52 protein-coding genes (1 of these 52 cut by a window edge) are annotated in these 56,686 nt (G+C 72.0%); 14 read left to right on the plus strand and 38 right to left on the minus strand.

The window, feature by feature from the left end; all coding sequences use genetic code 11:
* Nucleotides 1-162: 162 nt before the first annotated feature.
* Together IE247_RS04950 and IE247_RS04955 are read left to right on the plus strand one after the other, a co-directional pair.
* Nucleotides 163-495: a chorismate mutase gene (locus IE247_RS04950; protein ID WP_190121649.1), complete on the plus strand. Its 333-nt coding sequence runs from the start codon at nt 163-165 to the stop codon at nt 493-495.
* An 864-nt stretch (nt 496-1,359) separates the two neighbouring features.
* Complete coding sequence (locus IE247_RS04955; protein WP_190121650.1) at nt 1,360-2,493, plus strand: LPXTG cell wall anchor domain-containing protein; 1,134 nt, start codon at nt 1,360-1,362, stop codon at nt 2,491-2,493.
* Nucleotides 2,494-2,537: 44 nt separating this feature from the next.
* On the opposite strand, the gene IE247_RS04960 is transcribed toward IE247_RS04955, so the two are convergent.
* The 5 genes from IE247_RS04960 to IE247_RS04980 form a co-directional block, all read right to left on the minus strand.
* Nucleotides 2,538-4,319: a GMC family oxidoreductase gene (locus IE247_RS04960; protein WP_190121651.1), complete on the minus strand. Its 1,782-nt coding sequence runs from the start codon at nt 4,317-4,319 to the stop codon at nt 2,538-2,540.
* A 50-nt stretch (nt 4,320-4,369) separates the two neighbouring features.
* Nucleotides 4,370-5,986: a succinic semialdehyde dehydrogenase gene (locus tag IE247_RS04965; RefSeq protein WP_190121652.1), complete on the minus strand. Its 1,617-nt coding sequence runs from the start codon at nt 5,984-5,986 to the stop codon at nt 4,370-4,372.
* A gap of 199 nt (nt 5,987-6,185) precedes the next feature.
* Nucleotides 6,186-8,978 (minus strand): serine/threonine kinase C-terminal domain-containing protein, encoded by a 2,793-nt coding sequence (locus tag IE247_RS04970; protein WP_190121653.1) that lies wholly within the window; start codon nt 8,976-8,978, stop codon nt 6,186-6,188.
* 160 nt (nt 8,979-9,138) lie between these two features.
* Entirely contained in the window at nt 9,139-11,328 is a 2,190-nt protein-coding gene (locus IE247_RS04975; RefSeq protein ID WP_190121654.1) for a serine/threonine-protein kinase, read from the minus strand.
* A 295-nt stretch (nt 11,329-11,623) separates the two neighbouring features.
* The gene (locus IE247_RS04980; RefSeq protein ID WP_190121655.1) at nt 11,624-13,330 is read right to left on the minus strand and encodes a glycerol-3-phosphate dehydrogenase/oxidase; all 1,707 of its coding nucleotides are present in this window, start codon (nt 13,328-13,330) and stop codon (nt 11,624-11,626) included.
* A 409-nt stretch (nt 13,331-13,739) separates the two neighbouring features.
* Between IE247_RS04980 and IE247_RS04985 the strand changes: the two genes are divergently transcribed.
* Nucleotides 13,740-14,981, plus strand: coding sequence for a nucleotide sugar dehydrogenase (locus tag IE247_RS04985; RefSeq protein WP_190121656.1), 1,242 nt, complete (start codon nt 13,740-13,742; stop codon nt 14,979-14,981).
* Nucleotides 14,982-15,090: 109 nt separating this feature from the next.
* On the opposite strand, the gene IE247_RS04990 is transcribed toward IE247_RS04985, so the two are convergent.
* From IE247_RS04990 to IE247_RS05005, 4 genes are all read right to left on the minus strand, one after another.
* Nucleotides 15,091-16,215, minus strand: a complete 1,125-nt coding sequence (locus tag IE247_RS04990) for a GuaB3 family IMP dehydrogenase-related protein (RefSeq protein WP_190121657.1) — start codon at nt 16,213-16,215, stop codon at nt 15,091-15,093.
* 116 nt (nt 16,216-16,331) lie between these two features.
* Nucleotides 16,332-17,834 carry an IMP dehydrogenase gene (gene guaB / locus IE247_RS04995; protein ID WP_190121658.1) on the minus strand — a complete coding sequence of 501 codons (1,503 nt, stop codon included), beginning with the start codon at nt 17,832-17,834 and terminating at the stop codon, nt 16,332-16,334.
* Nucleotides 17,835-17,990: 156 nt separating this feature from the next.
* Entirely contained in the window at nt 17,991-18,566 is a 576-nt protein-coding gene (locus IE247_RS05000; protein WP_190121659.1) for a sigma-70 family RNA polymerase sigma factor, read from the minus strand.
* A 253-nt stretch (nt 18,567-18,819) separates the two neighbouring features.
* Nucleotides 18,820-19,431, minus strand: a complete 612-nt coding sequence (locus IE247_RS05005; protein ID WP_003948568.1) for a response regulator transcription factor — start codon at nt 19,429-19,431, stop codon at nt 18,820-18,822.
* A 436-nt stretch (nt 19,432-19,867) separates the two neighbouring features.
* On the opposite strand from IE247_RS05005, the gene IE247_RS05010 reads away from it, so the two are divergent.
* Complete coding sequence (locus tag IE247_RS05010; RefSeq protein WP_190121660.1) at nt 19,868-20,191, plus strand: WhiB family transcriptional regulator; 324 nt, start codon at nt 19,868-19,870, stop codon at nt 20,189-20,191.
* A gap of 109 nt (nt 20,192-20,300) precedes the next feature.
* Here IE247_RS05010 and IE247_RS05015 read toward each other — a convergent pair whose 3' ends face one another.
* Entirely contained in the window at nt 20,301-21,200 is a 900-nt protein-coding gene (locus IE247_RS05015; protein WP_190121661.1) for a LysR family transcriptional regulator, read from the minus strand.
* A 91-nt stretch (nt 21,201-21,291) separates the two neighbouring features.
* On the opposite strand from IE247_RS05015, the gene IE247_RS05020 reads away from it, so the two are divergent.
* From IE247_RS05020 to IE247_RS05030, 3 genes are all read left to right on the plus strand, one after another.
* The gene (locus tag IE247_RS05020; RefSeq protein ID WP_190121662.1) at nt 21,292-21,954 is read left to right on the plus strand and encodes an MOSC domain-containing protein; all 663 of its coding nucleotides are present in this window, start codon (nt 21,292-21,294) and stop codon (nt 21,952-21,954) included.
* 98 nt (nt 21,955-22,052) lie between these two features.
* A complete protein-coding gene (locus tag IE247_RS05025; protein ID WP_190121663.1) occupies nt 22,053-22,826 on the plus strand; it encodes an SDR family NAD(P)-dependent oxidoreductase in 774 nt (257 codons plus the stop codon).
* A gap of 54 nt (nt 22,827-22,880) precedes the next feature.
* Complete coding sequence (locus IE247_RS05030; RefSeq protein WP_190121664.1) at nt 22,881-23,933, plus strand: hydroxyacid dehydrogenase; 1,053 nt, start codon at nt 22,881-22,883, stop codon at nt 23,931-23,933.
* 82 nt (nt 23,934-24,015) lie between these two features.
* Here IE247_RS05030 and groL read toward each other — a convergent pair whose 3' ends face one another.
* The 3 genes from groL to IE247_RS05045 all read right to left on the minus strand — a co-directional run bounded on the left by groL (nt 24,016) and on the right by IE247_RS05045 (nt 27,330).
* Nucleotides 24,016-25,638 carry a chaperonin GroEL gene (groL, locus tag IE247_RS05035; protein ID WP_190121665.1) on the minus strand — a complete coding sequence of 541 codons (1,623 nt, stop codon included), beginning with the start codon at nt 25,636-25,638 and terminating at the stop codon, nt 24,016-24,018.
* A 133-nt stretch (nt 25,639-25,771) separates the two neighbouring features.
* Nucleotides 25,772-26,080 carry a co-chaperone GroES gene (gene groES, locus IE247_RS05040; protein WP_190121666.1) on the minus strand — a complete coding sequence of 103 codons (309 nt, stop codon included), beginning with the start codon at nt 26,078-26,080 and terminating at the stop codon, nt 25,772-25,774.
* 284 nt (nt 26,081-26,364) lie between these two features.
* A complete protein-coding gene (locus tag IE247_RS05045) occupies nt 26,365-27,330 on the minus strand; it encodes a polysaccharide deacetylase family protein (protein WP_373305506.1) in 966 nt (321 codons plus the stop codon).
* A gap of 114 nt (nt 27,331-27,444) precedes the next feature.
* Between IE247_RS05045 and IE247_RS05050 the strand changes: the two genes are divergently transcribed.
* Complete coding sequence (locus tag IE247_RS05050; protein ID WP_190121668.1) at nt 27,445-28,632, plus strand: THUMP-like domain-containing protein; 1,188 nt, start codon at nt 27,445-27,447, stop codon at nt 28,630-28,632.
* Nucleotides 28,633-28,639: 7 nt separating this feature from the next.
* Here the strand turns inward: IE247_RS05050 and IE247_RS05055 are convergent, their stop codons facing one another.
* The 7 genes from IE247_RS05055 to tsaB form a co-directional block, all read right to left on the minus strand.
* On the minus strand, nt 28,640-29,872 hold the full coding sequence (locus tag IE247_RS05055) for an RNA polymerase sigma factor (RefSeq protein ID WP_190121669.1): 1,233 nt from the start codon (nt 29,870-29,872) through the stop codon (nt 28,640-28,642).
* Nucleotides 29,873-29,919: 47 nt separating this feature from the next.
* The gene (locus IE247_RS05060; RefSeq protein WP_190121670.1) at nt 29,920-30,276 is read right to left on the minus strand and encodes a YciI family protein; all 357 of its coding nucleotides are present in this window, start codon (nt 30,274-30,276) and stop codon (nt 29,920-29,922) included.
* A gap of 56 nt (nt 30,277-30,332) precedes the next feature.
* Nucleotides 30,333-31,805, minus strand: coding sequence for an MFS transporter (locus IE247_RS05065; RefSeq protein WP_229868667.1), 1,473 nt, complete (start codon nt 31,803-31,805; stop codon nt 30,333-30,335).
* 130 nt (nt 31,806-31,935) lie between these two features.
* The gene (locus IE247_RS05070; RefSeq protein WP_190121671.1) at nt 31,936-32,211 is read right to left on the minus strand and encodes a hypothetical protein; all 276 of its coding nucleotides are present in this window, start codon (nt 32,209-32,211) and stop codon (nt 31,936-31,938) included.
* The gene (tsaD, locus tag IE247_RS05075) at nt 32,208-33,335 is read right to left on the minus strand and encodes a tRNA (adenosine(37)-N6)-threonylcarbamoyltransferase complex transferase subunit TsaD (protein ID WP_190122085.1); all 1,128 of its coding nucleotides are present in this window, start codon (nt 33,333-33,335) and stop codon (nt 32,208-32,210) included. Before tsaD ends, IE247_RS05070 begins: the two co-directional genes overlap by 4 nt.
* The gene (rimI, locus tag IE247_RS05080; protein ID WP_190122086.1) at nt 33,332-33,784 is read right to left on the minus strand and encodes a ribosomal protein S18-alanine N-acetyltransferase; all 453 of its coding nucleotides are present in this window, start codon (nt 33,782-33,784) and stop codon (nt 33,332-33,334) included. The genes tsaD and rimI overlap by 4 nt, the downstream gene beginning before the upstream one ends.
* 29 nt (nt 33,785-33,813) lie before the next feature.
* Nucleotides 33,814-34,467, minus strand: a complete 654-nt coding sequence (gene tsaB, locus IE247_RS05085; RefSeq protein ID WP_190121672.1) for a tRNA (adenosine(37)-N6)-threonylcarbamoyltransferase complex dimerization subunit type 1 TsaB — start codon at nt 34,465-34,467, stop codon at nt 33,814-33,816.
* A 139-nt stretch (nt 34,468-34,606) separates the two neighbouring features.
* Between tsaB and IE247_RS05090 the strand changes: the two genes are divergently transcribed.
* Nucleotides 34,607-35,134: a hypothetical protein gene (locus IE247_RS05090; RefSeq protein ID WP_190122087.1), complete on the plus strand. Its 528-nt coding sequence runs from the start codon at nt 34,607-34,609 to the stop codon at nt 35,132-35,134.
* Between the two features lie 111 nt (nt 35,135-35,245).
* On the opposite strand, the gene IE247_RS05095 is transcribed toward IE247_RS05090, so the two are convergent.
* From IE247_RS05095 to IE247_RS05115, 5 genes are all read right to left on the minus strand, one after another.
* Nucleotides 35,246-35,509: a hypothetical protein gene (locus IE247_RS05095; protein WP_190122134.1), complete on the minus strand. Its 264-nt coding sequence runs from the start codon at nt 35,507-35,509 to the stop codon at nt 35,246-35,248.
* 190 nt (nt 35,510-35,699) lie between these two features.
* Nucleotides 35,700-36,209, minus strand: coding sequence for a tRNA (adenosine(37)-N6)-threonylcarbamoyltransferase complex ATPase subunit type 1 TsaE (tsaE, locus tag IE247_RS05100; RefSeq protein WP_190121673.1), 510 nt, complete (start codon nt 36,207-36,209; stop codon nt 35,700-35,702).
* Nucleotides 36,181-37,395 (minus strand): alpha/beta fold hydrolase, encoded by a 1,215-nt coding sequence (locus IE247_RS05105; RefSeq protein WP_190121674.1) that lies wholly within the window; start codon nt 37,393-37,395, stop codon nt 36,181-36,183. The genes tsaE and IE247_RS05105 overlap by 29 nt, the downstream gene beginning before the upstream one ends.
* 111 nt (nt 37,396-37,506) lie before the next feature.
* The gene (gene alr / locus IE247_RS05110) at nt 37,507-38,664 is read right to left on the minus strand and encodes an alanine racemase (protein WP_190121675.1); all 1,158 of its coding nucleotides are present in this window, start codon (nt 38,662-38,664) and stop codon (nt 37,507-37,509) included.
* A 71-nt stretch (nt 38,665-38,735) separates the two neighbouring features.
* Nucleotides 38,736-40,178 (minus strand): NAD(P)H-hydrate dehydratase, encoded by a 1,443-nt coding sequence (locus IE247_RS05115; RefSeq protein WP_190121676.1) that lies wholly within the window; start codon nt 40,176-40,178, stop codon nt 38,736-38,738.
* A 189-nt stretch (nt 40,179-40,367) separates the two neighbouring features.
* Between IE247_RS05115 and IE247_RS05120 the strand changes: the two genes are divergently transcribed.
* Both IE247_RS05120 and IE247_RS05125 read left to right on the plus strand, forming a co-directional pair.
* A complete protein-coding gene (locus IE247_RS05120) occupies nt 40,368-40,940 on the plus strand; it encodes a hypothetical protein (RefSeq protein ID WP_190121677.1) in 573 nt (190 codons plus the stop codon).
* Between the two features lie 26 nt (nt 40,941-40,966).
* Nucleotides 40,967-43,153, plus strand: coding sequence for an SMP-30/gluconolactonase/LRE family protein (locus IE247_RS05125; RefSeq protein ID WP_229868670.1), 2,187 nt, complete (start codon nt 40,967-40,969; stop codon nt 43,151-43,153).
* An 81-nt stretch (nt 43,154-43,234) separates the two neighbouring features.
* Here the strand turns inward: IE247_RS05125 and IE247_RS05130 are convergent, their stop codons facing one another.
* Nucleotides 43,235-43,603 carry a holo-ACP synthase gene (locus IE247_RS05130; RefSeq protein WP_190121679.1) on the minus strand — a complete coding sequence of 123 codons (369 nt, stop codon included), beginning with the start codon at nt 43,601-43,603 and terminating at the stop codon, nt 43,235-43,237.
* A gap of 175 nt (nt 43,604-43,778) precedes the next feature.
* Here IE247_RS05130 and coaA point away from each other — a divergent pair, with 175 nt between their 5' ends.
* The gene (coaA, locus tag IE247_RS05135; RefSeq protein WP_190122088.1) at nt 43,779-44,804 is read left to right on the plus strand and encodes a type I pantothenate kinase; all 1,026 of its coding nucleotides are present in this window, start codon (nt 43,779-43,781) and stop codon (nt 44,802-44,804) included.
* A 10-nt stretch (nt 44,805-44,814) separates the two neighbouring features.
* Nucleotides 44,815-45,753 (plus strand): DUF389 domain-containing protein, encoded by a 939-nt coding sequence (locus IE247_RS05140; protein ID WP_190121680.1) that lies wholly within the window; start codon nt 44,815-44,817, stop codon nt 45,751-45,753.
* 161 nt (nt 45,754-45,914) lie between these two features.
* Here IE247_RS05140 and glmM read toward each other — a convergent pair whose 3' ends face one another.
* The 4 genes from glmM to IE247_RS05160 form a co-directional block, all read right to left on the minus strand.
* Nucleotides 45,915-47,273 carry a phosphoglucosamine mutase gene (glmM, locus tag IE247_RS05145; RefSeq protein ID WP_190121681.1) on the minus strand — a complete coding sequence of 453 codons (1,359 nt, stop codon included), beginning with the start codon at nt 47,271-47,273 and terminating at the stop codon, nt 45,915-45,917.
* Nucleotides 47,274-47,477: 204 nt separating this feature from the next.
* Nucleotides 47,478-48,005, minus strand: a complete 528-nt coding sequence (gene rpsI, locus IE247_RS05150; RefSeq protein WP_190121682.1) for a 30S ribosomal protein S9 — start codon at nt 48,003-48,005, stop codon at nt 47,478-47,480.
* 41 nt (nt 48,006-48,046) lie between these two features.
* Nucleotides 48,047-48,490, minus strand: a complete 444-nt coding sequence (rplM, locus tag IE247_RS05155; RefSeq protein WP_190121683.1) for a 50S ribosomal protein L13 — start codon at nt 48,488-48,490, stop codon at nt 48,047-48,049.
* 375 nt (nt 48,491-48,865) lie between these two features.
* Nucleotides 48,866-50,488 (minus strand): ABC-F family ATP-binding cassette domain-containing protein, encoded by a 1,623-nt coding sequence (locus tag IE247_RS05160; protein ID WP_190121684.1) that lies wholly within the window; start codon nt 50,486-50,488, stop codon nt 48,866-48,868.
* Between the two features lie 68 nt (nt 50,489-50,556).
* On the opposite strand from IE247_RS05160, the gene IE247_RS05165 reads away from it, so the two are divergent.
* The gene (locus tag IE247_RS05165) at nt 50,557-51,489 is read left to right on the plus strand and encodes a hypothetical protein (protein ID WP_190121685.1); all 933 of its coding nucleotides are present in this window, start codon (nt 50,557-50,559) and stop codon (nt 51,487-51,489) included.
* On the opposite strand, the gene truA is transcribed toward IE247_RS05165, so the two are convergent.
* The 8 genes from truA to map form a co-directional block, all read right to left on the minus strand.
* Entirely contained in the window at nt 51,460-52,329 is an 870-nt protein-coding gene (truA, locus tag IE247_RS05170; RefSeq protein ID WP_190121686.1) for a tRNA pseudouridine(38-40) synthase TruA, read from the minus strand. The two genes, IE247_RS05165 and truA, sit on opposite strands and share 30 nt — an antisense overlap.
* 91 nt (nt 52,330-52,420) lie before the next feature.
* Nucleotides 52,421-52,924 carry a 50S ribosomal protein L17 gene (gene rplQ / locus IE247_RS05175; RefSeq protein ID WP_190121687.1) on the minus strand — a complete coding sequence of 168 codons (504 nt, stop codon included), beginning with the start codon at nt 52,922-52,924 and terminating at the stop codon, nt 52,421-52,423.
* Nucleotides 52,925-53,068: 144 nt separating this feature from the next.
* On the minus strand, nt 53,069-54,091 hold the full coding sequence (locus IE247_RS05180) for a DNA-directed RNA polymerase subunit alpha (RefSeq protein WP_003956430.1): 1,023 nt from the start codon (nt 54,089-54,091) through the stop codon (nt 53,069-53,071).
* Between the two features lie 223 nt (nt 54,092-54,314).
* Nucleotides 54,315-54,719: a 30S ribosomal protein S11 gene (gene rpsK, locus IE247_RS05185; protein ID WP_003956432.1), complete on the minus strand. Its 405-nt coding sequence runs from the start codon at nt 54,717-54,719 to the stop codon at nt 54,315-54,317.
* 100 nt (nt 54,720-54,819) lie between these two features.
* On the minus strand, nt 54,820-55,200 hold the full coding sequence (gene rpsM, locus IE247_RS05190) for a 30S ribosomal protein S13 (RefSeq protein WP_190121688.1): 381 nt from the start codon (nt 55,198-55,200) through the stop codon (nt 54,820-54,822).
* A 198-nt stretch (nt 55,201-55,398) separates the two neighbouring features.
* Nucleotides 55,399-55,512 carry a 50S ribosomal protein L36 gene (gene rpmJ / locus IE247_RS05195; RefSeq protein ID WP_003956441.1) on the minus strand — a complete coding sequence of 38 codons (114 nt, stop codon included), beginning with the start codon at nt 55,510-55,512 and terminating at the stop codon, nt 55,399-55,401.
* Between the two features lie 65 nt (nt 55,513-55,577).
* The gene (infA, locus tag IE247_RS05200) at nt 55,578-55,799 is read right to left on the minus strand and encodes a translation initiation factor IF-1 (protein WP_003956442.1); all 222 of its coding nucleotides are present in this window, start codon (nt 55,797-55,799) and stop codon (nt 55,578-55,580) included.
* Nucleotides 55,800-56,002: 203 nt separating this feature from the next.
* Nucleotides 56,003-56,686, minus strand: the 3' portion of a protein-coding gene (gene map / locus IE247_RS05205) for a type I methionyl aminopeptidase (RefSeq protein WP_190121689.1). It continues 153 nt past the right edge of the window; the window shows 684 of its 837 coding nt (coding positions 154-837); the start codon falls outside the window, past its right edge — the gene reads right to left on this strand; its stop codon occupies nt 56,003-56,005.

A 56,686-nucleotide genomic window follows, 5' to 3' on the forward strand; every position in this document is an offset into this window, starting at 1 on the left:
CCCTGTTCCCCCCGCTCCGCCGTGCTTTGCCCGCACCACCAAGAAAAGCCCCCCCCCCCCCGCCCCCGCGGGCCCCGGGGCCCGGGGCCCCCCCTGGCGTTTCCGGGTCCGCCGCCCGGGCACCGAGACCGACCGAGAACACCGGAGCCCGGAGAGATGACCATGACGAGCACGAGCACCGCCCAGCAGACGACCGCCACGGCCGCGGCCACCGCCACGGCCACGGAGAGGACCGGAGCCCGCACCGAGAGCGCCGCCGAGCTGATCGGCGGCGCCCGCGACCGGATCGACGCGCTGGACGACCGGATCATCGGCCTCGTACAGGAGCGGATGGCCGTGTCGGCGGTGATCCAGGAGGCGCGGATCGGCTCGGGCGGGCGGCGGGTGAACCTCTCCCGCGAGATGGAGGTCCTCGGCCACTTCCGGGATGCGCTCGGAAAGCCGGGAACGGCTCTGGCGATGACGCTGCTGGAGCTGTGCCGGGGCCGTATCTGAGTTCGGGTCCGCTCTCACCCGTACGGAGCGTGACCGTGGGCGAAGAGGGTTCGTTGGTCCCGGTGTCCGTGCCAGCCAGGGGCGGCTTCGCAGGAAACCACGCGTGGGCTCCGCTGGAGCGTGTGACGTGCCCAGGCACGTCGTGGGACCTCGCGCCAGCGCGTGTGACCGGTCGGCAGGGGACAGCAGCCCGGTCACCCCGAGCGGTCGGTTCCGGGGACGCCCGGGACCGGCCGCACAACGGTCCCCGCCCACTCCGGCCTCCGCGACACCCGGTCCGCGCCCTTCTCCGGACCCGGCCCGCGAGCCTGCCCGTCCGTCCCCCCGGTGCGGCCGAGACCTCGCCCCTCCCCCCTTCCGCGGCTCCGACCTCCTGCGCCCCCACGAGCCGGAAAAGTGATGTAGGTCATACAGCCTCTTGATCGAGGCAGGACAACCCTTCGGGCCGGGCGCGGGTCAACCATGCGTACCAACGGCCTCACCGTGTGCTCCCGCCCCGGAAGGCCGCGCCGGCCCGGTGTCGCGCCGCCGCGACAAAGCCACCGCGCAGCCCGTGCGCGCCACGGGCCACAGAACACAGCGGGGCCGCTGCACTCGGAGGGGGGCGCAGCGGCCCCGCTGCGCACGACGGAGCAGGCAGAGCGGGCGGGCAGAGCAGGACAGGGCAGGGCAGGCAGACCGCCGATGGGCGCGCCGGAATCCGGAATAACGAATTCGTGATCCGTGTCATGCACAACCTTCTAGGCGGTACAACCGTCAACCATGTACCCCAAAGGCCTCATCCGTGCACCCCCACCTCGGGAGGCCCTTCAGATTCGGTGCCGTGCGCGCCCGCGCGGCACTCCGGACCACGCCGAGGTCTTCATGAAGCTCCGCCGCGCTCTCACGGTCGCCGCCACCGCGGCCGTCCTCGCCCCCGCCACCTTCCTGGCCGCTCCGACCGCCGCCTTCGCGACGGGCCCCTCCTCGCCCACTCCCTCCGCTTCCACCACCGGGAGCACGCCCGCGCCCGACCGGTCGGCCCCCGCTCCGGACGCCACGTCGAGCGCTCCCGCCACACCGGAGAGCGACCCGGCCGACGCGGTCGCACCCTCCGGCACCGCGGCGGGTCCGGACGCACCGACCGCGCCCGGCTCCTCGGACGCGGTGGGCAGGACACCGGGCAAGGCACCGGTCGCGCCGTCCCCCGATACCTCCATGAGCGCCAACCCGCCGAAGGAGGAAGAGGGGGAGGTGTGCGACACCGTCGTCGAATCGAGCAAGGCGATCGACACCGAGCTGCGCGGACTCCCCACCAAGGTCGTGGCCGGTTCCGGCTGGATCGATCTCTCCTACCGGCTGACGAACAGGTCCGAGCAGACCAGGACCGGCATCTCGGCGTACGCGGAGATCTACACCACCGACGCGCAGTACGAATCCAGCTCCCGGTACGTCACCCTCCAGTGGCAGGTGGACGGCAAGTGGCAGACCATCGACATGGAGTTCGGGTACTTCGGCACGGCCGGAACGCTCAAGCCCGGTGAGTACTCCGAGGTCAAGATGCGGCTGAAGGTCGACGCCAAGGCGGAGCCCGGGGCCGGTACCGCCTTCAGCGGCGGCTGGTACACCGAGACGACGGAGTCCGGGCTCAGCTGTGAGTCCGGCGGGCACAAGCGCTACAACTTCGAGGTGCTCGCCCCGGGCAGCAAGCCCGGCGAGGTCGACGAGTCGGAGGGCGAGAAGCCCGGCGAGAACGGCGGAACCGGCGGAACCGGCGGAACCGGGGAGAGCGACGGAGAGGGAGGGAAGGGCGGAACGGGCGATGAGCTGGTCGACAGGCCGGTCGCCAAGCCGGCTCCGCAGGGCGGTCTGGCGGAACTCCCGGTGACCGGCCGGCTGGCGGAGACCGGTTCCAACTCCGCGCTGCCAACTGTCGGCGTCGTCGGCGGCATCGCCGTCCTCGCCGGAGCCGGAGTGCTGTTCGCACTCAAGCGCCGCCGCGACAACACCACCGCGTGACGGACCGCATGACGGGCTGACACCGGGACGCCCGGCGGTTCCGCTCAGCTCCGGGGCGGAACCGCCGGGATGTCCAGGAACGGCAGCCTCAGCTCACCGAACGCGCCCCGCGGCACCGCCGGGGACCTCGGCGGCACCGGCGCGAGACGCCGGTAGTCCGCGCCCTGCGGCGGGCGCGGATCCCGGTCGCCCTTGTTCGGCCAGAGGGACATCGCCCGCTCCGCCTGCGCCGTGATCGTCAGTGAGGGGTTCACCCCCAGGTTCGCGCTCACCGCCGCGCCGTCCACCACCGAGATGCCCGGGTGACCGAAGAGACGGTGGTACGGATCGATCACCCCCGTGTCCGCCGTCGCCCCGATCGGGCAGCCGCCCAGGAAGTGGGCGGTGAGCGGAGTGCCCATCAGCTCCCCGATGTTGGAACCCGCGAATCCGTTGATCTCCGCCGCGAGGAGGGAGGCGGCCCGGGTGGCCGCCTCGATCTGGGTCGGATTGGGCGCGCCGTGCCCCTGACGGGCGGTGAGCAGGCCCTTTCCCGGCCCGGTCGGCCTGCGGTAGGTCGTCAGCGAGTTGTCCAGGGACTGCATCACCAGCCCGATGATGGTCCGTTCCGACCAGCGATGGCTGGAGAGCGAGCGGACGGCGAGCACCGGGTGGCGCGCCATGTTCCCGAGCCAGCCCGCGACCCGGGCCCTGGTCCGGTAGGGCACCTGGAGGATGGTCAGAGCGCCCATCGCGTTGGATCCCCTGCCGTACCGCACCGGCTCGATATGGGTGTTCTCGTCCGGATGGATCGACGAGGTGATCGCGACGCCCCGGGTGAAGTCCACCCTGGCGACGCCGTGCCGCGCGCGGTAGCGGCGGCGGTCGGTCCGCGCGCCGACGAGCGCCTCGGAGTTGGTACGGGTCAGCTCCCCCAGACCGGCCGGGATCCTGGGCAGCAGCCCGGTGTCCCGCATCCGGTGCAGCAGGGTCTGCGTCCCGTACGTTCCGGCGGCGACGACCACCCGGGCGGCCGTGAGCGTACGTCCCCTCCCCCTGCGGCGGTCGTCACTGGGCAGGGTGCCGACCGCGAAACCGCCCCGGGAGTCCTCGGTGAGGGTGACCGCCGTCGTCATGGGGTGGATCTTCGCGCCGGCCCGCTCGGCGAGATGGAGATAGTTCTCGTTGAGGGTGTTCTTCGCGCCGTGGCGGCAGCCCGTCATGCACTCGCCGCACTCGGTGCACGCTCTGCGGGAGGGGCCCGCGCCGCCGAAGTAGGGGTCGGCGGCCTCCTGGCCGGGAGCGGCCCGGGAGTGGCCGTCGGCGTCCTGCCCGTCGCCGAAGAAGACGCCCACCGGCGCCCGGTGGAAGGTGTCCCCGACACCCATGGCCCGGGCGGTCTCCCTCAGATGGACGTCGGAGGGGGTCATCGTCGGATTGATCCGGACGCCGAGCATCCGCCGTGCCTGGTCGTAGTGGGGAGCCAGCTCCTCCCGCCAGTCGGTGATGTCCTTCCACTGCGGGTCCCGGAAGAACGGCGCGGGCGGTACGTAGAGGGTGTTGGCGTAGTTCAGCGAGCCGCCGCCCACCCCCGCGCCCGCCAGCACCATCACCTTGCCCAGCAGATGGACGCGCTGGATGCCGAAGAGCCCGAGCGCGGGCGCCCACAGAAAGTTCCGCAGGTCCCAGGAGTTCTTGGGCAGCGTCTCCCGGGTGAAGCGGCGGCCGGCCTCCAGGACGCCCACCCGGTAGCCCTTCTCGGTGAGCCGCAGCGCGGAGACCGCGCCGCCGAAGCCCGACCCGATGACGATCACGTCGTAGTCGTACTCGTACTCGTACTCGCGCATCGCTCTCCTCTGTGCTGCGGACCCGGCGGAGAAAACGGGACGGGAACGGGTCAGCGCAGGCCCAGGGCCTTCATCGCCTTCAGGGAGCGGGTCATGAGCACCGCGTACCCCTTGTCGTCCATCCCGAACGCGGGCGCGAGCGGCATCAGCCGCTGCTGGGCGACGGTCTGCGGCTCCGTGTACTTGAGGATGCCCTCCGAGCCATGGCGGCGGCCCAGCCCGGAGTTCTTCATTCCGCCCATGGGGGACGCGGCGCTGCCGTAGGCCGCCGCGTACGCCTCATTGATGTTGACCGTGCCCGCGCGCAGCCGGGCGGCGAGGGCATGGGCCCGGCGGCCGTCGCGCGACCAGACGCTCGCGTTGAGGCCGTACTCGGTGGCGTTGGCCCGTTCGACGGCCTCGTCCTCGTCGGTGAACCGGTAGAGGGAGACGACCGGCCCGAAGGTCTCCTCGGCGCAGACGGCCATCGGCGGCTCGACCCCGTCGAGGATGGTCGGCTCGTAGAAGAGCGGACCGATGTCGGGGCGCGCCACTCCGCCCGCGACGACGGTCGCGCCCTTGGCGACGGCCTCGTCGACATGGCGTACGACGGTCTCCAGCTGGCGTTCACCGGCGAGCGAGCCCATGTCGGCCCCGTAGGCGAGGGAGTTGCCGAGGCGCATCGCCCTCGTCCGGGCGGCGAAGCGTTCGGTGAACAGGTCGGCGACCGACTCGTGGACGTAGATCCGCTCGATGGAGATGCACAGCTGTCCGGCCGAGGAGAAGCAGGCGCGGACGGCTCCGGCCGCCGCCTGTTCGACGTCGGCGTCGGCCAGGACGAGCATGGCGTTCTTGCCGCCGAGTTCGAGGGAGACTCCGACCAGGCGGTCGGCGGCTCCCCGGGCGACCTCGCGGCCGGTGCGGGTGGAGCCGGTGAAGGAGACGTAGTCGGCGTGCCGGACGACCTCGGGGCCGACGACCGGGCCCTCGCCCAGGACGACTTGGCAGACCTCGGGCGGCAGCCCCGCCTCGACCAGCAGATCGATGGCCCACAGGGCGGTGAGCGCGGTCTCGGTGTCGGGCTTCATCACCACGGCGTTTCCGGCGGCGAAGGCGGGCAGCGCGTCGCCGATGGAGAGTTCCAGCGGATAGTTCCAGGGGGCGATCTGGCCGACGACACCGCGCGGATGGCGCAGCTCGGTGGTCCTGGTGAGCACCGGGACGACGCCGGGGTGGCGGCGGGGGCGCAGATAGGAGGCGGCGCGGCGGCCGTAGTGGCGGGCGGCCACCGCGACGGCCTGCACCTCCTCGTGGGCGTGGAGGCGGGCCTTGCCGGTCTCCAGCTGGATCAGGTCGAGGATCTCGGCCTGCCGGTCGAGAAGGAGGTCGTGGAAGCGCAGCAGCACGGCGGCGCGGGCGCGGACCGGGGCCGCGGCCCAGGCGGCCTGGGCGGCGCGGGCGCGTTCGAAGGCCTCGGCGACGTCGTGCGGAGTCGACTCGGGGAGTTCCGCCAGTGTCTCGCCGGTGAAGGGGGTGTGGTTGGCGGTGCGGCCGGATCCGACGACGCCCCGGGTCAGCCGGGCGACCACCTCGGGTGTGACCACGTCGGCGGCGGTGCGCGCGCCGGCCGGCGCGAGGGCCGCGGGGTTGACGCCGAGGGCGGTGGCGGGGGTCTTCGAGACGGTCATGGGCCCGAGCGTATGCCGTCGGCCGACGCTTTGGATACCCGCCGGTAACAGCTTTTGGCCGGGCCCCCGCCCGGCCCTCGTCCGCCGCCCGCCCGGCCTCCGCCCGGCCTCCGCCCGGCCCTCTGCATCACGCCAGTGTTCACTGGCGCATAAGGCCTGATCAGCGGCTTGTCCCTGGGGCGGCGTGGGGCGGAGGCGGTCAGCGGGTGGTGCGGTAGGCGTCGGCGGCGGCCCGGTAGGCCTCCGTCACCTTGTCTCGCTGCTCGTCCGGGCCGATCACCTGGACGATGTGGTAGCTGCCGTCGAGGAGCATCACCAGATTGCGGACATAGACCTGGCGGCCCGCCGCGTCCTGCCAGCTGTACTGGCCTTCGGCCATGACGCGCTGGCCGACCTGTATGCGCCGCAGACCGGTCGCCTCGGCCCAGGACGACTCGCGGTACGGCTGGAGTTCGCGCTGCTTGTCGCTCTGGTAGGTGAGCGGGTCGCCGCCGCTCGTGCGGACGGTGTCCCGGCCGGGGACGACGATCAGGGTGAAGTCGCCGTCGCTGTAGCGGATCTGGCCGATGTCGTTGATGGGGCGGCGCTGCCAGGTCTTGTCGACGGCGGTACGGAAGCCCTCGGGGTCCTCGCGCAGGACGTACCCGGCGGGCACATCGGCGGCGGGCGCGGTGGTCTGGGGCTGCCGGGAGCCCTCGGCGGCGGTCCGCGAGGACGACGGCGAGGGCGAGGACCCGGCGGTGGTACGGGCCGGGCCGGGGCTCTCGGACGCGGTGGGGCGGGGGGTGGCCCCGCCCTGGGGGCCGGTGTCGTCCTGGCTGTCGGCGGCGGGCATGAACTTCACGGCGTAGGCGATCGCCCCCGCCATGAGCAGCAGGATCAGCAGCAGCAGAAGGCGGCCCAGCGACCGGGGGCGGCGGCGCTCCGGGCGGGGCTTCTTGTGGCGGTGTCTGCCGTGGACCACCTCGGCGGAGCCGGTGCGGCGCTTGCGGACCAGCTCGCCCCTGCGGCGTACGACGGGGAGTCTGCTGCCCTCGGGCGCGCTCGGCGGCGGGAGCTGCACCACGCCGGTCCCGGCCTCGGGCTCGGGGGCGGAGCGCACCAGCGAGCGCAGCCAGCCGCGCAGCTCCTCGACGTCCGGGCGCTCGGTGGGGTCCTGGCGCAGCAGGGATTCGACCACCGGGCGCAGCGGGCCGCACTCCTCGGCGTAGGCGGGCGGCTCGGAGCAGACGAGCTGGACCAGCTCGGCGGCGCTCTCCTCGGGGTAGGGGGCATGGCCCTGTACAGCGCGGTAGAGCAGCGCGCCCAGTGCCCAGAGGTCGGTGGCGGGGCCGACGGGGGCGGCGAGCTGCCAGTTCTCATGGACGGGGCCCGCCTGTTCGGGGGCCCAGCGCTCGGTGACCGCGCCGACGACGGCGATCCTCGCCTGCCGGGCCCGTTCGGCGGCGAGCGGGGTGGCGGGCCCCTGGTAGAGGGGGGTGTCGCCGGGCATCGCGATCTCGTCCCAGCGGCCGGGCGCGGGCGGCGGCTCGGCGGCGGGCAGCGGGCGGCGCTGCGCGTCGGCGCGGAGTGCCTCGCGGCCCGCGCCGCCCCGGTCCCAGCCGCCGGAGGCGGCGGACGCGCCGGACGCGGGCAGGGCTGCCGGGCGGTCGCCCGGGGAGGGCTGCCGCTGCCGGTGTACGCCGTAGGGATCGGTCTCCCGGTACGGCGCGAGCGCCTGGCCAGCCGGGTCCGCCGGGTCGCCCCGGTCCGTGGGGGACTCGGGGCGGGGGGTGCGGGGCGCGGGCAGAGCCCGGGGCTCGGCGGGCAGGAAGCCGCCGCCGGCCGGGAGCGGCGGCGGGCCGTCCTGACCGGGGAAGGGGCTGTCGTGCCAGGTCCCGGCGAGCCGGGCGTAGCCGCCGCGGTCGGGGTCCCGGCCGTCGTCGTCGAGATCGTCGTCGGGGTCGTCGTCCTGCTGGAGGACGGGTCGGGCGGGCTCTCCCGGCTTGCGCGCCCACCAGTCGGGGTCCTGGCCGCCGGGCGCGGGAGGCGTGCCGAGGGGCTGTTCCCCGCCGGTGCGGGCCGTGGCGGCGCCGACGCCCGCCCGGTAGGCCGCGACGGCCCCGGGTCTCGCGGCCCGGACGTCCGGCGCGGGGCTCCCCGGGTGCTCCGGACGGCCCTCGCCCTGCCCCTCGTCTTCGCCGTCGTAGCGGAGGCCCGGTATCAGCTCCCCGGCCTCGTCGCCGTCAGCCTCGTACTCGTCGGCCTCGTACTCCTGCTCCTGCTCCTGCTCCTGCTCCTGCTCCTGCTCGTACTCTGTGCCGTCGTCGTCATCGCCGTCGTCGTCGCCCGTGTGGTCCGCGTAGTCGGTGTCGTCGAGGTCGTCGTCGTACGGCGGGAGCATCTCGGCGTACGCGTCCGGGACCTCCTGGGGCACCGGGGCGTACCCGCACAGCGCCTCCTCGGCGGCGCCCGCCGCGAGGCCGGTCAGGACGACGCGGCCGTCGTCGCAGACCAGGACGGTACGGGTGGTGATGTTCCGGTGGGTCCAGCCGTGGGCGTGCAGGATGAGCAGGGCGGTCAGAACGTCGGAGGCGACCTCGGCGGCCCGGTAGGGCGTGAGCGGCCGCTCGGCGAGCAGGGCAGCGAGCGGGCGGGCGGCGACGCGCTCGCTGACTATCCACAGCGAGCCGGCCTCCGCGAAGACGTCGAAGACCTGGTCGAGCCGGGGGTGGTCGGGGATCTGGGCGGCGGCCTGGGCGGCCTCGACGGCGCGGAGCACCGCCGGGTCGGCGGGCCCCCGGGCCGTTCTCGGCCGGTCCCCGCGGACGGCCGTGCCGTCGGCCTCGACGACCTCGGCCTCCACGACCTCCGGCAGCGGCACCTGCCGGACCAGGACTTCCTGTCCGCTGTAGGTGTCGAAGGCCCGGGTCACGGCCAGTTCGTACGCGTCGGCCGGGGGCAGGGGCAGGCGATAGCGGTCGGCCAGCACCCGTCCCGCGTAGTCGTCCATGTCGCCTCCCCTCAAGCGAGCTGCCCGCTCACCGGCCGGATCACACCGCCGAGGCGGAGATCCGGAACATCGGTGCGGCTCTCCGTACGTCAATTCCGGTCGTCCGGCGGTCCGTTGCCGGGGTCCGGCGTCCACGCGCTCTCACGATACGTGGCCCCGCTCAGCCTTTGGGCTTGAACGTCGCGAACGCCGTGTCACGGAGCGTCTTGCACTCCGCCTTGTCCCAGTCGCCCGCCGGGCAGCTGACCATGATCGAGTAGCCGCGCTTCGAGTCGACCTTGAAGCCCCTGTTCAGGACGCGTATTCGCTCGCCCTTCTGGTTGCGCTCGAAGGACCAGTCCGCGACGGTCGGATAGCCCTTGTACTCGACTGTCTTGACGCCGCCGTGCTGGTAGCCGTCGCTCAGGGCGCGGGTGCCGGAGACCGCGGCGTTCCACGCGGCGGCAGCGTCGTCCTTGGGGCTGTCGTTGAAGTCGACCTGGACCCGGGGGAACCCTCCGCTCTCGCTGAAGATCCCGCCGGAGTTCTGGCCCGCGACACCGGTCATCCGGAAGCCCTCGGGCATCGCCATGGAGAAGCGGAACCGGCCGTTGGAGACGCTTCCGTACCCCTGGGGCAGCTTGTCGTCGGGGGCCTTGGCCGAGGCGGAGCCGGAGTCGGAGGGGGAGGAGCTGTCGCTGTCGGCGGAGTCCTCCGGGCGGGGATCGGAGCCGGTGCCGGTGCCGGAGTCCGGGTCGGCACTGGAGTCGGCGGACCGGCCCGGCTCGCCGTCGGGCGTCTTGTCGCCCGGCGTCTCCTCACCGCCCGGGGTCTTCGCGCCGGCCGAAACGGCCGCGTCGCCCTTGCCCTCGTTCTGGGAGTCGTCGGTCTTGCGCAGGGTCAGAAAGACCCCGGTGACCACGACGGCCAGCGCCACCACCACCGCGATGATCACCAGGGTGCGGCGGGGCACCACATCGGTGAGCGAGGCACGGACCGGCGCGGCCCGCTGGACGGGCGGCCGCGGCGGGACCGGGGCCGCGCGCGGAGCGATCCCGGGGCCGCCCAGGGCTCCGCCGGCCGCAGCCGGGCCGCTCCGGGCCGCGGGGCCCTTGGTCTTCGTCCGGGGAGCGGGCGGCGGCATCGGCGGGATCGCCATCGCACGGGTGGCGTCGACCGGCGGCTCGGGGCTCACGGGCGCGTCGGGAGCGAGCAGCACCTTGGTGAGCAGCGCCCGCGCGCCCCGGTCGTCGAGCCGCTGTTCGGGGTCCTTGGCGAGCAGGCCGTAGATGACCTCCTCCAGCGGGCCCGCGTTCTTCGGCGGGTCCAGGGGCTCGGTCATCACCGCGGTCAGGGTCGCGATCGCGGAGCCCTTGTCATAGGGCGGGCAGCCCTCCACGCTCGCGTAGAGCAGTCCGCCGAGCGACCAGAGGTCGGCGGCGGGCCCGGGGCGGTGGCCGCGCGCCCGCTCCGGCGATATGTACGACGGGGCGCCGACCAGCATCCCGGTGGAGGTGATCGACGGGTCGCCCTCGACCTGGGCGATGCCGAAGTCGGTGAGGACCACCCGTCCGTCGTCGGCGATCAGCACATTGGACGGCTTCACATCGCGGTGCAGGATGCCCTCGCGGTGCGCGGAGCGCAGTACGTCGAGGATGGCGAGCCCGACCTCGGCGGCCCGGCGCGGTGTCAGGGTGCCGTCCTCGCGGATGACTTCGGCGAGGGACTTGCCCTCGACCAGCTCCATCACGATCCACGGGCGGTCGTCCTCGTCGACCACGTCGTAGACCGTCACCGCGCTGTTGTTGCGGATCCGGGCGATCGCCTTGGCCTCGCGCAGGGTGCGGGTGATGAGGCGGCGCTTCTCCTCGTCGTCGATGCTGTTGGGGAAGCGCAGCTCCTTCACGGCGACGGTACGGCCGAGGGTCTCGTCCTCGGCGCGCCAGACCGTGCCCATGCCGCCCCGGCCGAGCACTCCGCCGAGCCGGTAACGGCCGGAGAGCAGCCGCCCCTCGGGGTCCCGTCCGGGGGCCGTTCCCCGGCCGGAGCCGCGGGCCGGGGCCGCGGCCCGGGCGGGCGCGCTCTCCGTCGTCCTGCGCGCCGGGGGTACGACGGCGGGCAGCGCCCCGGTCGCGGCCCCGGACTCAACCTCCGCCCCGGGCGGTGCGTCTGTACCGGCGTCGGTCTCCCGTCCGCCGGACCGGGAACCGGTCCGCGCCGCCGGGACCGCCGCCGCTCCTCCGCCCGGCGCGTCGGCGCCCTCACCGGGCGCGGGCTCCCCGGACGCCTCGCCGGAATCACCCGGCTCCGGTGCCGTGGAGTCGGTGGACCTGTCCTGCTGGGGCTCCCGCGACTGCTCCGCCTCCGACATGCGTCCCCTCTGCGATCCGTGGTCTTCGCCCGCGCCTGCCGCTCCCGCGCGATGCGGTAACACGCCTTGGCAGAGCCTTCATTGTCCCTCACTCCGGGACGGGCGTTTCTCCCGGGTCCGCCGACCACCGGTGCGGGTCCGGAAGGTTGAAACCTCCACCATTCCTTCTCCGGTGTGAGGCTCGTCGCCCACGCGCTCGGGGCGCGCCGGAAGAACAGACGGTACGTCACGGATCGTCCCCCCGGCGGACGGGGCGTCACGCGCCGCCGCAGCGGCGGCGCGTGAGCGCGGGTGGTCAGAGCGGCACGATGTCCGGCGCTCCCAGCCGGGCGGCGTCCGCCGTCAGGTCGTCGGGCTGCCGCTGGGACTCCCGCTCCGCCTGCACCCGCTTCTCGTAGTGCTCGACCTCCTTGTCGATCTGGGCCTCTCCCCAGCCCAGGACGGGCGCCATCAGCTCCGCGCACTCGCGTGCGCTGCGGGTCCCCCGGTCGAAGGTCTCGATCGAGATCCGGGTGCGCCGCGTCAGCACGTCGTCCAGATGTCGCGCCCCTTCGTGTGACGCGGCGTAGACGACCTCGGCGCGCAGATAATCGTCGGCCCCGCCCAGCGGCTCGCCGAGACCGGGGTCCTCGGCGATGAGGTCGAGCACCTCCTCGGCCAACGAGCCGTACCGGTTCAGCAGATGCTCGACCCGCACCACATGGAGGCCGGTGCGCGCGGCGATCCTCGCCCGGGCGTTCCACAGCGCCGTGTACCCCTCGGCCCCGACCAGGGGCACATTCTCGGTGACGCAGTCGGCGACCCGCTGGTCCAGCCCGTGCACCGCCTCGTCCACCGCGTCCTTCGCCATCACCCGGTAGGTGGTGTACTTGCCGCCCGCCACGACCACGAGCCCGGGGACCGGGTGGGCCACCGTGTGCTCGCGGGAGAGCTTGCTGGTGGCGTCCGACTCGCCGGCGAGCAGCGGTCGCAGCCCCGCGTAGACGCCCTGGACGTCGTCGCGGGTCAGCGGCACGGCCAGCACCGAGTTGACATGTTCCAGCAGATAGTCGATGTCGGCGCTGGAGGCCGCCGGATGCGCCTTGTCGAGGTCCCAGTCGGTGTCGGTGGTGCCGACGATCCAGTGCCGGCCCCAGGGGATGACGAACAGCACCGACTTCTCGGTGCGCAGGATCAGCCCGGTCGTGGAGTGGATCCGGTCCTTGGGCACCACCAGATGAATGCCCTTCGAGGCGCGGACGTGGAACTGGCCGCGCTCGGCGATCAGCGCCTGGGTGTCGTCCGTCCACACCCCTGTCGCGTTCACCACCTGGCGGGCGCGGATCTCGTACTCCCCGCCGCCCTCGACGTCCTGGACGCGCGCGCCCACGACCCGCTCGCCCTCGCGCAGAAAGCCGATGACCCGGGCCCGGCTGGCGACCTGGGCCCCATAGCTCGCGGCGGTGCGGACCAACATCGCCACATACCGGGCGTCATCCATCTGGGCGTCGTAGTACTGCAACGCGCCGACCAGGGAGTCCTTCTTCAGACAGGGCGCCACGCGCAGGGCCTGCCGGCGGGAGAGATGGCGGTGCACGGGCAGGCCACGGCCATGGCCCGAGGAGACCGACATGGCGTCGTAGAGCGCGACGCCCGATCCGGCGTAGATCCGCTCCCATCCCTTGTGCTCCAGGGGATAGAGGAAGGGCACCGGCTTCACCAGATGCGGCGCCAGCCGCTCCAGCAGCAGCCCGCGCTCCTTGAGCGCCTCTCTGACGAGCGCGAAGTCCAGCATCTCCAGATAGCGCAGCCCGCCGTGAATGAGCTTGCTGGAGCGGCTCGATGTGCCCGACGCCCAGTCCCTGGCCTCCACAAGACCGGTGGAGAGCCCTCGTGTCACCGCGTCGAGCGCGGTGCCCGCGCCGACCACGCCCGCGCCGACGACCAGTACGTCCAGCTCTCGATCGGCCATGCCGGCGAGTGCCTGGGCGCGCTCTTCGGGTCCCAGTGTCGCTGTCTTCACTGTGCTTGCCTCCCGTCGCCCCCGTGTACCTCTGCCCGGACACCGCGCCCCGCATTCCCGGCCCGGCCCGACCGGCGAACCCGGCTCCGCCCGACCGGCGAACCCGGCCCGACCGGCGAACCCGGCTCCGCCCGACCGACGGACCCTGCCCGGCCCACACCGGACCCTGCCCGGCCCGCATCGGCCCGCGGCCCGGCCGCACCGACCGATCGGCCGGTCCCTCACCATCGATTCTGTCCGCAGTCACCGACTTCAGCCACCGCCTGTGGATAACACTCGGACCGCCACAGCCCTGCAATACCGCATATCGGTCATATTTACGCCTAGTCTGACATTGCGCACCCGCCCGTTCCGCCCACAGGGCTTGCGCCCACGCTCCCCTCCGGCTATGGGAAGGACGGCCACACGCATGCCCGCAGACCTCGCCGTCATCGGACTCGGTCACCACGGCCTGCCCCTCGCCCAGGCCGCCGTGGCCGCCGGCATCGAGACGATCGGCTATGACCCCGACCCTCGGCACCTCACCGAACCCGCCGCGGGCCGCACCCCCGCCGACATCCGGCGCATGCTCTCCGGAGGCTTCAGAACCGTCACGGACCCGGCCGAACTCGGCCGCGTCCGCACCGCCGCGATCTGCGCCCCCACCCCCCTCGGCCCGGACGGCAACCTCGACCTCACCGCCCTCACCGAGGCCGCCCGCGCCCTCGCCGCCCGGCTCCGCCCGCACACCACCGTGCTGCTCGAATCCGCCGTACAGCCCGGCACCACCGACTCCGTACTGCGCCCGATCCTGGAGGACGGCTCGGGGCTGCGGGCCGGCCGCGACTTTCATCTGGCCTACTCCCCCGGGCGGGTGGATCCCGGCAGCCGCACCCACGACTACGCCAACACCCCCAAGGTCATCGGCGGCCTCACCCCCGCCTGCACCGAGTCCGCCGCCGCCTTCTACGGCAGGCTCACCGACAAGGTCGTCCGCGCCCGGGGACTGCGCGAGGCCGAGACCGTGAAGGTCCTGGAGACCAACTTCCGCCATGTGAACATCGCGCTGGTCAACGAGATGGCCGTGCTCTGCCACGACCTCGGGGTCGACCTCTGGGACGTGATCCGCTGCGCCGAGACCAAGCCGTACGGCTTCCAGGCCTTCCGCCCCGGCCCGGGCGTCGGCGGCCACGGCGTGCCGCTGGACCCCGGGATCCTCCCGTACAGCGGGCGCACCCCCGGCCATCCGCTGCGGATGGTCGGCCTCGCCCAGGAGATCAACGCACGGATGCCGCAATACGTCATCCAGCGTTGCGCCACTCTGCTGAACGAGCACGGAAAATCCGCCCGGGGCGCACGGGTACTGCTGCTGGGAATCACCTACAAGCCGGATCTCGCGGATCTGGCCGGCTCCCCCGCCCAGGAGATCAGCCGCCGGCTGATGGACCTGGGCGCGGCCGTCAGCTACCACGATCCGTACGTCCCCGACTGGCGGGTGCGCGACCAGCCCGTCCCCCGCGCGGACTCGCTCTACGAGGCCGCCGCCGCCGCGGATCTGACCGTACTGCTCCAGCACCACCGCACCTACGACCTCCAGGGCCTCGCCGTGAAGGCACAGCTGCTCCTGGACACCAGGGGAGCCACCCCGGCGGGCGCCGCCCACCGGCTGTGACGGCCCGGGGCGTACCCAAGGTGCGCCCGGGGTGCGCCCCGGGCGCACGAAGAGGGGCCCGACGCCTTCCTCAAAGGCGTCGGGCCCCTCCGCTCACGCTACGCGCGGGTCAGCGGCTGTGCTGCGAGTCCGCGACGGTGACCTCGACCCGCTGGAACTCCTTCAGCTCGCTGTAGCCCGTCGTCGCCATCGCGCGACGCAGCGCCCCGAAGAAGTTCATCGAGCCGTCGGGGGTGTGCGAGGGGCCCGAGAGGACCTCCTCGGTGGTGCCCACGATGCCCAGGTCGACGAGCTTGCCGCGCGGCACGTCCTCGTGGACCGCCTCCATGCCCCAGTGGCGGCCTCGACCGGGCGCGTCCGTCGCACGGGCCAGCGGGGAGCCGATCATCACGGCGTCCGCACCGCAGGCGATCGCCTTCGGGAGGTCTCCGGACCAGCCCACGCCGCCGTCGGCGATGACGTGGACATAACGGCCGCCGGACTCGTCCATGTAGTCGCGGCGGGCGGCCGCGACATCGGCGACCGCGGTCGCCATCGGGACCTGGATGCCCAGCACATTACGGGTGGTGTGGGCCGCGCCGCCGCCGAAGCCGACGAGGACGCCGGCCGCGCCGGTGCGCATCAGGTGGAGGGCGGCGGTGTAGGTGGCACAGCCGCCGACGATCACCGGAACGTCCAGCTCGTAGATGAACTGCTTCAGATTGAGCGGCTCGGCCGCGCCCGAGACGTGCTCGGCGGAGACCGTGGTGCCGCGGATGACGAAGATGTCCACACCCGCGTCGACCACGGCCTTGGAGAACTGGGCGGTGCGCTGCGGGGAGAGCGCGGCGGCCGTCACCACGCCCGAGTCCCGCACCTCCTTGATGCGCTGCCCGATCAGCTCTTCCTTGATCGGGGCCGCGTAGATCTCCTGGAGGCGACGGGTCGCGGTCTCCGGAGCCATCTCCGCGATCTCGTCCAGCAGCGGCTGGGGGTCCTCGTACCTCGTCCACAGTCCTTCGAGGTTGAGGACGCCGAGGCCGCCCTGCTCGCCGATGCGGATCGCGGTCTGCGGAGAGACCACCGAGTCCATCGGAGCCGCCAGGAAGGGCAGGTCAAAGCGGTAGGCGTCGATCTGCCAGGCGATCGAGACCTCCTTCGGGTCCCGTGTGCGCCGGCTCGGTACGACGGCGATGTCATCGAACGCGTACGCCCTGCGACCGCGCTTGCCGCGCCCGATCTCGATCTCAGTCACCTTGTGTGGCCTTTCCCTCTACGTCTGCGCCTACCAGTATCACCGACGCATACGACAGGGGCGGATCCGGAGAACCGGAACCGCCCCTGACAGGCGAGGGCTACTGCTTCGCGCTGTTACTTCCTGCTGTAATTCGGTGCTTCGACCGTCATCTGGATGTCGTGCGGGTGGCTCTCCTTGAGCCCCGCCGAGGTGATCCGGACGAATCGGCCGTTGGACTGGAGCTCGGGGACCGTGCGACCGCCGACATAGAACATCGACTGGCGCAGACCGCCCACCAGCTGGTGGACGACGGCCGAGAGCGGACCCCGGTAGGGCACCTGGCCCTCGATGCCCTCGGGAACCAGCTTCTCGTCGGAGGCGACGCCCTCCTGGAAGTAGCGGTCCTTGGAGAAGGAGCGCTGCTCGCCGCGGGACTGCATCGCGCCCAGCGAGCCCATGCCGCGGTACGACTTGAACTGCTTGCCGTTGATGAAGAGCAGCTCGCCCGGGGACTCCTCGCAGCCCGCGAGCAGCGAGCCGAGCATCACCGTGTCGGCGCCCGCGACCAGGGCCTTGGCGATGTCGCCCGAGTACTGGAGGCCGCCGTCGCCGATGACCGGGACACCGGCCGCCTTGGCGGCGAGGGAGGCCTCGTAAATCGCGGTGACCTGGGGCACGCCGATGCCGGCGACCACTCGGGTCGTGCAGATGGAGCCGGGGCCGACGCCCACCTTGATGCCGTCGACGCCGGAGTCGATCAGCGCCTGCGCGCCGTCGCGGGTGGCGATGTTGCCGCCGATGACGTCGACGCCGGAGGCATTCGACTTGATCTTGGCGACCATGTCGCCGACCAGCCGGGAGTGGCCGTGCGCGGTGTCCACGACGATGAAGTCGACGCCCGCCTCGACCAGGGCCTGGGCGCGCTCGAAGGCGTCACCGGCCACACCGACGGCCGCGCCGACGAGCAGCCGGCCGTCCTTGTCCTTGGCGGCGTTCGGGTACTTCTCGGCCTTGACGAAGTCCTTGACCGTGATCAGGCCCTTGAGGACGCCCGCGTCGTCGACCAGCGGAAGCTTCTCGATCTTGTGGCGGCGCAGCAGCTCCATGGCGTCCACGCCGGAGATGCCGACCTTGCCGGTGACCAGCGGCATCGGGGTCATGACCTCGCGCACCTGGCGGCTGCGGTCCGACTCGAAGGCCATGTCGCGGTTGGTGACGATGCCCAGCAGCTTGCCCGCGCGGTCGGTGACCGGGACGCCGCTGATGCGGAACTTCGCGCACAGCTCGTCGGCCTCACCGAGCGTGGCGTCGGGGTGCACCGTGATCGGGTCGGTGACCATGCCGGACTCGGAGCGCTTGACCAGGTCGACCTGGTTGGCCTGGTCGGCGATGGAGAGATTGCGGTGCAGCACGCCCACGCCGCCCTGGCGGGCCATCGCGATGGCCATCCGGGCCTCGGTGACCTTGTCCATCGCCGCGGAGAGCAGCGGGATGTTCACCCGGACGTTCTTCGAGATGTACGAGGAGGTGTCGATCTGGTCGGGAGCCATGTCGGAGGAGCCCGGCAGCAGCAGCACATCGTCGTAGGTCAGCCCGAGTGTCGCGAATTTCTCGGGCACTCCGTCGATGTTGGTCATGACACCTTCCCCAAATGGCCTTGATCGGTGCGGATGTCCATGCTAACGGCCCGGGACGCCCTCTCATTCCACGATCAAGAATGCTCGGCGGCTTTGTGGGTTGACACACACCCGCGAGAGGCGCGGGAAACGCCGGAGACGACGGGAAAACGGCGGCTACTGCTCGGCGAGCGCGCGGAGCCTGCTGAGCGCCCGGTGCTGGGCGACCCTGACCGCGCCGGGGGACATTCCCAGCATCTGGCCCGTCTCCTCGGCGGTGAGGCCGACCGCGACCCGCAGCACCAGCAGCTCGCGCTGGTTCTCCGGGAGGTTGGCCAGCAGCCTCTTGGCCCACTCCGCGTCATCGCTGAGCAGGGCGCGCTCCTCGGGACCCAGGGAGTCGTCGGGGCGCTCGGGCATCTCGTCGGAGGGCACGGCCGTCGATCCGGGGTGGCGCATGGCGGCGCGCTGGAGATCGGCGACCTTGTGGGTGGCGATGGCGAAGACGAACGCCTCGAAGGGTCTGCCGGTGTCCCGGTAGCGGGGCAGCGCCATCAGCACGGCGACGCAGACCTCCTGGGCGAGGTCCTCCACGAAGTGGCGCGCGTCACCGGGCAGCCGGTTGAGCCGGGTGCGGCAGTAGCGCAGCGCGAGTGGATGGACATGCGCGAGGAGGTCGTGCGTGGCTTGCTCGTCCCCTTCGACGGCACGGTGGACGAGCGCACCGATGACCGTGGTGTTGTCGTCACGCATCGGTCCATGGTGCATCGGTGGCCGCTGATCCGTGGCACCGTGTCCCATGTTGTGCACCGAAGCGTTATGAGCAGGTGCGCCGGAACTCATTGCCTGCGCCCTCCCCTTCCGCTCGCCGGACTCGTTCCCGAGGAACTCCACACCTCAAGGATGCGGCATCGCGAGGGAAACGGATGCCCGCGGCCGCCCGTCGCCCCGCTCACCGTACGGCGAGCGGGGTCGGTCGCACCCCTCGGGCACCCCGCGAACGGTCCTAACGGACCAGGCCCCAGCGGAATCCGAGCGCGACCGCGTGCGCACGGTCCGAGGCTCCCAGCTTCTTGAAGAGGCGGCGCGCGTGAGTCTTCACCGTGTCCTCGGAGAGGAACAGCTCGCGGCCGATCTCGGCGTTGGAACGGCCGTGGCTCATTCCTTCGAGCACCTGGATCTCGCGCGCGGTGAGCGTGGGCGCGGCGCCCATCTCGGCCGAGCGCAGTCTGCGCGGGGCGAGCCGCCAGGTCGGGTCGGCGAGTGCCTGGGTCACCGTCGCGCGCAGCTCGGCGCGGGAGGCGTCCTTGTGCAGATAGCCGCGGGCCCCCGCGGCGACCGCGAGCGCCACTCCGTCGAGATCTTCGGCGACGGTGAGCATGATGATCCGGGCGCCGGGGTCGGCCGAGAGCAGTCGGCGGACCGTCTCGACACCGCCCAGGCCGGGCATGCGTACATCCATCAGAATCAGATCCGAGCGGTCGGCGCCCCAGCGGCGGAGGACTTCCTCGCCGTTGGCCGCGGTCGTCACGCGCTCGACGCCGGGCACGGTCGCGACCGCGCGGCGGAGCGCCTCTCGGGCAAGCGGGGAGTCGTCGCAGACGAGGACGGATGTCATGGCCGCCCTCCGCAGCTGATGCGCGTCACCTTGAGCCTCCAGGCTGGGTACGTTTCTTCACCTGTGCGGTTGAGCGCACTCGGACGTGTGCCCGAGCACTTGTTGCTTCAACCGCCTCCGCACTACCAACGATGGTCACTCGAAAGAGTTACGGCCCGGAGCGGACTCTTCAGCACTTCACGCGAGAGGGCCCGCGCGGCGGTGAGCGCAGCGGGGGAACGGTTCTTCTTTCATCACGTATGCACCATTTAGCTGATTTTCTTCACTTTGGGTGGTGTCTGTGGCTAGATTCGTAATGAGTCATATTTACATCTACTAACACAGTAGATGTACGGTCGTGAGGCAGCGTGCGGGCGCCGGGTGCGGCTCGTGCCCCTCCGCTCGCGCGACGCGACCTGACCGGATCCGCTCAGCACGGTTTCAAGGGGCAAGCGCTATGGCAGATTTCTCCCGCCTTCCCGGACCCAACGCCGACCTGTGGGACTGGCAGCTCCTCGCGGCCTGCCGGGGTGTGGACAGCTCGCTCTTCTTCCACCCCGAGGGGGAGCGCGGGGCCGCGCGCAGCGCGCGCGAGAACTCGGCGAAAGAGGTGTGCATGAGGTGTCCGGTCCGCGCCGAGTGCGCCGCGCACGCGCTGGCGGTGCGGGAGCCCTACGGGGTGTGGGGCGGACTGACGGAGGACGAGCGCGAGGAGCTGATGGGCCGCGCGCGGCACCGGCTGGTCCCGGCGGCCAGCTCGACGGGCACGGGGCAGGACTGACGCCCCAGCCATTCGCAGAAACGTTCCTGCACCGACACTCGCAGTGACACCCGCACTGACATACAGGGATGGATGCGGGCACGGATACGGGCGGGGAGGCCCGCCCGCGTCAGCGGGACGCCGCCAGGGCGAGCTGGTCGAGGGTGGCCGCGACCGCCGGGACCTGGGAGAGGTCCGGCAGGGTGAGCGCGACGATCTCCCGCACCACCGGCGGGTCGACCGTGATGGCGCGCGCGCCCTTGGGGCGTACCGACTCCAGCGCCAGCTCCGGCAGTACCGCGACCCCCAGACCGGCTCCGACCAGGCCGATCACGGCCGGGTAGTCGTCGGTGGCGAAGTCGATGCGCGGGGTGAAACCGGCCTCCTCGCAGACCTCGACCAGCTGACGGCGACAGCGCGGGCAGCCCGCGATCCAGGGGTCGTCGGCGAGATCGCCGATGGCGACCGCGCCCGCACCGGCGAGCCGGTGCCCCTCGGGGACCAGCCCGACGAGCCGGTCGGAGAGCAGCGGCCGGACGATCAGGTCGTCCCACTCGGCCTCCCGCTCGGCGGCCCCGCCGTAGCGGAAGGCGAGCGCGATGTCGCAGTCCCCCTCGCGCAGCATCTCCACCGAGCGCGGCGGCTCGGCGTCGACGAGCGAGACCTGGGTGCCGGGGTGGGCGGCCCGGAGCGCGGCGAGGGCGGTGGGCACCAGGGTGGAGCTGCCGCTGGGGAAGGAGACCAGCCGGACCCGGCCCGCCCGCAGCCCGGCGATGGCCGCGATCTCCTCCTCCGCCGCGGTGAGCCCGGCGAGGATGCCGGAGGCGTGGCGCACCAGCACCTCTCCGGCCTGGGTCAGCCGCATCTCCCGGCCGGCGCGGATCAGCAGCGGGGTGCCCGCGGAGGTCTCCAGGGCCTTCATCTGCTGGCTGACGGCGGGCTGGGTGCAGCCCAGGGTGCGGGCGGCGGCGGAGAAGGAGCCGGTGGTGGCCACCGCGCGCAGGACTCGGAGATGACGGGCCTCAATCACCTTTTCACTATAAGCACCCCTTGGAGACATAGGCAATTATTCAACAGATAGTTTGATGTTGAGGGATTGTTGAGGGCTTAACGTGATGTTCATGAAGCTTCTGACCGTGAACACCGGCCCCGCCCGCGCCGTGGAGTACAGCGATTTCCCCACCGCGATCGACAAACGGCCGGTCGAGGAAGCCGTGTGGGTGAGCGACCCCGGGCCCAGGGGTTCGGGCGGCAGCGGGCTCGCCGGCGACGCGATCGGGGACCGGCGTCACCACGGCGGGAGCGATCAGGCGGTGTACGCCTTCGCCCGCGAGGACCTGGACTTCTGGGAGGGCGAGCTGGGCCGCCCCCTGCCCAACGGCGTCTTCGGCGAGAACCTCACCACCCAGGGGCTCGATGTGAACAACGCCCTGATCGGCGAGTGCTGGCGGATCGGCGACCGGCTGGTGCTGGAGGTGACCTCCGGCCGTGTCCCCTGCCGCACCTTCGCCGAGTGGCTGGGCGAGAAGGGCTGGGTGCGGCGCTTCACCCGGCACGCCGGGACCGGGGCGTATCTGCGGGTCGTCGAGCCCGGCGCGGTCCGCGCGGGCGACCCCATCGAGACGGTCCACCGGCCCGGCCACGAGGTGACGGTGAGCATGGCGTTCCGCGCCGGGACCATCGAGCGCGCGCTGCTGCCGGAGGTCCTCGCGGCGGGCGAGGCGCTCCATCCGGAGCTGCTGGCCAAAGCGCGGGAGTACGTCGCCAGGCACGGCGGCGCGTGAGCGTCGCCGGGAAGCCGCCCCGGTGCCGAGGCCGGGCCGGGGCGGCTCCGCGGTGACCGGTTGCGGGCGGTCCCCGGCGGGGCACTAACGTGCCGCCTATGACGACTGCACTGATCACGGGAGCGACCGCGGGCATCGGGGCCGCGTTCGCGCGGCGGCTCGCCTCCGAGGGACACAATCTGGTGCTGGTGGCCCGTGACACCGCGAGGCTCCGGGAACAGGCCACCGAGCTGCACGACCGGCACGGCGTCGAGGCCGAGGTGCTGACCGCCGACCTGTCGTCGGAGGAGGGGATCTCGGCGGTCGAGAAGCGGCTCTCCGACCCCCGCGAACCGGTGGATCTGCTGATCAACAACGCCGGCTTCGGCAATAAGGGACGCTTCCTGGAAGTCTCCATGGAAGACGAGCTGACCATGCTGAAGGTGCACTGCGAGGCGGTCCTCCGGCTCACCGCGGCGGCGGCGCGCGGCATGCGGGAGCGGCGCAGGGGCGCCGTCGTCAATGTGGCCTCGGTGGCGGCCTTCGTCCCCCGGGGCACCTATGGCGCGTCCAAGTCGTGGGTCGTGCAGTTCACCCAGGGCGCGGCCCGGGACCTGGCCGGATCAGGGGTGCGGCTGATGGCGCTCTGCCCCGGTTTCGTCCGTACCGAATTCCATCAGCGCGCCGGGATGGGGACGGAGAACATCCCCGGCTGGATGTGGCTGGACGCCGACCGGCTGGTGTCGGCGGCGCTCACGGATCTGGCGCGTGGAAAGACGGTCTCGATCCCGGACCCCCGGTACAAGGCGCTGATGGGGCTGGTGAAGCTGGCTCCCCGGGGCGTGCTGGGCGGCATCAGCTCCAAGACCGGCCGCAAGTACGGCCCGCAGTAGGCGGGTACGGCCGGGGAAGGTCCGGGCGGAGCCTCCAGGGGTACGGATCCCGCCATGGGGTACTCCGCCGAACCGCCGCACCACGCCGCCGCCGGCCGCCGACCCGAAGTGCTGCTCGCCATGGGCCCGGGCGTCGCCGAGCGCCTGCTCACCGCCCGGCACCGCGAGCGGCTCACCGCGCTCGCCCGCACCGACCCCGGGCTCATCGCCCACGACCTGACCGACCCCGCCCCCGCCGTACGCACCGCCCTCTCCACCGCCGAGACCCTGCTGACCTGCTGGGGCGCTCCCCCGCTCACCGCGGACGCCCTCGCCGCCGCGCCCCGGCTGCGCGCGGTCGTGCACGCCGCCGGATCCGTGAAGCAGCACATCACCGACGCCTGCTGGGAGCGCGGGCTCGCCGTCTCGTCCGCGGCCGAGGCCAACGCGCTGCCGGTCGCCGAGTACACGCTGGCCGCGATCCTCTTCGCGGGCAAGGGGGTGCTGCGCTCGGCGCGACGGTACGCCGAGCTGCGCGCGGGCCATGACTGGGGCCGGGAGCTGAGCGGGGCCGGCAATTACCGCCGTACGGTCGGGATCGTCGGCGCTTCCCGCGTCGGGCGGCGGGTGATCGAGCTGCTGCACCCCTTCGACCTGCGGGTTCTCTTGTACGACCCCTATGTCGACGAAGCCGGCGCCCGGGCGCTGGGGGCGGTGTGGACCGGGCTGGACGCGCTCTGCGCGGGCAGTGACATCGTCTCGGTGCACGCTCCGGAGCTGGCGGCGACCCACCGGCTGATCGACGGCCGCCGGCTGGCGCTGATGCCGGACGGGGCGACCCTGATCAATACCTCGCGCGGTTCGCTGGTCGACGGGACGGCGCTGCTGCCGGAGCTGGTGTCGGGCCGGCTGTACGCGGTGCTCGATGTGACCGATCCCGAGGTGCCGGACGTCGCCTCGCCGCTGTACGGGCTGCCCAATGTGCTGCTCACCCCGCATGTCGCCGGTTCGCTCGGCAATGAGCTGCACCGGCTGGCGGACCGGGCCCTGGACGAGCTGGAGCGGTACGCCCGGGGGCTGCCGTTCGCCCGGCCGGTGTCGGCGGCGGGGCTGGAGCGGGAGGCATGAGAAAGCCGCCGGGCCCGGCGCCCCCCGTGAGAGGAGTGCCGGGCCCGGCGGCTCAGTGCCGACTGTGCGTCAGCGCCGTGCGTCAGTGGGAGTGACCGTGGCCGTGACCGGCGTCGGCCTCTTCCTCGGCCGGCTTCTCGACGACCAGGGTCTCGGTCGTGAGCAGCAGGGACGCGATGGAGGCGGCGTTCTCCAGGGCGGAGCGGGTGACCTTGACCGGGTCGATGACGCCGGCCTTCACCAGGTCGCCGTACTCGCCGGTGGCCGCGTTGTAGCCCTGGCCCTTGTCCAGCTCGGCGACCTTGGAGACGATGACATAGCCCTCCAGGCCGGCGTTCTCCGCGATCCAGCGCAGCGGCTCGACGGCGGCGCGGCGGACGACGGCGACACCGGTGGCCTCGTCGCCCTCCTTGCCGAGGTTGCCCTCAAGCACCTTGACGGCGTGGACCAGAGCGGAGCCACCACCGGAGACGATGCCCTCCTCGACCGCGGCGCGGGTCGCGGAGATGGCGTCCTCCAGACGGTGCTTCTTCTCCTTCAGCTCCACCTCGGTGGCGGCGCCGACACGGATCACGCAGACACCGCCGGCCAGCTTCGCCAGGCGCTCCTGGAGCTTCTCGCGGTCCCAGTCGGAGTCCGTGGACTCGATCTCGGCCTTGATCTGCGCCACGCGGCCGGTGATGTCCGCGGAGTCGCCGCCACCGTCGACGATGGTGGTGTCGTCCTTGGAGATGGTCACGCGGCGGGCGGAGCCCAGCACGTCCAGACCGGCCTGGTCGAGCTTGAGGCCGACCTCTTCGGCGATGACGGTGGCGCCGGTGAGGACGGCCATGTCCTGGAGCATCGCCTTGCGGCGGTCGCCGAAGCCGGGGGCCTTGACGGCCACGGCGTTGAACGTGCCGCGGATCTTGTTGACCACGAGGGTGGAGAGCGCCTCGCCCTCGACATCCTCGGCGATGATCAGCAGCGGCTTGGAGCCACCCGCCTGGATGACCTTCTCCAGCAGCGGGAGCAGGTCCTGGATGGAGGAGATCTTGCCCTGGTTGATCAGGATGTACGGGTCGTCGAGGACGGCCTCCATACGCTCCTGGTCGGTGACCATGTACGGCGAGAGGTAGCCCTTGTCGAAGGCCATGCCCTCGGTGAAGTCGAGCTCCAGGCCGAAGGTGTTGGACTCCTCGACGGTGATGACACCGTCCTTGCCGACCTTGTCCATGGCCTCGCCGACCAGCTCGCCGACCTGCTGGTCCTGCGCGGAGAGCGCGGCGACGGCGGCGATGTCGGCCTTGTCCTCGATGGGACGGGCGGTCGCGAGGAGCTCCTCGGACACGGCCTTGACCGCGGCGTCGATGCCCTTCTTCAGAGAAGAGGGGGAGGCGCCGGCGGCGACGTTGCGGAGGCCCTCGCGGACCAGCGCCTGCGCGAGCACGGTGGCGGTGGTGGTGCCGTCACCAGCGATGTCGTTGGTCTTGGTGGCCACCTCCTTCACCAGCTGGGCGCCGAGGTTCTCGTACGGGTCGTCGAGCTCGACCTCACGGGCGATCGTGACACCGTCGTTGGTGATGGTGGGTGCGCCGAACTTCTTGTCGATGACGACATTGCGGCCCTTGGGGCCGATGGTCACCTTCACGGTGTCGGCAAGCTTGTTGACGCCGCGCTCGAGGGCGCGACGGGCGTCCTCGTCGAACTTCAGGATCTTCGCCATGGAGCGTTTCAGTCCTCTTCGTGATACGAACAGCGCCCCCAGCGCCCGGATATGAAGGTCAGCGGGGGCCAGGGGCGCGGTTCAAAAAACAAACGGGGTACGGAGACTCCGGGGCGAGCCCCGGTAATCCGACCTACTTCTCGATGATCGCGAGAACGTCGCGCGCCGAGAGGACGAGGTACTCCTCGCCGTTGTACTTCACCTCGGTGCCGCCGTACTTGCTGTACAGAACGACGTCGCCGGTCTTGACGTCGAGCGGCAGGCGCTCGCCGTTCTCGAAGCGACCCGGGCCGACCGCGAGGACGACGCCCTCCTGGGGCTTCTCCTTCGCGGTGTCCGGGATGACCAGGCCAGAGGCAGTGGTCTGCTCGGCGTCGAGCGGCTGGACCACAATGCGGTCCTCAAGCGGCTTGATGGCAACCTTGGAGCTGGTGGTCGTCACGGTCCGGCCTCCCCCTTCGGAGATCTCGGGGTTTAACTGTCTGGGGTGGCGACCAGGTCGATCCGTCGTCGCGGGTGCCGGACCTGCCCTGTCGCGCATTGGCACTCTCCGGTGGGGAGTGCCAGACCCGAGACTATGACCGCGATTAGCACTCGGTCAAGCGGAGTGCCAATACAGCGCCCTGATGGCGCGATCATGAGGGGGCGCGCGACGCCCTCCGAGGGCGCGGACCGGACCCGCGCGCGCCGGACGGGAACGGCCGGACGGGACCCGCCGGACCCGGCCTAGACGTAGTCCTCCAGCCGGGCCACCGCGTACCCCTTCTCCGTCACCGTCCGCATGACCTGCCGGATCATGTCGGGCATCGTGCCCTCCCAGTCCTCCGTGCCCCGGAAGTGGGTGAGGATGATGTCGCCCGGGTGCAGATCCCGGTCCCACTCGCGCCACTCCATGTGGTCGGGGAAGGCCTCGGCCGCCCAGAGCGGCACGGCCTTGACCCCGCAGGCGCTGGCCGCGCGCAGGGTGTCCTGGTTGTAGTTGCCGTACGGCGGACGGAAGAGCGGCGGGCGCTTGCCGTAGAGCCTGTCGAGGTTGGACTGCTGGCCGCAGATCTCCCGCTTCTGCGCGCTGTAGGACAGCCCGGGCATGTAGCGGTGGTTCAGGGTGTGGTTGTGGAGCGCGACGCCCCGGTCGCGCATCTCGCGGAAGTAGCCGTAGTTGTCGTTGATCACGTAGTCGCTCAGAAAGGCGCTGTACGGGATCTGGAGCTCCGACATCATCCGCAGCAGCTCGGGGTCCTTCTCCGTGCCGTCGTCGATGGTCAGGAAGACGACCCGCTCGGTCACCGGCACCGTGGTGAAGACCGGCGGCAGATACTCGCCGCCCTCCACCTCGAAGCCCTTGCGGGTGGTGATCGTGGGCTTGACCGCCGGTGGCGGGGGCGCGGCCAGCGGGGTGCGGTCCAGGCCCCACTTGCGGGCCGCGACGGCCCGCAGGGCCTGGGACTCGCGGACGCTCTCCGCGCGGTCCGCCGGGGAGCCGCCGGGACCCCCCGGACCTCCCGGCCCCGCCGCCCCGCGCTCCTTGACCGTCCGGGTGGCGTCGCGGTGCGCGCCTTCGCGTTCGCCGGTCGTCTCGGCCGCGCACGCCGAGCCGAGCAGGGCGACCAGCAGGGCGGCCGCGAGCCCACAGCGCCGGGGCGATGAGAGGGATTTTTCCATCATGTTTCCGGTTTGTCTGGTTAGCTGCATGGCGCTGGATCCTGTCAGCACGGGCCCCGCCGCACCGGCCGACACCTCCGGCCGGGCCGGACGGTCCCCCCGGCTGGCCCACACACCCCCCGACACTTGGCCCACAATGTCCAGGTGAACGACCTCTCCCCGCTTCTCACCGACGAGGGCCAGTCCCTGCTCGCCGCGCTCCGCGACTTCAACCCCGCCCAGGAGCTGGCGATCGCCACCCGACTGCGCCGCGATCACCCGGCCGAGCTGGTCTCGGCCGCCATCGGACAGGCCCGGCTGCGCCAGCGCGCGGTGGCGAAGTTCGGCGCGGAGGACGCGTACCGGATGTACTTCACCCCGAACGGCGTCGAACAGGCGACCCGCAAGTCCGTCGCCGAGTACCGGGCGGGCCGCTTCGCCGCGCTCGGCGTGGCCTCGGTCGCGGATCTGTGCAGCGGCATCGGCGGCGACGCCGTCGCGCTCGCCCGGGCAGGCATCCGGGTGCTGGCCGTGGACCGCGATCCGCTGACCGCCTCTGCGGTACGGGCCAACGCCGCCGCCCTCGGGCTCGCGGAGCTGATCGAGGTCCGCGAGGCCGATGTGACGGAGATCGACACCTCGGGTTACGACGCGGTCTTCGTCGACCCCGCGCGCCGGGGCGGCCGGGGCCGGGTCTTCGACCCGGAGGCCTACTCCCCGCCGCTGTCCTGGGCGATCGAGGCGGCCAGGGCCCGCCCGCACGCCGCGCTCAAGATCGCGCCGGGGATCCCGCACGAGCTGGTCCCGGACGATTTCGACGCGGAGTGGATCTCGGACGAGGGCGATGTGAAGGAGGCCGTCCTCTGGCGCGGGGCACGTACCGCCACCGCCGGGCCCGCCGGACCCGGGATCGCCGCGACCCTGCTGCCCGGTCCGCGCACCCTCACCGGCCGGGGGCTGCCCGACCCGCCGGTCCGCCCGGTCGGCCGCTATCTGTACGAGCCGGACGGCGCGGTGATCCGCGCGCATCTGGTCGCCGAGGCCGCCGAGGCGCTGAACGGCGGACTGATCGACGAGACCATCGCGTACATCACCTCGGACGAACCGCACCCCGGCACGCCCTTCGCCACCGGGTACGAGATCACCGATGTGCTCCCGTTCCATCTGAAGCGGCTCAAGGCGCTGCTCCGGGAGCGCGGAGTGGGGTCGCTGACAGTGAAGAAGCGCGGCTCGGCGGTGGAGCCGGAGGAGCTGCGCCGCAAGGTGAAGCCGCAGGGGCCGCACTCGGCGACGGTCTTCCTGACCCGGGTCGCGGGCGCTCCCGCCATGCTGATCGGCCACCCCGCGCGATAAGCGGTGCCTAGCCCTGCTCCGCGCGTTCCAGCAGCAGTTCGCGTTCCCGTTCGTTGCGGGTGAGCCCGGCCGCGCGGCGGAATTCCTCGCGGGCCTCGGCCGTCCGTCCGAGCCGGGCCAGGAGATCGCCCCGGACGCTCGGCAGCAGGTGGTAGTCCTTCAGCGCGGGCTCCGCCGCGAGGGCGTCGACCAGCGCCAGGCCCGCGCCCGGACCCTCGGCCATGGAGATCGCCACCGCCCGGTTCAGCTCGACCACGGGCGAGGGGACCGCCGCGACCAGCTGCCCGTAGAGCGCGGCGATGGTCGCCCAGTCGGTGTCCTCGTAGCGGACCGCCCGGGCGTGGCAGGCGGCGATCGCCGCCTGGAGGACGTACGGGCCCGGGAGGCCGCCCTTCTCGGTCGCGCGGCCGAGCGCGGCGAAGCCCCGGCGGACGAAGAGCTGGTTCCAGCGGGTGCGGTTCTGGTCGGCGAGCAGCACCGGGCGGCCGTCCGGGCCGGTCCTGGCGGGGATCCGCGAGGTCTGGAGCTCCAGCAGCGCGACCAGCCCGTGCGCCTCGGGCTCCTTGGGCATCAGGGCGGCGAGCACCCGCCCCAGCCGGAGGGCGTCCTCGCAGAGGGCGGGGCGGAGCCAGTCGTCGCCCGCGGTCGCCGAGTACCCCTCGTTGAAGACGAGGTAGATCACTTCCAACACGGAGTCCAGCCGGGCCGCCCGGTCGGGGCCGTACGGCACCTCGAAGGGGACGCCGGCCCTGGCGAGGGAGCGCTTGGCGCGGACGACGCGCTGGGCGATCGTCGGCTCCGCGGCGAGGAAGGCGCGGGCGATCTCCTCGGTGGTGAGTCCGCCGAGCAGCCGCAGGGTGAGCGCGATCCTGGCGTCCGTGGAGAGCACCGGATGGCAGGCGGTGAAGATGAGCCGCAGCATGTCGTCGTCGATGTCGTCGGCACCCGGCGGCTCCGGCGGCGGGATGTCCTCCAGGCTCCGCCCGACCTCCGCGAGCTTGCGCGCGTAGGTCTCCTTGCGCCGCACCAGGTCGATCGCCCGGTGCTTGGCGGTGGCCATGAGCCAGGCGGCCGGCTTCTCCGGTACGCCCGACTCCGGCCACTGTTCCAACGCGGCGACCAGAGCGTCCTGCGCGATCTCCTCGGCGATGCCCACGTCTCTCACGATCCGGGCGACACCGGCGATGATCCGCGCCGACTCGATCCTGAATACGGTCTCCACCGCGCTCGCTGTCGTCACCGGGCCATCAGAGCAGCCGGGCGGCGCGGGGGCAAACAACCCGGTGCTCAGCCCTCGGTGATCTCGCGGATCTCGGAGGTGATCGTCCAGTACTCCTCGTGGACCTGGAGGAAGCGCTTGGTCCACTCCAGCGCCTCGGCCCGGTCCTTGGCCTGGATGAGGGCGAAGCCGCCGATGACCTCCTTGGTCTCGGTGAAGGGGCCGTCGGTGTAGCTGATCCTCCCGTTGGACCAGGTGACCCTGGTCGCCTCGGAGGTGGGGGTCAGACCGCCGGTCTCCAGCAGGACTCCGGCCTTGGTCATCTCCTCGATCAGCTCTCCCATCCGCCGCATCAGCCCTTCGCTGACACCGCCGGCGGGGATGTCGTTCTCGTCGACGCGGACCATCGTCAGAAAGCGCGGCATGGTGACTCCTCGGTGGTTCTGTACGGCCGGCGGGGCCGTTTCCCCGCCGCTCACCCCTATGTCGAACGGGAGACCGCCGGATCGACATCCCCTCCGGAATTATTTTCGGAACTTTCCCGGAGGGCCACCGGGGAGGTGCGGGCGCGGCCCGGCAGCAGGGCCGACGCCACCAGGGCGGCCACCACGAGCAGCCCGGCGCACACCCAGTACGCCGCGCGGTAGCCCTCCGCGAGCGCCGCCGGGCCGGTGCCGGACCCGGTGACGGTGCCCGCGGCCGTGACCAGGACGGCGAGGCCGAGCGAGCCGCCTATCTGGCGGGAGCTGTTGAGCAGCCCGGAGGCCATGCCCGCCTCGGCGGGCGGCACCTCGCTGGTCGCGGCCGTGCCCAGGGGCACGAAGCTGAGGCCGATGCCGAGGCTGCCGAGGAGCGAGGGCCAGAGGATGGAGTACGCGAAGCTCCCGCCGGGGGTCGCGGTGAGGGCGAATCCGGCGAATCCGGCCGCGCCGAGCAGCCCGCCGAGCGCCAGCATTCCCCGGACCCCGACGGCGGCGAGCGTCTTGGCGGCGATCAGCGAACCGGCCACCACTCCGGCGCAGAAGGGCAGGAAGGCGACGCCGGTCGCGGTGGCCCCGTAGCCGAGCACCTGCTGCATGTAGAGCGAGCAGAAGTAGAGCGAGGCGAACTGGCCGGAGCTGAGGAGCAGCGAGAAGACGTTCGCGCCGAGCACGGGACGTACCCCGAGGAGTCCGATCCGCAGCAGCGGACGGCCGGTGCGCGTCTCCACGGCGGCGAACGCGGCGAGCAGCACGGCGGAGGCGCCGAGCGTCAGCAGCGTGGGGGCCGAGCCCCAGGGCTGGGACTCGGTGCGTACGACGCCGAGCACCAGCAGCGACATACCGGCGGTGACCAGCAGCGCTCCGCCGATGTCGAGGCGCGGCGCGGTGGCCCGGTCGCGGGTGGCGGGGAGCCCGGCGCGGGCGGTGGCGAAGAGGGCGAAGAGCACGATGGGGACGTTGACCAGCATCACGGCCCGCCAGCCGGTCGCGTCGGTGAGGATTCCGCCCGCGAGCAGTCCGACGGCCCCGCCGGTTGCCCCGGCCGTGCCCCATCTGCCGAGCGCCCTGGACCGGGCGGGTCCGGCGGCGTAGGTGACGGTGATGAGGGTGAAGGCGACGGGGGCGAGGGCGGCCGCGCCGACGCCCTGGGCGGCGCGGGCGGCGATCAGCGCACCCGGCGACTGGACGAGGCCGCCGATCAGGCTCGCCAGGCCGAATATGACGAGTCCGGCGGTCAGGACGCGGCGGCTGCCGAGGATGTCGGTGAGCCGGCCGCCGAGCATCAGCAGTCCGCCGAAGGTGAGCGCGTACGCGCCGACGACCCATTGCAGGGCTTCGGGGGTGAAGCCGAGGTCGTCGCGCATGTCGGGCAGCGCCACATTGACCACGGACATGTCGAGTGCCACCAGGAATTGCGCGGTGAGCACGGCGGTCAGGACCCAACGGGCCTCTCTCGCTTGGCTGTTCATCATGTCTTCTTCTTCGGCAGATCCTTTCGGCCCCTTGACGCGGCACGCTGCCTTGACGCGCGCGGAAACAGGGCGTGAGGATCGCGGGGAAGAACACGGGAGCAGCCGGGCCGAGCCGGTCAGCCGGTGCCGGTCAGCCGGTGCCGAGGGACTCGAACCGCCAGCGGTGCACCGCCCTGGTGATCAGGTCCGCCGAGGGCTCCGGCAGCTCCGGCAGCGCAGCCCCCTCCTCCGCCGGGGCCTCCCACCAGGTCATCACCAGCACCCGGTCCTGCCCGGCGCGGAAGGTCTCCCGGCGCAGCGGCTCCCGCGCCGTCCGCTGGGCGCGGGCCCACTCCAGCAGCTCCGCGCCCCGGCCCCGGGCGGCCCGGGCCTCCCACATCAGCGTGATGACGCGCGGCGCGGTCATGAGTAGAGGTTGTCCTTGCTGATCTCGTGCACATGGTCGTGGTCATGACTGTGGCTGTGGCTGTGCGAGTGACCGTGGGCCCCGGGCACATGGGGGTCCGTCACCGGGAGCGAGGAGTCCGCCGACAGCTCCAGGTCCGACGGGGGCCGGTTGCGCGCCACCATCTCCGCGCCGAGCGCCGCGACCATCGCGCCGTTGTCCGTGCAGAGCCCGGGCCGGGGCACCCGCAGCCGGATGCCGGCCCGCTCGCAGCGCTCCTGGGCGAGCGCCCGCAGCCGGGAGTTGGCGGCGACGCCGCCGCCGATCATCAGATGGTCGACCCCCTCGTCCACACAGGCCCGTACCGCCTTGCGCGTCAGCACATCGACCACGGCCTCCTGGAAGGACGCCGCCACGTCCCGTACCGGCACTTCCTCGCCGCTGGCGCGCTTGGCCTCGATCCAGCGGGCGACCGAGGTCTTCAGCCCGGAGAAGGAGAAGTCGTACGCGGGGTCGCGCGAGCCGCTCAGTCCGCGCGGGAAGGCGATCGCCTTCGGGTCGCCCTCGCGCGCCAGCCGGTCGATCACCGGACCGCCGGGGAAGCCGAGGTCGAGCACTCGGGCGATCTTGTCGAAGGCCTCGCCCGCCGCGTCGTCGATGGTCGAGCCGAGCGGCCGTACATCGCTGGTGATGTCGGGGGCGAGCAGCAGCGAGGAGTGCCCGCCGGAGACCAGCAGCGCCATCGTGGGCTCGGGGAGCTTGCCGTGCTCCAGCTGGTCGACGCAGATGTGCGAGGCCAGGTGGTTCACCCCGTAGAGCGGTTTGCCGAGGGCGTACGCGTACGCCTTGGCCGCCGACACACCCACCAGCAGCGCCCCGGCGAGGCCGGGGCCCGCGGTGACCGCGATGCCGTCGAGGTCGCGGGCGGAGATCCCGGCCTCCTTCAGGGCCCGCTCGATCGTCGGGACCATCGCCTCCAGATGCGCCCGGGAGGCGATCTCGGGGACCACTCCGCCGAAGCGGGCGTGGGTGTCCACGCTGGAGGCGACGGCGTCGGCGAGCAGGGTCGTGCCGCGCACGATGCCGACACCGGTCTCGTCGCAGGAGGTCTCGATACCGAGTACCAGCGGTTCGTCAGCCATCAGTAAACATTCCCTTGCACATGGAGCCGCATGACGAGCGCGTCGACATTGCCGGGCTGGTAGTAGCCGCGGCGGAATCCAATGGGCTCAAAACCGAAGCGCTCGTACAGCTTCTGGGCCCTGATGTTGTCCACCCGCACTTCGAGGAGGACCTCGTCGCACTCGAAGGCGGTGGCGTGGCGCAGCAGATCGGTGAGGAGCCGGGCGCCGAGGCCGGTGCCCCACTGCTCGCGCGCGACGGCGATGGTCTGGACGTCGCCGAGGCCGCCCGCCGCCGCGAGGCCGCCGTATCCGACGATCTTCCCGTCGGACTCGGCGACGGCGTAGCGGCGGGTGGCGCGCGGGCCCCGGGCGTGGGCCAGCTCGGACCAGAACATCCCGGCCGACCAGGCGTCCTCCGGGAAGAGGGTGTGTTCGAGGTCGAGTACGGGCTCAAGGTCCCACCAGCGCATCTCGCGCAGCACGGGCTCCGAGGCGGTGCTCACTTCGGGGTGACCACCTTGTAGTTCTTCGGCACCTGGGCGTCCGGCCTGCGCAGATAGAGCGGCAGCGGGGGGAGGAACTCCTCGCCCCGGGCGAGCTTCTCGGCGGCGAGCGAGGCGAGCGCTCCGGCGGAGACGTACTCGGGGTCGCGGGCGTCGGGGAAGGCGTCGGGGTAGAGCAGGGCTCCCGCGCCGACGGCGGGCAGTCCGGCGAGGGACTCGGCGATGTCGGCGGGGCGGTCCACGGCGGGCTCGCCGACGCGCTCGCGCGCGTTGGCGTACCTCGCCCAGTAGACCTCCTTGCGGCGGGCGTCCGTGGCGACCACGAAGGGCTCGTCCAGGCCGGAGGCGTGGGCGAGGCCGTCCAGGGTGCACAGCCCGTACACCGGCACGCCCAGCGCGGAGCCGAAGCTCGCTGCGGTGACCAGGCCGACCCTCAGCCCGGTGTACGGGCCGGGGCCGACGCCGGTGACGACGGCGGTGACGGAGTCGAGTTTCACCCCGGCGGCGGCGAGGACCCGGTCGACGGCGGGCAGCAGCAGCTCGCCGTGTCGGCGCGCGTCCACCCGACTGGACTCGGCGATGACGGAGACGCCGTCGTGAAGGGCGGCGGTGACGGCGGGGGTGGCGGTATCCACGGCGAGCAAGAGCACGCAAACAGCCTACGGCTCCCGCGCGGGCGGTTGCGGCGCCCCGGTGCGACGGACGGCTGCTGCTACGGTCGCCCGAAGACATAAACATTCAAAAGACCGCGAAAGGTGGGACACCGTGGCACGGAGGAGTTCGGGACTGGTGGCCGGGCTCACGGCCGCCGCGCTGGCCGCCGTCGGTTTCCTCGCCTACCAGGCCTCGGCGAGCGTCCCCGACGCCTTCGGCGCGGCGGGCAGGCCGAACGCGGCCCCCTCGGCGAAGGCCCCCGAGCAGAAGCCGAGGGATCCGCTCGCGCTGCCCGCGGACTCCGGCTCCGGCACCCGGGTCGTCTACGCCGTGACCGACCGGCGGGTATGGCTGGTCACCGGGAAGCGGAAGGTGAGCCGCACTTTCCAGATCATGCCGTCGACGGTGCACCCGCCGCCCGGTTCGTACGCGGTGACCTCCCGCTCCGGGCAGGTCTCGGGGTCGGACGGGGTCGCGATCGAGCATGTGGTGCGGTTCGCGTCCGTGGGCGATGTGGTGGTCGGCTTCAGCGCGGCGGTCAACGGCTCGCTGGCGGAGCCGGACCCGGAGAAGCGGACGGGCGGTGTCCGGATGATGCGGGCGGACGGGGACTCGATGTGGCGGTTCGCCACGATCGGCACCAAGGTGGTCGTGGTCCCGTAGCCGGTTTCGCGGGGCCCGTGAGCGGGTCCGGAGCCCCTCCGTGGATACGCTCGTACGCGTGACGCCGCGGGCGGGCGCCGACTGGACGGCCGACCCGCGCCCGGAGCGGGGTCAGGCGGCGTCGCGGCCCGCGGCCCGGTGCCTGGAGACCTCGGCCCTGGCCAGACCCGGACGGACCGGCGGCGCGGCCGGAGTGGCCGGCGGGGTGGAGACCGCGCGGGCCGCCGCGCAGGAGGCCAGCAGATCGCGCATCGAGGGCATGGGGGGCGTGGCGGGCAGGGCGGACGCGGTCAGAACGGGTGGCCGGGACGGCTCGGCGGACCGCCGGGGCCCATGGGCCGTACGGGGCTGGGACTCGCGCTCGGACGCCGACATGGTTGCCTCCCGGATCACGGGGCCAGGCTTGGTTAGGTAAACCTAACCCGCTCTCCGTACCATGTGAACACGCCCGGCCGGGCCCGCGCAACATTTTCCCGACATGTTGTCGGAATATCCAGAGCCACGGCCGTCCCGCGTGTCCCCCGGCCCCTCCGGCCGGCCCCGATCGGCCTCCGACCGGCCCCGGTCAGACTCCGGCCAGCTCCACGCCCGCCCAGCGCGCGCCGTACCCCGTCAGCGCGACCTGGCGGCGGTCGTCGTCCGTGTCACCGACGACGCGGTGGATCACCACATGGAGCCGGCCGTCGGAGAGGTCCTCGACCTTGCCGTCGCCCCACTCCACGACCACCACCGACTCCGGGAGCGAGACGTCGAGATCGAGATCCTCCATCTCGTCCAGACCGCCGCCGAGCCGGTAGGCGTCCACATGGACCAGGGCCGGGCCGCCGGTCAGGGAGGGGTGGACCCGGGCGATGACGAAGGTGGGCGAGGTGACCGCGCCGCGCACGCCGAGGCCTTCGCCGAGGCCCCGGGTGAGGGTGGTCTTGCCCGCGCCCAGCTCGCCGGTGAGCATCACCAGATCGCCGGGGCGCAGCAGTTTCGCGAGCCGTCGTCCCAGTTCCCGCATCTGTTCGGCGGAGTCGACGGCGAGGTGGGCGGCGGACGTCTCAGCCGCCGGGCTGTGCGGTGCTTCCATACGGGCCAACGTTAGCGGCTGACGGCACGGCCCCGACCCGGGCGAGCAGATCGGCGAGCCGGTCGGTGACCGCCTCGGGGTGCTCCAGCATCACCAGATGCCCGGCATCCGGGACGATGACCAGCTCCGCTTCGGGCAGCAGATCGGCGATCGCCTCGCTGTGCGTGCTGGGGGTGACCAGGTCCCGGTCCCCGGCGAGCACCAGCACCGGGACGGCACGGAAGGCGGCCAGGTCGGCGGCCTTGTCGTGCTCGTCGAAGGCGGGGTAGAACTCGGCGACCACATCGATGGGAGTGCTTTCGATCATCCGCTCCGCGAACCGGGCCACCGCCGGGTCCACCTCCTTGGAGGAGAAGGAGTAGCGCTTGATCAGGCCCGCGAAGAGATCGGCGGTGGCCCGCCGGCCGCGCTCCACCAGCTCGGTCTGCGAGCCGAGGGCGCGCAGCACCCCGGGGAGCACCCGGCGCACCGCGTTGACCCCGGCGACCGGCAGTCCGTAGTCGACCTCGCCGAGCCTTCCGCTGGAGGTGCCGACCAGGGCGACGCCGACGACCCGGTCCCGGATCAGCTCGGGGAACTGGTGGGCGAGCGCCATCATCGTCATGCCGCCCATGGAGTGGCCCACCAGCACCAGCGGGCCCTCGGGGGCCGCCGCGTCGATGACGGCCTTGAGGTCGCGGCCCAGCCGGTCGATGGAGACGGGCACCCGGTCGGGGCCGGACTGGGAGGCTCCGCGCGCGGAGCGGCCGTGGCTGCGCTGGTCCCAGTGGACGGTGCGGACCAGTCCGCGCAGGGCGGCGCGCTGGAAGTGCCAGGAGTCCTGGTTCAGGCAGTAGCCGTGGCTGAAGACGACAGTGACGGGGGCGGGCCTCTTGCGGCCGAAGAGCCTGCGCCGGCGGGTCGCGGCGGGCCCCGGGCCCGGCTCGCCGGGCGGAGCCGGGTCGCCGATCTCGTCCGTCTCGTAGTAGAGCTGGGTGCCGTCGTCGGCGGTCGCCCGGCCGGGGGTGCCGCGCAGCGCGCCGTACGGTCCGGCGACGTCGAGGGCGAGCTGTGCCTTGCGCCGCAGCGAGCGGCCCACGGTGAGCCGCTCGACGGCGACCCCGGCGGCCGCGCCCGCCGCGATCACGCCCAGCGCCGCGCCCGCGATGCCCGCGCGCCGCCAGTTGCCCGTGCTGGTCTCGCTCACCGTGCCGCCCTCCTCGCCGTCGTGCCTCGCCGTCGTGCCCGGGACCGGTGCCGGTCCGGCCGGTCCGGTTGCCGCTCAGTCGCGCCGTTACGCCGTCGCGCCCTCGGCCCGTCAGGCCTGCGTCGGGTGCAGATGGATCCGGGGGACCCGGGCCCCGATGCGGGTGACGATCTCGTACGCGATGGTGTCGGCGGCCTCCGCCCAGTCCTGCGCGGTGGGCTCGCCCCGGGTGCCGGGGCCGAAGAGGATCGCCTCCGCACCCTCCTGGATCTTGCGGCCGCCGAGGTCGACGACGAACTGGTCCATCGCGATCCGTCCGGCGGCCCGGTGCCACTCGCCGCCGATCATGACCGGGGCGCGGCCGGAGGCGTGGCGGGGGATGCCGTCCCCGTATCCGGCGGGGACGAGTCCGAGGGTGGTCTCCTCGGAGGTGATGTAGTGGTGGCCGTAGCTGACGCCGTGGCCTGCCGGGACCCGCTTCACCAGGGCGATGGAGGCGGCGAGGGTCATGACGGGCCGCAGGCCCAGCTCCTGGGCGGTGCCCAGCTCGGGGGCGGGGGAGACGCCGTACATCGCGATGCCGGTGCGCACGAGGTCGAAGTGGGACTCGGGGAGGGTGAGCGTGGCCGGGGAGTTCGCCAGATGGCGGACCTCGGGGTCGACGCCCTCGCCCTCGGCGTACGCGACCATCTCGCGGAAGACGGTGAGCTGGCGGTCGATGGAGGGGTGGCCCGGCTCGTCGGCGCACGCGAGGTGCGACCAGAGGCCGGTGACGGTGACGGTCCCCTCGGCCTGGGCCGCGAGCGCGGCGGCGACCAGCTCGGGCCAGTCGGCGCTCTGACAGCCGTTGCGGCCGAGGCCTGTGTCGGCCTTGAGCTGGATACGGGCGGGCCGGCCCGCCTCGCGGGCGGCGGCGGTGACCTCGGCGAGCGCCCACATCCCGCTGACGGACATGTCGAGGTCCGCCTCGATCCCCTCCCGCCAGGGGTCGCCCGGGGCCCAGAGCCAGCACATGATCCGCCCGGGGATCCCGGCCGCGCGCAGCGCCAGGGCCTCCTGCGGGGTCGCGGTCCCCACCCAGGTCGCCCCGGCCTCGATCGCCGCGCGGGCGCACGGGACCGCGCCGTGTCCGTACGCGTCCGACTTCACGACCGCCATCAGGGCGGCGCGGGGCGCGCGGGCCCGCAGCGAGCGCACATTGGCGCGCAGGGCGTCGAGGTCGATCTCGGCACGGACTCGGCCGGGCGGCGGCGGTGGTGTCTGGGTCATCGCGGCAATTCTCTCAGAGCCCCGCGCCCCGCCCTCACTCGACAGGTCCCGCTCCCGGCGGGCCCGGCGCGTCAGCCGACGGCGCGGACGTCGTGCCAGGCGGCCGGGAGGGCCCGCGCGACCTCGGAGGAGGTGATGGGTACGCCCTCGGCGGCGGCGATACGGGCGGCGAGGCCGTGGAGGTAGGCGGCGGCGGTGGCGGCGTCGTACGGGGAGAGCCCGGCGGCGAGGAGGGAACCCGCGAGGCCGGAGAGGACATCGCCGCTGCCGGCGGTCGCGAGCCAGGGGGTGCCCATCGGGTCGACCCGTACGGGGATCCGCCCGTCGGGCTCCGCGATCAGCGTGGTCGAGCCCTTGAGCAGCACGGTGGCCCCGTAGCGCGCGGCGAGTTCGCGCACGGCCGCCAGCCGCGCCGACTCCACCTCCTCGCGGGCGACTCCGAGCAGCGCCGCGGCCTCCCCCGCGTGCGGGGTGAGCAGGGTCGGGGCGGTGCGCCGCGTCACGTCCCCGGCGTCGAGCAGCCGCAGTCCGTCCGCGTCGACCAGCACCGGTACGCCGGAGGCGAGCACCTCGCGCACCGCGTCCCGGTCCTCCCCCAGCCCCGGGCCGACCGCCCACGCCTGGACGCGGCCCGCCTTCGCGGGCGGTCCGGCGTGCACCAGGGTCTCCGGGAAGCGGGCGACGACCGCCTCGGCCGCGTGTCCGACGTACCGCACCGCGCCCGCACCGCCGCGCAGCGCGCCCGCGACGGCGAGGAGCGCCGCGCCCGGGTAGCGGGCGGATCCGGCGACGACGCCGACGACGCCGCGCCGGTACTTGTCGCTCTCGCCGGACGGTTCGGGCAGCAGGGCGGCCACGTCGTGGTGTTGCGGGGACTCCAGTTCCGGCACGGAGGGCAGCACCGGTTCGAGGCCGATGTCCACGAGCCGGACGGTCCCGGCGAGGGCGCGGGCGGGGTCGATCAGCAGCGCCGGTTTGTGGACGCCGAAGGTGACGGTGACGTCCGCGCGCAGCGCCTCGCCGAGCACCTCGCCGCTGTCCGCCTCGACCCCGCTGGGGAGGTCGACGGCGACGATGACGGCATTGGAGCCGCGCGCGGCTCGGGCGACGGGGATCGCGTCGGGGCGGAGCCCGCCCCGGCCTCCGATGCCGGTGATCCCGTCGACGACCAGATCGGCGGAGGCCAGCACCGCGAAGGGGTCCTCGGCGACCCGGCCGCCCGCGCGGATCAGGGCGGCGAGCCCGGCGGGATGGGTCCGGCCGGGGGCGAGCGGCACGGCGTGCACCCCCGCCCCCCGGCGGGCGAGCGCCGCGCCCGCGTAGAGGGCGTCCCCGCCGTTGGCCCCGGCGCCGACCAGCAGGACGACCCTGGATCCGTACACCCTGCCGAGCAGTTCGGCGCAGACGGCGGCGAGTCCGGCGGCGGCCCTCCTCATCAGGGCGTCCTCGGGCAGCCGCGCGATCAGCTCTGCCTCGGCGCTTCTGACGGTCTCCACGCGGTAAGCGGTACGCATGATCCCGAGTCTGCCGCAGCGACGGCCCGCGCGCCGGGCGAACGGCCGTGCGTCGGGGCGCGGTTCCGGCGGGCCGGGCGGGCGGAGCGGTCCGCGGCGAAGGGTTGACGAACCCTCAAGTGGAACTTAGGTTTGCCTTACCTAAGCGGCCACTGGCTCTGTGTCCGCACTCCGAAAGGTGTCCTCTCCATGCGTTCTGCCGTCCGCACCGCCTCGCGCGCCGCCCTCGCCGTCGTCGGAGCCGCCGCCCTCACCCTGGGCCTGGCCTCCTCCGCCTCGGCGGCCACCGTGGACCGCACGATCAACGACGGCGGAACGCCGTACACCCTCTCGGTGACCGCGCCCTCCACGGCCCCGGCCTCCGGCGCCAACGTCAATGTCACGGGCAGCGGCTACAACCAGTCCCAGGGCATCTACGTCGGCCTCTGCGCCGTCCCGGCGGGTGTCGATGTCAACGACAAGACCACCTGGAACAGCAAGCCCACCCCGTGTCTGGGCGGCCAGGACGAGTCCGGCTCCACCGGCGCCTCGCACTGGATCAACAACACCTGGTACTGGATGTCCCCGAACAACTCCTCGCCCTACACCGACGGTGCGAACGGCACGGGCGGCTTCAATGTGAACATCCACGTCAAGGCGAAGATCAGCGCCTCCGTCACCTGCGGCCAGGGGGGCGTCACCTGCGCCATCGTCACCCGCGCCGACCACTTCGACAGCAACGACCGCAAGTACGATGTCTACGTTCCGGTGACCTTCTCCTAATCATGCCCTCACGCACCAGAAGACCCATGAGGGGAAGCCGGGTCGCGGCCACCGCGCTGCTGCTCGTGGCGGGCCTGACCGCCGCGGGCCAGGCGCGGGCGGCCGACCCCGGCGGCCCCGGCGGCCCCGGCGAGGGCACCGGCCCCACCGGGCAGAAGCTGACCGTCTCCGCGGTCAAGGACCTCGACCCGGCCGGCCAGCGCGTCACCGTGACCGGTTCGGGCTACGACCCCCTCCAGGGCGTCTATCTGGCCCTCTGCGCCCTTCCGAAGAAGCCCGGCGAGGCCCCGAGCCCCTGCCTGGGCGGCATGGATCTGACCGGCGGCTCGGGCTCCTCCATCTGGATCTCCAACAACCCCCCGTCGCACGGCGAGGGTCTCACCCGGCCCTTCACCGTGAAGGACGGCAAAGGCGGTTTCACCTTCGATCTGAACATCAAGATCAAGGACAGCAACGCCGACTGCGGTCGGCAGACCTGCGGCATCGTCACCCGCGCCGACCACACGGACACCGGCGACCGGAACCAGGACGTCATCGTCCCCGTCACCTTCGGCAAGGGCACACCGCCCACCCCGGAGGTTCCCCCCGGCACGGTGCGCCACACCGAGGTGCGCCAGTACGTGCCGCAGAACGGCGTGGTGGACGCCGAGGTGGACGCGGCCAAGGGACGGCTCTACGTCAGCAGCGTCGGCACCGCCGGCAAGGGGCGGCTCTCGGTCTACGAGACCGGGTCCGGGGCCCTGGTCGGCCGGCCCGTCGAACTGCCGGGCGTCGCCCAGTCGCTGGCGCTCGACGGCGACTCCGGCGAGCTGCATCTCGGACTCGACGGCCGGGTTGCCACGTACATCCCCGAGTCGGGCCTGCTCTTCGACGAGCGGACACCCGTGAAGGAGACGAGCGTCGGACTGCTGGCGATGGACCCGGCCGCGGACCGGCTCTATGTCACCAACAAGAGCTACACCGCGCCCACGGTGACGGTCTACGACACCAAGAACGAGAAGTGGGAGGCGGTCGGCGAACCGGTCAAGCTCGCCGCCATGGCGACCGATCTCTCCGTGGACACCGAACGGCACCGCGGCCACACCGTCTCCGTGGGAGCGGTCGCCGACCCGGACACCAAGCAGCGGCACTACATCAACCATCTCGACTCGTTCGACGGAGCCACCGGCAAGCGGGTCGACACCCTCAACCTCGGCACCGGGCTGCTGGGCAGCCAGGGCGTGACCATCGACTCCGAGGGCGGCACCGGCTACGTCGCCAACACCGCGGACAACTCGATCTACACCGTGGACCTGGAAGCCAACAAGGTCACCGGATCGGTGGTGGTCAGCGGCAACCCGAAGTCGCTCGCGTACGACTCCGGCACCGGGCTGCTCTACGCCACCCAGTTCACGGGCGGCACGGTCGCCGTCGTGGACATGGCGCGGCACAAGGTCGTCCAGACGCTGGAGACCGGCAAACGGCCCACCGGCCTGACCCTGGACGCCGAGAACCACACGCTGTTCACGGTCTCGAACGGAACGGGCGCGGTCGTCCAGACCCAGCGCCAGGTCTCACCGTCGGTGACCGCCGAACCGAAGGCGGTCTCGGTGCGGGCGGGCGAGCAGGCGGTCCTCAGGGCCACCGCCGCGGCGACCCCCGAGCCGAAGGTCTCCTGGGAGGTCAGCGGCGACGACGGCGGCAGCTGGCAGCCGATCTCCCACGCCTACGGCACAGAGTTCTCCTTCAGGGCGACCGTGGAGCACGACGGCAACCGCTACCGCGCCGTGTTCTCCAACCCGGTCGGCAGCACCCGCTCTGCGGGGGCCGAGGTGACCGTCACCGCGGCGCCCGACCCCGACCCGGATCCAGACCCGGATCCGTCGCCGAGCGAGGAGGAACCGGATCCCGACCCCGATCCGGACCCGGACCCGGAACCCGACCCCGGTGACACCGGCGGGTCCCAAGGCTCCGCCGGAGGCTCGGGCGACACCGGCTCCACCGGAGGCTCGGACTCGGGAGGCCCGAGCACCTCCGGCGGCACCGGAAGCTCAGCCTCCGGCGGCACGGCGGGCGGCGGCACCACCGGCACCACCGGCGGGGCCTCCGCCCACGGCGGGGACGGCAGGCTCGCCTCCACCGGCTCCGCCATGATCCCGATCGCCCTCGGCGCGGCGATCCTGACCGCCGCCGGCGCGGCGGCCGTCATGCTGCGACGCCGAATCCCGGCGTAAACCGGGCCCGGACCGGCTCGGCCCCCCTCCCGCTCATCGGCCGGGAGGGGGGCCGGGCCACGCCCGTGCGCGATACAGGGCTCACCCCTCGGCGATCACCACCGCCGACGCCACCCCCGCGTCATGGCTCAGCGAGATGTGCCAGGACCGCACCCCCAGCTCCTCGGCCCGCGCCGCGACCGTCCCGTACACCCGAAGGCGCGGCCGGCCGCTCTCCTCGACGTACACCTCGGCATCGGTCCAGTGCAGCCCGGCGGGCGCGCCGAGCGCCTTGGCCAGCGCCTCCTTCGCGGCGAACCGCGCCGCCAGCGAGGCGGGCCCGCGCCGCTCCCCGCTGGGCAGCAGCAGCTCGCTCTCCAGGAAGAGCCGCGCCGCCATGCCCGGCGTACGCCTCAGCGACGCCGCGAACCGGTCGATCTCCGCGACATCGATCCCCACCCCAATGATCATCCGCTCACTCCGCTGTCACCGTTCCGCCGGACTCCCGGCCGTCCGCCATCATGGCAAACCACGGCCGACGGCCGACGTAACCCATGATTGCCGCACATGTCGGGGCCCCGCGACGGCCGCGCGTGACCGAGCACACCACCCGTAAGCCCCGCGCACCCCCGACAATGTGAGGGTGATCTCTTCGCCGCCACAGAGCACACGGGCCGCCTCGCCGGGCTCGCCCTCCGCCGCCCACCGCCGGGCCGAGCACGGGCCGACCCCGTACGTCGACCTCACCCGCGCCGAGTGGAGCGCCCTGCGGGACAAGACCCCGCTGCCGCTGACCGCCGAGGAGGTCGAGCGGCTGCGCGGCCTCGGGGACGTCATCGACCTGGACGAGGTACGGGACGTCTATCTGCCGCTCTCCCGGCTGCTCAACCTCTATGTCCAGGCCACCGGCGAGCTGCGCGGCGCGCTGAACACCTTCCTCGGGGACGCGGGACACGGCCAGGGCGAGCAGCGCGGCACCCCCTTCGTCATAGGGGTCGCCGGCTCGGTCGCCGTCGGCAAGTCCACCGTCGCCAGGACCCTCCAGGCCCTGCTCGCCCGCTGGCCCGAGCACCCGCGCGTCGAGCTGGTGACCACGGACGGCTTCCTCTACCCGATGAAGGAGCTCCAGTCGCGCGGGCTGATGTCGCGGAAAGGTTTCCCCGAGTCCTACGACCGGCGGGCCCTGACCCGCTTCGTCGCCGACATCAAGGCGGGCAAGGACGAGGTCAGCGCGCCGGTCTACTCCCATCTGATCTACGACATCGTCCCCGACGAGCGTCTGGTCGTCCGCCGGCCGGACATTCTGATCGTGGAGGGCCTCAATGTCCTCCAGCCCGCCCTGCCGGGCAGCGACGGCCGCACCCGGATGGGGCTCGCGGACTACTTCGACTTCTCGGTGTACGTGGACGCCCGCGCCGACGACATCGAGCGCTGGTATCTGAGCCGCTTCCGCCAGCTGCGCGAGACCGCCTTCCAGAACCCGTTCTCGTACTTCCGGAAGTACACCCAGGTCTCCGAGGAGGAGGCCCTGAACTACGCCCGCACCATGTGGCGCACGATCAACAAGCCGAACCTGCTGGAGAACGTGGCTCCGACTCGCGGCCGTGCCACGCTGGTGCTGCGCAAGGGCCCCGATCACAAGGTCCAGCGCCTGTCGCTGCGCAAACTCTGAGGAGCCCCGTGTGCTGCATCTGCGCCTGATCACCCCGGCCGACCGCACCGCCGAGGTGGTGCGGCTGGTGGAGCGGACCGTCGGCACCACCCATCTGGCCGTGGTGCCGGGCGCGGCGCTCCATCCGCAGGGCGATCTGGTGATGTGCGACGTCGCGCGGGAGGCGGGGGACGAGCTGATCGGCGCGCTGCGGGGGCTCGGGATCGACGAGTGCGGCTCGATCGCCGTCGAGAACATCGATCTCTCGCTCTCCCAGCACGCCGACGAGGCGGAGCGGGAGGCCCCCGGGGAGGGGGCGGACGCGGTGATCTGGGAGCAGTTGGCGGACGCGTCCCACGAGGAGTCGACGCTCTCCGTGACCTACATCGCCTTCCTGTCGCTGGCGACGATGATCGCGGCCTGCGGGGTGGTGCTGGACAACGCGATCCTGATCGTGGGCGCGATGGCGGTGGGTCCTGAGTTCGGCCCGCTGGCGGGGGTCTGCGCCGGGCTGGTTCAGCGGGCTCCGAAGCTGCTGTGGCGCTCACTGGTGGCGCTGGTGGTGGGGTTCGCGGCGGCCATGGCGATCACCGTGGGGTTCAGCTTCCTGATGGCCTGGCTCGGCCAGTTCGATGTGGCGCAGTTGGAGGCCGCCCGGCCCAACACGAGCTTCATCTACCAGCCGGACACCTTCTCGCTGGTGGTGGCGGTGCTGGCGGGCATCGCCGGGATGCTCTCCCTGACCTCCGCGAAGTCCGGGGCCCTGGTCGGTGTCGCCATCTCGGTGACGACGGTCCCGGCGGCGGCGAACGCGGCGGTGGCGTTCTCCTTCCAGGAGTACCGGCAGGCCTGGGGGTCCGTCGAGCAGCTGCTGCTCAATCTGCTGGGCATCGCCCTCGCGGGGACGCTGACCCTCGTCGTCCAGAAGATCCTGTGGGCCCGCCGGCACAGGCTGCCCCGCACCGGCTGACCCACAGGGTCTCAGCCCGCCCGGGGCTCCCCCCGGGCGAAGCCCAGGGGGAGCTTCAGGAAGCCATCCTTTTAGCTGTACAGGAGGTCAATTCCAGCCTGTCCGGCGATTGAGGACAAAACCCGCACCACAAGGCCCCGCACCCAACAACCTGGCAAACCTCACCCCAGCGACAGCTTCACCACATCGGCGAGGCGTTCCGCGACCGAGCGCGCCTGCTCGATGTCGGCCGCCTCCACCATCACCCGTACCAGGGGCTCCGTCCCGGACGGCCGCAGCAGCACCCGCCCGGTCGCCCCCAGCTCGCGCTCCGCCTCGGCGACGGCGTTCGCCAGCTCGGCGGAGGTGTGGACCCGCGACTTGTCGACATCGGGGACGTTGATCAGCACCTGCGGCAGCCGCTCCATCACCCCGGCCAGCTCCGCGAGCGACCGCCCGGTCGCCGCGACCCTGGCGGCGAGGAGCAGCCCGGTGAGGGTGCCGTCGCCGGTGGTGGCGTGGTCGAGGATGATCACGTGCCCGGACTGCTCGCCGCCGAGCGCGTATCCGTCGCGTTTCATCGATTCGAGGACGTAGCGGTCGCCGACCGCCGTCTGCACCAGCTCCACTCCCTCGCGCTCCATCGCGATCTTGAAGCCGAGGTTGGACATGACGGTGCCGACCACGGTGTTCCCGCGCAGCGTCCCCGCCTCGCGCATGGCCAGCGCCAGCACCGCGAGGATCTGGTCGCCGTCGACCTCCGCGCCGGATCCGTCGACCGCCAGGCAGCGGTCGGCGTCGCCGTCGTGCGCGATGCCGAAGTCCGCGCCGTGCTCGACCACGGCCGCCTTGAGCTGCCCCAGATGGGTCGATCCGCAGCCGTCGTTGATGTTGAGCCCGTCGGGGGCCGCGCCGATGGTGACGACCTGCGCGCCGGCCCGGGTGAAGGCCTCGGGCGACACCTTCGCGGCCGCTCCGTGCGCCTCGTCCAGGACGATCCTGAGCCCGTCGAGCCGGTTGGGCACGGAGGCGACGAGATGGGTGACGTACCGCTCGAAGCCCTGGTCGTAGTCGGTGACCCGGCCGACGCCCGCCCCGGTCGGCCGGCCCCACGGAGCACCGGTGCGGTGCTGCTCGTAGATCGCCTCGATCCGCTCCTCCAGCTCGTCGGCGAGCTTGTGGCCGCCGCGCGCGAGAAGCTTGATCCCGTTGTCGGGCATGGCGTTGTGGCTGGCGGAGAGCATCACGCCGAAGTCGGCGTCGAGCGCGCCGGTCAGATACGCCACCGCCGGAGTGGGCAGCACGCCGACCCGCAGGACGTCCACACCGGCGCTCGCGAGGCCCGCCACGACGGCGGCCTCCAGAAACTCCCCCGACGCCCGTGGATCTCGTCCGACCACGGCGGTCGGCCGGTGCCCCGCGGAGATTCCCGCCTCGGCGAGCACATGCGCTGCGGCCACCGAGAGGCCCAGCGCCAGCTCCGCCGTCAGATCCGCGTTGGCGACACCGCGCACACCGTCCGTGCCGAAGAGTCGTCCCACAGCTGTCCTCCGAAATTGGTCCGTGATGCTCCGAAACAGCAAGCCTATGAACGCGTTATGCCCGTTCTACGCCCGAGGTGCTGGTGAATGCGCGCTCCGGGCCGTGGTGAATGGGCGCGTTCACGGCCCGGCCATGGGAAAGACGTACGCCCCGGCAGCACTGAGTGCTGCCGGGGCGTACGGAAATACAGGCCGAGCAGGCGATTAACGCTTGCTGTACTGCGGGGCCTTACGGGCCTTCTTCAGACCGGCCTTCTTGCGCTCGACCGCACGGTCGTCGCGGCTCAGGAAGCCGGCCTTCTTCAGCGTGGCGCGGTTGTTGTCCACGTCCGCCTCGTTCAGCGCACGGGCCACACCCAGGCGCAGCGCGCCGGCCTGACCGGAGACACCGCCGCCCGAGATGCGGGCGATGACGTCGTAGCGGTCGTCGAGCTCAAGCACCTTGAAGGGCTCGTTGACTTCCTGCTGGTGCACCTTGTTGGGGAAGTAGTCCTCAAGGGTGCGACCGTTGATCTTCCACTTGCCGGTGCCCGGGACGATCCGGACGCGGGCGATGGCGTTCTTGCGACGGCCCAGGCCGGCGGCCGGCTGGGGGTCACCAAAACGGGACGCGAGGGACTCGGAGGTGTACTCGCCCTCGACGGGCGCCTCCGACTCGAAGGTGGTGACCTCGGCGTAGGTCTCGGTCTCTTCGACCTCGACGACGGGGGCTTCGGCGGTGGTCTCGGCCACGATTTTCCTCAGATTCTTTTCGTCTTAGGGGATGGCCGGAACTACTGCGCGACCTGGGTGATCTCGAACGGTACAGGCTGCTGAGCAGCGTGCGGGTGGTTCTCGCCCGCGTAGACCTTCAGCTTCGAGAGCATCTGACGGCCCAGGGTGTTCTTGGGGATCATGCCCTTGATGGCCTTCTCCACAGCCTTCTCGGGGCTCTTGGAAAGCAGCTCGTCGTAACGGACGGAGCGCAGACCGCCCGGGAAGCCGGAGTGGCGGTACGCCATCTTCTGGGTCTTCTTGTTGCCGGAGAGGTGGACCTTCTCGGCGTTGATGATGATGACGAAGTCGCCCATGTCCATGTGGGGGGCGTAGGTCGGCTTGTGCTTGCCCCGGAGGAGGTTCGCTGCCGTAGTCGCCAGACGGCCCAGGACGATGTCCTGCGCGTCGATGATGTGCCACTGGCGCGTGACATCGCCGGGCTTGGGGCTGTACGTACGCACGGTCGTAGCCTTCGCTTCTTCAGTGAGTGGGTCTCCCTGTGCCCGAGGGCACCAGGAGTGGGTCCTGACAAGGCCAGCCGGACGACGACGACAGCTGTGGCAGCACTACGGGGACGCAACCCGAGCGCTTGCCGCTGGTCATCAGCCGGTGGACCGGCGTAAGGGCCCCTCACGTGAGATAGAGCAAGCCAATACGCATAACGAAGCAGAAGCTTACCCGCGCACCGCCGGACGGGTCAAAACGCCGGGGCGGCGACCCGTCCGGACGGCCCCACCAGGCACTGGGCCACATCCCCGGAAATCCCTACAGAGCGCCCGGCGGGCACCCGGGCCGCGAAGGCCGCCCCGAAGGGCGGAAACCGGCCAGAAAGGGCCTCAGCGGGCCCGCTCGACCCGACGCTCGTCCCACACCGGCCCATCGGTCTCCCGGACCACCCCGTCCGAGCCGAAAACCAGATAGCGATCGAACGAACGAGCGAACCATCGGTCGTGGGTCACCGCCAGCACCGTCCCCTCGTACGACTCCAGACCGTCCTGGAGCGCCTCGGCGGACTCCAGGTCCAGGTTGTCTGTCGGCTCGTCCAGCAGCAGCGCCGTGGTGCCCGCCAGCTCCAGCAGCAGGATCTGGAAGCGCGCCTGCTGCCCGCCCGAGAGCTTGTCGAAGCCCTGGTCGCCCTGGCGCTCCAGCTCGTACCGCCGCAGCACCGACATCGCGCCGCCCCGGTCCTTGGCGTGCTCGGTCCACAGGATGTCCACCAGCGTGCGGCCCATCAGCTCCGGGTGGGCGTGCGTCTGCGCGAAGTGACCGGGCACCACCCGGGCGCCCAGCTTCCAGGAACCGGTGTGCGCCACCGTCCCCTCCCCCGCCAGCAGCCGCAGGAAGTGCGACTTCCCCGAGCCGTTCGACCCCAGCACCGCGACCCGCTCGCCGTAGAAGACCTCCAGGTCGAACGGTTTCATCAGACCGGTCAGCTCCAGCCCCTGACAGGTCAGCGCCCGCACCCCGGTACGCCCGCCGCGCAGCCGCATCCGGATGTCCTGCTCGCGCGGCGGCTCCGGCGGCGGACCCACGTCCTCGAACTTCTTGAACCGGGTCTGCATCGCCCGGTAGCGCGACGCCATGTCCGGGCTGATCGCCGCCTGCTGCCGGAGCCGGAAGACCAGCGCCTTCAACCGGGCGTGCTCCTCGTCCCACCGCCGCTTCAGCTCCTCGAAGCGCGCGAACCGCTCCTTGCGTGCCTCGTGGTACGTGTCAAAACCGGCGCCGTGCACCCAGATGTCCGAGCCCGCCGGGCCCGGCTCCACACTGACGATCTTCTGCGCCGTACGAACCAGCAGCTCACGGTCGTGGGAGACGAAGAGGACCGTCTTACGGGTCTCCTTCAGCCGCTCCTCCAGCCAGCGCTTGCCCGGAACGTCCAGATAGTTGTCCGGCTCGTCCAGCAGCAGCACCTCATCGGGCCCCCGCAGCAGCGCCTCCAGCGCCAGCCGCTTCTGCTCGCCGCCGCTCAGCGTCCGCAGCTCGCGCCACTGCGCCTTCTCGTACGGGACGCCCAGCGCCGCCATGGTGCACATGTCCCAGAGCGTCTCCGCCTCATAGCCGCGCGCCTCCGCCCAGTCGCTCAGCGCCTGCGCGTACCGCATCTGCGCGGCCTCGTCGTCGACGGTCAGGATCAGCTCCTCCGCCTCGTCGACCGCCCGCGCCGCGTCCCGCACCCGGGGCTGGGCCAGCGACACCAGCAGATCCCGTACGGTCCGCCCGTCCCGCACCGAGCCGATGAACTGGCTCATCACACCCAGCCCGCCGCTGACCGACACCGAGCCGCCGTGCGGCTCCAGCTCCCCCGAGATCAGCCGCAGCAGCGTCGTCTTGCCCGCGCCGTTCGCGCCGACCAGCGCGACCACCGCCCCTTCGCCCACCCGGAACGAGGCGTCGCCGAGGAGCACCCGCCCGTCGGGAAGGTAATACTCCAGATGTGCCGCCTCAAGATGTCCCATAACGCGATTCTCGCCCCCGCCGCCCACAGGACCCAACCGGTTTAAGGCCAGGCCCTAAGATTCGCGGCATGAGCTTTGGCCAGGGGGGACCTCCATGGGGGTCCGGCGGACAGCATCAGGATCCTTACCACTCCCAGCAGGGGGCGCCCGGTCCCTTCGATCCGCGGGGGACGGGACCGTCCGGCGGAACTCCCGACTGGGCCGCGCTCGCCGATCAGTCGGCGGCCCGCTCCCGCCGCAAGCGCTGGCTGCTGATCGGCGGCGGAATCCTCGCCACCGCCGCGATCGCCGGCCTGGTGGCGACCGCGATCGTCTCCCGGGACGGCCGCGGCGACGCCGCATCCCCCAAGGGCACCGCGAGCGCGCTGCCCGGCCCGCAGGAGCTGCCCGGCGAGTCCGCCGAGCCGGACCCCGCCTTCTCCTCCGTCGCACCGCCCACCGCGCCCGACCCCAAGGACTTCGTCTCCAGCGAGCTGAAGGACACCGCCCCGCTGACCGTCGACACCCTCTTCCCCGGCCGAAAGCTCACGATGGGCGGCCGGGCGTACGCCAAGGGCGCGGTCGCCCGTACCGTCCAGTGCGCCCCCGCCACCCAGGGCGGCCTCGGCACGGTCCTCCGGGACAACGGCTGCGACCAGGTCTTCCGCGCCACGTACAGCCGCGACGGCATCGCGGTCACCGTCGGGATAGCGGTCTTCGGCCGGGAGAGCGAGGCCAAGCGGGCCGTCTCCCGGACCACCAGGGGCAAGACCATCGCCCCGCTGATGAGCCCCGGCGTGCCCACCTTCTGCAAGGGCGGCCCGGTCTGCCGCTACACCGCGAACTCCTACGGCCGCTACGCCTATTTCACCGCCACCGGCTACACCACGCCCAAGTCGGTGACCCCCGGCGACCGCCCGGCGTTCCAGGCCGGCGACGATCTGGCGGAGTTCACCTTCCGCCAGATCGTCCGCCGGGGCAACGCCCAGGCGTCAGCAGCAGTTGTCGACCCCGCCGGCTGACCCGGGCAGCGACCGCTTGTTGCGGGCCTCCCGGTTCCGGGCGGCCAGCAGCTCGTCGGCGGGGTAGCCGACCTCCTCCAGGGTCAGCCCGTGCGGGCGTACGACATGCACGGCCGAGTCCCGTACGCCCGCCGCCAGCACCTCGGCGGGCCACTGGACCGGCCGGTGCCCGTCGCCCACGAACAGCAGCGCGCCCACCAGCGAGCGCACCATGTTGTGGCAGAAGGCGTCGGCCCGCACGGTCGCGGTGACGATCCCCGACTCATCCCGCTCCCAGGAGAGCCGCTGAAGGGTGCGGATGGTCGTCGCGCCCTCGCGCTTCTTGCAGTACGCGGCGAAGTCGTGCTCCCCCACCAGACCGGCCGCCGCCTCGTTCATGGCCTCGACGTCCAGCGGCCAGTCGTGCCAGAGCACATGCCCGCGGAGCAGCGGGTCCACCCCGCCCGGCTCGTCGGTCACCCGGTAGGCGTACCGCCGCCAGATCGCCGAGAAGCGCGCGTTGAACCCCGCCGGGGCCTCGGTCACCCGCCAGATCCGCACATCGCGCGAGAGCCGCCCGGCGAGCCGCTTCAGCAGCTTCTCCCGGTGCTCCTCCCAGACCTCGACGGGCAGATCGACATGCGCCACCTGCCCGCGCGCGTGCACCCCGGCGTCGGTGCGGCCCGCCACGGTCAGCTCATACGTCCGGGCGGACCGGGTCACGGTCCGCAGCGCGTCCTCGATGTCCCCCTGGACGGTGCGCCGCCCGCCGGCCTGCTTGGCCCACCCGGAGAAGTCTTTTCCGTCGTACGACAGATCCAGCCGCACCCGGACCGACCCGGGCTCCACGTCATCACTCACTCGACAAATCCTCTCAGAGTCCCCGAACAGCGGAACGGGCCCGCTCCCCGGAGGGAGCGGACCCGTTCACAGGTCACCGGAGCGCTGTGGCTCAGGCGTCCTTGGACTCCTCGGCGGCCTCGGCCGGCTTGGCGTCCTCGACGGCCTCGGCGGACGCGTCGTCCTTCTTGAGGGCGTCTTCCTTGACCGCGCGCTTGGCGGCGGCCTCGGCCTCGGCGACGGTGGCCTTCTTGGCGATCTCGCCCTCGACCAGCTCGATCATGGCCATACGAGCGTTGTCACCGCGGCGGTTGCCGACCTTGGTGATACGGGTGTAGCCACCCGGGCGCTCGGCGTACCGGGGAGCGATCTCGGTGAAGAGCGCGTGCACGATGCCCTTGTCCGTGATCGTCTGCAGCACCAGGCGACGGTTGTGGATGTCGCCCTTCTTCGCCTTGGTGATCAGGCGCTCCGCGACCGGACGCAGGCGGCGGGCCTTGGCCTCGGTCGTGGTGATGCGGCCGTGCTCGAACAGCTGCTTCGCGAGGTTCGCGAGAAGCAGACGCTCGTGCGCGGCGCTGCCGCCCAGACGGGCACCCTTGGCAGGCTTCGGCATGGTGTTTCTCCTTGTGTGCTGCACCGGCCGTATCAGGTACCGGTGTCAGTTCCCCCGAGGCGGCTGCCACGGGAAAGTCTTTCGGGGCCGGGGCCCCGGGGCCGGGCCCGCGGAATCAATCCCGCGAGCCCCGCCGGAGGCGAATCAGTACTGCTCGGTCTCCACGAAACCGGCGTCCGCGTCGTCGTCCGCGCCGAAGGCGTCGGCCGCAGCGGTCGGGTCGAATCCGGGAGGGCTGTCCTTGAGCGCCAGGCCCATGCCCGCCAGCTTCGCCTTGACCTCGTCGATCGACTTGGCGCCGAAGTTGCGGATGTCGAGCAGGTCCGCCTCGGAGCGGGCGACGAGCTCGCCCACCGAGTGGATGCCCTCACGCTTGAGGCAGTTGTACGAGCGGACCGTGAGCTCAAGCTCCTCGATCGGCAGCGCCAGGTCGGCGGCGAGGGCGGCGTCCGTGGGGGACGGGCCCATGTCGATGCCCTCGGCGTCGATGTTCAGCTCGCGGGCGAGACCGAACAGCTCGACCAGGGTCTTGCCGGCGGAGGCCATGGCGTCGCGCGGGCGCATCGCCTGCTTGGTCTCGACGTCGACGATCAGCTTGTCGAAGTCGGTGCGCTGCTCGACACGGGTCGCCTCGACCTTGTACGTGACCTTGAGCACCGGGGAGTAGATGGAGTCGACCGGGATCCGGCCGATCTCCTGGCCCACCTGCTTGTTCTGGACGGCGGAGACATAGCCGCGACCGCGCTCGACGGTCAGCTCCATCTCCAGCTTGCCCTTGCCGTTCAGCGTGGCGAGAACCAGGTCGGGGTTGTGCACCTCGACACCGGCCGGGGGCGCGATGTCGGCGGCGGTGACCAGACCCGGGCCCTGCTTGCGCAGGTACATCACGACCGGCTCGTCGTGCTCCGAGGAGACGACCAGCTGCTTGATGTTGAGGATCAGGTCGGTGACGTCCTCCTTGACGCCCGGCACGGTGGTGAACTCGTGCAGGACACCGTCGATACGGATGGACGTGACCGCCGCACCCGGGATCGAGGAGAGGAGCGTACGGCGCAGGGAGTTGCCGAGGGTGTAACCGAAGCCCGGCTCCAGCGGCTCGATCACGAACCGGGAGCGGTACTCGTCGACGACCTCTTCGGTCAGCGAGGGACGCTGAGCGATCAACATGTGAATCGGTCCTTCAGTCGGGGGCGCCCACTATTTGACGCCCGACATATGTGAGACAAGGGTACGGGCGGCACGGCCCGAAAAGGGGTCGTACCGCCCGGACACTCAGCTGAAGCGAGCGTCAGACGCGACGGCGCTTCGGCGGACGGCAGCCATGCTGCGGATATGTGGGGGATAACCCCCACACCCCCAGCAAGGTGAGCCGGCCTGGGTGCAGCCTGCGTCAGACGCGACGGCGCTTCGGCGGACGGCAGCCGTTGTGCGGCGTGGGGGTGACGTCCTGGATCGAGCCGACCTCAAGGCCGGTGGCCTGGAGGGAGCGGATCGCGGTCTCACGGCCGGAGCCGGGACCCTTGACGAAGACGTCGACCTTGCGCATGCCGTGCTCCTGCGCGCGGCGGGCGGCCGACTCGGCGGCCATCTGCGCGGCGAAGGGGGTGGACTTGCGCGAGCCCTTGAAGCCGACGTGGCCGGCGGAGGCCCAGGAGATCACGTTGCCGGACGGGTCCGTGATCGAGACGATCGTGTTGTTGAACGTGCTCTTGATGTGCGCGTGGCCGTGAGCGACGTTCTTCTTTTCCTTGCGGCGCACCTTCTTGGCAGCGCCCTGACGACCCTTGGGGGGCATCTATATCTCCTACGGGAGGTGGTCGGTCCTACAGCGAAGACCGCTTGGCTGTGCGGGGCTCGGAGGTCGCCCTCCGGCGTTCCGCAGCGTCCGCTGAGGACTACTTCTTGCCCGGCTTCTTCTTGCCGGCGATGGCGCGACGCGGGCCCTTGCGGGTACGAGCGTTCGTGCTGGTGCGCTGGCCGTGGACCGGCAGGCCGCGACGGTGGCGCAGACCCTGGTAGCAGCCGATCTCGACCTTGCGGCGGATGTCGGCCTGGATCTCGCGGCGGAGGTCACCCTCGGTGCGGAGGTTGGCGTCCACGTACTCGCGGATCTTGACCAGGTCCTCTTCGGCCAGGTCACGAACGCGGGTGTTCGGGTTCACGCCGGTCGTGGCGAGGATCTCCTTGGACCGGGTGCGCCCGATACCGAAGACGTAGGTGAGTGCGATCTCCACGCGCTTTTCACGCGGGATGTCGACACCGGAAACGCGTGCCATTCAACGGCTCCTGTGTTTTCGGGGGTCTTCCACAGAACCGGATCCCGACCGCCGACCCCACTGATGTGGAGTGGTACGTCCGGGTCCCCGGCCCCCGCCGGAGGTGTCGCCGGCCCGTTGCACGGGCTGGGCGGGTTCTGCGTATGTACGAATTGCTCGCGTCGCGCGAAGAACTGCGGTAGTGCAGATCGGTGTGCGTCAGCCCTGGCGCTGCTTGTGGCGCAGGTTGTCGCAGATGACCATGACCCGACCGTGACGGCGGATCACCTTGCACTTGTCGCAGATCTTCTTGACGCTCGGCTTGACCTTCATGGGATGTCAGGTTCTCCGGGTCAGTGCCGACACCAGTCCCGAAACCGGGAAAGGCGCGACAAGATCTACTTGTACCGGTAGACGATCCGGCCACGCGTCAGGTCGTACGGAGACAGCTCCACCACGACCCTGTCGTCCGGGAGGATACGGATGTAGTGCATCCGCATCTTGCCGGAGATGTGCGCGAGGACCTTGTGACCGTTCTGAAGCTCCACCTTGAACATCGCGTTCGGGAGGGACTCGATCACGGTGCCCTCGATCTCGATGGCACCTTGCTTCTTGGCCACGCTTCGCCCTTCGAATCGGCTACCTTGATCGACTCCCGACACCCCGTATGCAGACACACGGGTACACGAGAGCCGACGCATCAGTCTACGTCAGCCCATTCGAAATGACTAATCCTGCATGAATGCCCAGCCTGGAAGATCCTTACGCCCCGCCGCCGGGCCCGGAATCACGGGCCCGGCGGGTGGAGGACAGTGGGACCGGCTCAGCCCAGCGGGTCGGGCGCGGCGGTGATCCCCAGCTCGGCGAGCTTGGCGCGGCCGCAGTCGGGCGAGGTGAGCACCAGAGGGCCCTCCTCGGTGACGGCGACGGAGTGCTCCCAGTGCGAGGACCAGGTGCCGTCCGTGGTGATCACGGTCCAGTCGTCGGAGAGCACCTCGGTCTGCGGCGTGCCGAGCGACACCATCGGCTCGATGGCCAGGCAGAAGCCGGGGACCAGCTTGGGACCCTTGCCGCGCTTGCGGGCGACGTAGTTCAGCAGATGCGGGTCCATGTGCATCTCGGTGCCGATGCCGTGCCCGCCGTAGTCCTCGATGATCCCGTACCGGCCGCCGCCGGGCTTCGGCTGGCGGCGGATGTAGGTCTCGATGGCCCGGGAGACGTCCACCAGCCGGTTGCCCTGCTTCATGGCGGCGATCCCCGCCCACATGGACCCCTCGGTGACCCGGGACAGCTCGATCAGCTCCGGGGCGTGACCGCCGCCCACGAAGACGGTGAAGGCCGCGTCCCCGTGCCAGCCGTCGATGATCGCGCCGGCGTCGACGGAGAGGATGTCGCCGTCCTTGAGGACGGTCTTGTCGTCCGGGATGCCGTGGACGACGACCTCGTTCACCGAGGTGCAGATCGTGGCGGGGAATCCGCCGTATCCGAGGAAGTTCGACTTGGCCCC

Origin of the sequence: Streptomyces inusitatus, assembly GCF_014651115.1 — a bacterium.
In the GTDB taxonomy this organism is placed as follows: Bacteria; Actinomycetota; Actinomycetes; order Streptomycetales; family Streptomycetaceae; genus Streptomyces; species Streptomyces amakusaensis.

Coding starts and splice junctions, on each gene's coding strand:
- IE247_RS05000 (WP_190121659.1), bottom strand. CDS start 18,566: ATGCGTGACGACAACACCACGGTCATCGGTGCGCTCGTCCACCGTGCC.
- IE247_RS05030 (WP_190121664.1), top strand. CDS start 22,881: ATGGGGTACTCCGCCGAACCGCCGCACCACGCCGCCGCCGGCCGCCGA.
- guaB (WP_190121658.1), bottom strand. CDS start 17,834: ATGACCAACATCGACGGAGTGCCCGAGAAATTCGCGACACTCGGGCTG.
- IE247_RS05070 (WP_190121671.1), bottom strand. CDS start 32,211: ATGACCGCGCCGCGCGTCATCACGCTGATGTGGGAGGCCCGGGCCGCC.
- rplQ (WP_190121687.1), bottom strand. CDS start 52,924: ATGCCGAAGCCTGCCAAGGGTGCCCGTCTGGGCGGCAGCGCCGCGCAC.
- IE247_RS05160 (WP_190121684.1), bottom strand. CDS start 50,488: ATGGGACATCTTGAGGCGGCACATCTGGAGTATTACCTTCCCGACGGG.
- IE247_RS04955 (WP_190121650.1), top strand. CDS start 1,360: ATGAAGCTCCGCCGCGCTCTCACGGTCGCCGCCACCGCGGCCGTCCTC.
- tsaE (WP_190121673.1), bottom strand. CDS start 36,209: ATGGAAGCACCGCACAGCCCGGCGGCTGAGACGTCCGCCGCCCACCTC.
- IE247_RS05020 (WP_190121662.1), top strand. CDS start 21,292: ATGAAGCTTCTGACCGTGAACACCGGCCCCGCCCGCGCCGTGGAGTAC.
- IE247_RS05010 (WP_190121660.1), top strand. CDS start 19,868: ATGGCAGATTTCTCCCGCCTTCCCGGACCCAACGCCGACCTGTGGGAC.
- IE247_RS05005 (WP_003948568.1), bottom strand. CDS start 19,431: ATGACATCCGTCCTCGTCTGCGACGACTCCCCGCTTGCCCGAGAGGCG.
- IE247_RS05060 (WP_190121670.1), bottom strand. CDS start 30,276: ATGCCGCGCTTTCTGACGATGGTCCGCGTCGACGAGAACGACATCCCC.
- IE247_RS04975 (WP_190121654.1), bottom strand. CDS start 11,328: ATGTCGGAGGCGGAGCAGTCGCGGGAGCCCCAGCAGGACAGGTCCACC.
- IE247_RS05130 (WP_190121679.1), bottom strand. CDS start 43,603: ATGATCATTGGGGTGGGGATCGATGTCGCGGAGATCGACCGGTTCGCG.
- IE247_RS05045 (WP_373305506.1), bottom strand. CDS start 27,330: ATGCAGCTAACCAGACAAACCGGAAACATGATGGAAAAATCCCTCTCA.
- IE247_RS04985 (WP_190121656.1), top strand. CDS start 13,740: ATGCCCGCAGACCTCGCCGTCATCGGACTCGGTCACCACGGCCTGCCC.
- rpmJ (WP_003956441.1), bottom strand. CDS start 55,512: ATGAAGGTCAAGCCGAGCGTCAAGAAGATCTGCGACAAGTGCAAGGTG.
- IE247_RS05165 (WP_190121685.1), top strand. CDS start 50,557: ATGAGCTTTGGCCAGGGGGGACCTCCATGGGGGTCCGGCGGACAGCAT.
- IE247_RS05065 (WP_229868667.1), bottom strand. CDS start 31,805: ATGATGAACAGCCAAGCGAGAGAGGCCCGTTGGGTCCTGACCGCCGTG.
- IE247_RS04970 (WP_190121653.1), bottom strand. CDS start 8,978: ATGGACGACTACGCGGGACGGGTGCTGGCCGACCGCTATCGCCTGCCC.
- rimI (WP_190122086.1), bottom strand. CDS start 33,784: ATGCGCTGGTGGGACCTTGAGCCCGTACTCGACCTCGAACACACCCTC.
- IE247_RS04960 (WP_190121651.1), bottom strand. CDS start 4,319: ATGCGCGAGTACGAGTACGAGTACGACTACGACGTGATCGTCATCGGG.
- rpsM (WP_190121688.1), bottom strand. CDS start 55,200: ATGGCACGCGTTTCCGGTGTCGACATCCCGCGTGAAAAGCGCGTGGAG.
- IE247_RS05025 (WP_190121663.1), top strand. CDS start 22,053: ATGACGACTGCACTGATCACGGGAGCGACCGCGGGCATCGGGGCCGCG.
- IE247_RS05180 (WP_003956430.1), bottom strand. CDS start 54,091: ATGTTGATCGCTCAGCGTCCCTCGCTGACCGAAGAGGTCGTCGACGAG.
- groL (WP_190121665.1), bottom strand. CDS start 25,638: ATGGCGAAGATCCTGAAGTTCGACGAGGACGCCCGTCGCGCCCTCGAG.
- alr (WP_190121675.1), bottom strand. CDS start 38,664: ATGACCCAGACACCACCGCCGCCGCCCGGCCGAGTCCGTGCCGAGATC.
- IE247_RS04950 (WP_190121649.1), top strand. CDS start 163: ATGACGAGCACGAGCACCGCCCAGCAGACGACCGCCACGGCCGCGGCC.
- IE247_RS05095 (WP_190122134.1), bottom strand. CDS start 35,509: ATGTCGGCGTCCGAGCGCGAGTCCCAGCCCCGTACGGCCCATGGGCCC.
- IE247_RS04965 (WP_190121652.1), bottom strand. CDS start 5,986: ATGACCGTCTCGAAGACCCCCGCCACCGCCCTCGGCGTCAACCCCGCG.
- IE247_RS05125 (WP_229868670.1), top strand. CDS start 40,967: ATGAGGGGAAGCCGGGTCGCGGCCACCGCGCTGCTGCTCGTGGCGGGC.
- rpsK (WP_003956432.1), bottom strand. CDS start 54,719: ATGCCCCCCAAGGGTCGTCAGGGCGCTGCCAAGAAGGTGCGCCGCAAG.
- IE247_RS05115 (WP_190121676.1), bottom strand. CDS start 40,178: ATGCGTACCGCTTACCGCGTGGAGACCGTCAGAAGCGCCGAGGCAGAG.
- IE247_RS05120 (WP_190121677.1), top strand. CDS start 40,368: ATGCGTTCTGCCGTCCGCACCGCCTCGCGCGCCGCCCTCGCCGTCGTC.